The following is a 53,568-nucleotide window of genomic DNA, read 5'->3' on the forward strand; positions in this document are numbered from 1 at the left end:
TCTCGGCCGCGTCCTTCCAGGAGACGACCCGCGTGCTCACGGAGGCCGCGATGAGCGGTCGTCGTGACCCGCTGCTCGGTCTCAAGGAGAACGTCATCATCGGTAAGCTCATCCCGGCCGGTACCGGCCTGCCCCGCTACGGCAACGTCGCGGTCGAGCCGACCGAGCAGGCGAAGACGGAGCTCTACCCGAGCTTCGGCTACGACGAGATCGACTTCCCGGCGCTCGGCATGGGCTCCGGCGAGGCGATCCCGCTCGAGGACCTGGACTTCGGCGACTACCGCTGACGTCACGCTCTTCACACGGGTGCCCGCCGGCGACCCGCACCGCGAGGTGTCGGGGCGCGGGCGGGCACCCGTCCTCGTCTCCTGGGCGGGACGAGGACCTTTGACTACCCGTCAGGTGGCGGGTAGCCTGGTAAACCGTGCCCGCGCCGTCGGGCCCTCCGTGATGTTCCTCGCGGCTCGCCACCGTGTCGATGCTCAGGCTCGACGCGGCGCGGCGCCCGGGTGATCTCCGGACGGGCCGATGTGAGTGCCCGGGCATTCCGGATCCGGTCCTGGGGACGTCACGCGCCCGAAGGCCAGGTGAAGGACCATCGGGCCGGTGGTAGGTGGCTGCTGCAGCGTGTCGAGCGCTGCGGGTGCCTCGTGCGATCGGCTCCACCAGCCAGCACGACCACCACCGGGGATAGCCCCGGCACAGCTCGAGAAGACACGGAGACGTAGTGCCTACGATCCAGCAGCTCGTCCGCAAGGGGCGGACCTCGAAGGTGGGGAAGTCGAAGACCCCCGCCCTCAAGGGTTCCCCGCAGCGGCGCGGTGTGTGCACGCGCGTGTACACCACCACCCCGAAGAAGCCGAACTCCGCGCTGCGCAAGGTCGCTCGCGTGAAGCTCTCCTCCCAGGTCGAGGTCACGGCCTACATCCCCGGCGTCGGCCACAACCTCCAGGAGCACTCCATCGTGCTCGTGCGCGGCGGTCGTGTGAAGGACCTCCCGGGTGTGCGCTACAAGATCGTGCGCGGCGCGCTCGACACGCAGGGCGTGAAGAACCGCAAGCAGGCGCGCAGCCGCTACGGCGCGAAGAAGGAGAAGAGCTGATGCCTCGCAAGGGCCCGGCCCCGAAGCGGCCGCTCATCATCGACCCGGTCTACGGGTCTCCCGTCGTGACGCAGCTCATCAACAAGGTGCTCATGGACGGCAAGAAGTCGACCGCGGAGTCGATCGTCTACGGCGCCCTCGAGGGCGTCCGGTCGAAGACCGACGGTGACCCGGTCGTCGTCCTCAAGCGCGCGCTCGAGAACGTGCGTCCTGCGCTCGAGGTGCGCTCCCGCCGCGTCGGCGGCGCGACCTACCAGGTCCCCGTCGAGGTGCGCCCGGCGCGCGCCACGACCCTCGCGCTGCGCTGGCTCACGGACTACTCGCGCGCCCGCCGCGAGAAGACGATGACCGAGCGCCTCATGAACGAGATCCTCGACGCCAGCAACGGCCTCGGCGCCGCGGTCAAGCGTCGCGAGGACATGCACAAGATGGCGGAGTCCAACAAGGCCTTCGCCCACTACCGCTGGTAGTCCGCCCGGACGGCCCCGTGGACCTGTCCCCGGGGCCGTCGGCGGGTCTCCGGCCGGCGACACCGGTCGAGCAGCGCCCCCGACTCAACCCATCTAGCGAGGGAAACAGACCGTGGCACTTGACGTGCTGACCGACCTGAACAAGGTCCGCAACATCGGCATCATGGCCCACATCGATGCCGGTAAGACCACGACCACCGAGCGCATCCTGTTCTACACGGGTGTGAACTACAAGATCGGTGAGACGCACGACGGCGCGTCGACGATGGACTGGATGGAGCAGGAGCAGGAGCGCGGCATCACGATCACGTCGGCCGCGACGACCTGCTACTGGAAGAACAACCAGATCAACATCATCGACACGCCCGGCCACGTCGACTTCACGGTCGAGGTCGAGCGCTCGCTGCGCGTGCTCGACGGCGCCGTCGCGGTCTTCGACGGCAAGGAGGGCGTGGAGCCGCAGTCGGAGACGGTGTGGCGCCAGGCGGACAAGTACAACGTGCCGCGCATCTGCTTCGTCAACAAGATGGACAAGCTCGGCGCGGACTTCTACTTCACGGTCGACACGATCGTGAACCGCCTCAAGGCGAAGCCGCTCGTCATCCAGCTGCCGATCGGCTCGGAGAACGACTTCACCGGCGTCGTCGACCTGCTCGAGATGAAGGCGCTCGTCTGGCACGGCGAGACGAAGCTCGGTGAGGCGTACGACACCGAGGAGATCCCGGCCGACCTGCAGGAGCGGGCCGCGCAGTACCGCAGCGAGCTGGTCGAGGCCGTCGCCGAGGCCGACGAGGACCTGCTCGAGAAGTACCTCGGCGGTGAGGAGCTGACCGTCGCGGAGCTCAAGTCGGGCATCCGCAAGCTCGTCATCGCGGGCGAGGCGTTCCCGGTCCTGTGCGGTTCCGCGTTCAAGAACAAGGGCGTGCAGCCCATGCTCGACGCGGTCATCGACTACCTGCCGTCGCCGCTCGACGTCCCCGCGATCGAGGGCCACGACGTCAAGGACGAGGAGAAGGTCGTCGAGCGTCACCCCGACGCGACCGAGCCCTTCTCCGCGCTGGCGTTCAAGGTCGCCTCGCACCCGTTCTTCGGCAAGCTCACCTATGTCCGCGTCTACTCGGGCAAGGTCGAGCAGGGCGCCCAGGTGCTCAATTCGACGAAGGGCAAGAAGGAGCGCATCGGCAAGCTCTTCCAGATGCACTCCAACAAGGAGAACCCGGTCCCCGACGCCACCGCGGGGCACATCTACGCGTTCATCGGCCTCAAGGACGTCACGACGGGCGACACGCTCACGGACCCGGCGAACCCGGTGATCCTCGAGTCGATGACGTTCCCGGAGCCCGTCATCGACGTCGCGATCGAGCCGAAGACGAAGGCGGACCAGGAGAAGCTCTCCACGGCGATCCAGAAGCTCGCCGAGGAGGACCCGACGTTCCGCGTCAAGCTGGACGACGAGACCGGCCAGACCGTCATCGGCGGTATGGGCGAGCTGCACCTCGACATCCTCGTGGACCGCATGCGTCGCGAGTTCAAGGTCGAGGCGAACGTCGGCAAGCCGCAGGTCGCGTACCGCGAGACGATCCGTCGCAAGGCGGAGAAGATCGACTACACGCACAAGAAGCAGACCGGTGGCTCCGGGCAGTTCGCGAAGGTCCAGGTGACCTTCGAGCCGCTCGACACCAGCGAGAACGAGCTCTACGAGTTCGAGAACGCCGTCACCGGTGGTCGCATCCCGCGCGAGTACATCCCGAGCGTCGACGCCGGCATCCAGTCCGCGATGGAGCTCGGCGTGCTCGCCGGCTTCCCGCTGGTCGGGGTGAAGGCGACCCTGCTCGACGGCGCCTACCACGAGGTCGACTCGTCGGAGATGGCGTTCAAGATTGCCGGCTCGATGGTCCTCAAGGAGGGCGTCAAGCGGGCTGACCCGGTTCTGCTGGAGCCGGTGATGGCGGTCGAGGTGCGCACGCCCGAGGAGTACATGGGCGACGTCATCGGCGACATCAACTCACGTCGTGGAATGATCCAGTCCATGGAGGACGCCACGGGTGTGAAGGTCGTCCGGGCGCAAGTACCGTTGTCAGAGATGTTCGGGTACATCGGTGACCTCCGGTCCAAGACGCAGGGGCGCGCCGTGTACTCGATGCAGTTCGACAGCTACGCCGAGGTTCCTCGGAACGTTGCCGACGAGATCATCAAGAAGACCCGGGGCGAGTGAGTCCCCACAGGTCGAAGACCCGCACAACCATCAACCTGTAGGAAACCGCAACGCCCCGCGGATGTAGGATCTCTCGGTCGACATTCGCAACGTTCGGCACATCTACCCAAGTCCCAGGAGGACCCCAGTGGCTAAGGCCAAGTTCGAGCGGACCAAGCCGCACGTCAACATCGGCACCATCGGTCACGTCGACCACGGTAAGACGACGCTGACGGCGGCGATCTCGAAGACGCTCGCGGACAAGTACCCGGACCTGCCGGCGAACGTGCAGCGCAACTTCGACGAGATCGACGCGGCTCCCGAGGAGAAGCAGCGCGGTATCACGATCAACATCGCGCACATCGAGTACGAGACGCCGAAGCGTCACTACGCGCACGTCGACGCTCCTGGTCACGCCGACTACATCAAGAACATGATCACCGGTGCCGCCCAGATGGACGGCGCGATCCTCGTGGTCGCCGCGACCGACGGTCCGATGGCGCAGACGCGCGAGCACGTGCTGCTCGCCCGCCAGGTCGGCGTGCCGTACCTGCTCGTGGCGCTCAACAAGGCCGACATGGTCGACGACGAGGAGATCCTCGAGCTCGTCGAGATGGAGGTGCGCGAGCTCCTCTCCTCGCAGGAGTTCGACGGCGACAACGCGCCGGTCGTGCGCGTGTCGGGCCTCAAGGCGCTCGAGGGCGACCCCGAGTGGACCGCGAAGGTCATCGAGCTCATGGAGGCCGTGGACGAGAACGTGCCCGAGCCGCAGCGCGAGCTCGACAAGCCGTTCCTCATGCCGGTCGAGGACGTCTTCACGATCACCGGTCGTGGCACCGTCGTCACGGGCAAGGTGGAGCGTGGCACGCTCGACCTCAACTCGGACGTCGAGATCGTCGGCATCCGCGCGCCCCAGAAGACCACGGTCACGGGCATCGAGACGTTCCACAAGCAGATGGACCAGGCGCAGGCCGGTGACAACACGGGTCTGCTCCTGCGCGGCATCAAGCGCGAGGACGTCGAGCGTGGCCAGGTCGTCGTGAAGCCGGGTTCGATCACCCCGCACACGAACTTCGAGGCGCAGGTCTACATCCTGGGCAAGGACGAGGGCGGCCGTCACAACCCGTTCTACTCGAACTACCGTCCGCAGTTCTACTTCCGCACGACGGACGTCACCGGCGTCATCACGCTGCCCGAGGGCACCGAGATGGTCATGCCCGGCGACAACACCGAGATGACGGTCGAGCTCATCCAGCCGATCGCCATGGAGGAGGGCCTCGGCTTCGCCATCCGTGAGGGTGGCCGCACCGTGGGCTCGGGCCGCGTCACCAAGATCAACAAGTGATCTGACGCTGCCCCTCGGCAGCTCCTCACGAAGGCCCGGCACCGCGAGGTGCCGGGCCTTCGTGCTGCGACCGAGGCGGTCGGCACAGGCGGACGCCCGGGGCGGGGGAGGGCCGGCGAGAGCCCGACTTGGACTCCTGAGGATCCGTGTGGCAGACTGTTCAGGTTGCCTGTCACGGGCGCGCTCTTTCACGTGTCGAACAGTGTGTTGAACCGGTCCTCGCTCCGCGGGGACGGACGCCGGGGCCTCGGGCCCGGGTCTGCGGGTTGAGCTCTCTGTCGACACGGATCGAGTACCCCGCGGAACGCACGTTCCGACCAGGCTCGACAAACGTTGTGGTCATGCTGCGGCGTCGTGCGAGAGCACGGTGCGCGGTGGTCCACATATCCAACGGCCCCGCGTCTTCCGGCGTGTGCGCCCAGGTGCGACGCGAATCAGCGACACGCCCGAGCGCGGGGGCCGGACAGCTAGCGGTTCGAGAGAGAGAGTCAGACGACGCCATGGCGGGACAGAAGATCCGCATCCGGCTCAAGTCCTACGACCACGAGGTCATCGACAGCTCGGCGCGCAAGATCGTCGACACGGTGACGCGCGCTGGTGCAACGGTCGTGGGTCCGGTGCCGCTGCCGACGGAGAAGAACGTCTTCACCGTCATCCGGTCGCCTCACAAGTACAAGGACAGCCGCGAGCACTTCGAGATGCGCACGCACAAGCGGCTGATCGACATCATCGACCCCACGCCGAAGGCCGTCGACTCGCTCATGCGTCTCGACCTGCCGGCCGACGTGAACATCGAGATCAAGCTCTGAGGCTGGAGGACATCATGACTACCCCCCAGCAGAACGCCCGCCCGGTCACGGCCGTGCTCGGCACCAAGCTCGGGATGACGCAGCTCTGGGACGAGGCCGGTCGCCTCGTGCCCGTGACCGTCGTCGCGGTCGGCACCAACGTCGTCACGCAGGTCCGTACGGCTGACGCCGACGGCTACGCCGCGGTCCAGCTCGCCTACGGGCAGATCGACCCGCGCAAGGTCACCAAGCCCCTCAAGGGCCACTTCGAGAAGGCCGGCGTCACGCCGCGCCGCCACGTGGCCGAGGTCCGCACCTCCGACGCCGCCGAGTACACGCTCGGCCAGGAGATCACCGCCGAGGCCTTCGAGGCCGGCACCGTGGTCGACGTCGTGGGCACGACCAAGGGCAAGGGGACCGCCGGTGTCATGAAGCGTCACGGCTTCGCCGGCGTCGGCGCCTCGCACGGTGCCCACCGCAACCACCGCAAGCCCGGCTCGATCGGTGGGGCGTCGACCCCGTCGCGCGTCTTCAAGGGCCTGCGCATGGCCGGTCGCATGGGCAACGCCCGCCAGACCACCCAGAACCTGACCGTCCACGCGGTCGACGTCGAGAAGGGGCTGCTGCTCGTCAAGGGCGCCGTCCCCGGCCCCAAGGGCGGCGTCGTCCTCGTGCGCAGCGCCGCGAAGGGAGCGTGAACCCCATGGCTGAGCAGACCGCACTGACCGTCGACGTCCTCGACGCGAACGGCGCGAAGGCCGGCACCGCCGAGCTCCCCGCGGAGGTGTTCGACGTCGAGACGAACGTCCCGCTGATCCACCAGGTCGTCGTCGCGCAGCGCGCCGCCGCGCGCCAGGGCACGCACGACACCAAGACCCGCGGCGAGGTCCGCGGTGGTGGCAAGAAGCCGTACAAGCAGAAGGGCACCGGCCGCGCCCGTCAGGGCTCGATCCGCGCGCCCCAGTTCGCCGGCGGTGGCACCGTCCACGGCCCGACGCCGCGCTCGTACGACCAGCGGACGCCCAAGAAGATGAAGGCCGCCGCTCTGCGCGGTGCCCTGTCCGACCGCGCGCGCCACGGGCGCGTGCACGTCGTCACGGGGTTCGGCGTCGACGGCACCCCGTCGACCCGCACGGCCCTCGCGACGCTCGCCAAGCTCTCCGGGCGCAAGCACGTCCTCGTCGTCACCGAGCGCGGAGACGACCTGACGATCAAGTCGCTGCGGAACGTCGAGCAGGTGCACCTCCTGGTGGCCGACCAGCTCAACACCTACGACGTCCTCGTCTCGGACGACGTCGTCTTCACGCAGGGCGCGCTCGACGCGTTCCTGGCCGGCCCGGTCAAGGGTCGCTCCGCGAAGGCCGTCGCAACCTCCACCGAGGCGGACGAGACTGCTGCCGAGGAGGCCGCGAAGTGACCACCGTGACCAAGGACCCCCGTGACGTGATCCTCGCGCCGGTCGTCTCCGAGAAGAGCTACGGCCTGCTCGACGAGGGCAAGTACACGTTCATCGTCGACCCGCGGAGCAACAAGACCGAGATCAAGATCGCGATCGAGCAGATCTTCGACGTCAAGGTCGCCTCGGTGAACACGATCAACCGCAAGGGCAAGACGCGTCGCACGCGTTTCGGCCTGGGCAAGCGCAAGGACACCAAGCGTGCGATCGTCACCCTCCGCGAGGGCACGATCGACATCTTCGGCTGAGCCGACGAGAGCAGATTGAGGACAGATCCCCATGGGAATCCGTAAGTACAAGCCGACGACGCCCGGCCGCCGCGGCTCGAGCGTCGCCGACTTCGCCGAGATCACGCGCTCGCAGCCGGAGAAGTCTCTGGTCCGCCCGCTCTCCAAGAGCGGTGGTCGCAACAGCTCCGGCCGCATCACCACCCGGCACAAGGGCGGTGGCCACAAGCGCGCGTACCGTGTCATCGACTTCCGTCGTCACGACAAGGACGGCGTGCCCGCGAAGGTCGCTCACATCGAGTACGACCCCAACCGCACGGCGCGCATCGCGCTCCTGCACTACGCGGACGGCGAGAAGCGCTACATCCTCGCGCCGAGCCGGCTCAAGCAGGGCGACGTCGTCGAGAACGGTGCCGGGGCCGACATCAAGCCCGGCAACAACCTGCCGCTGCGCAACATCCCGACCGGTACGGTCATCCACGCCATCGAGCTCAAGCCCGGTGGCGGCGCGAAGATCGCCCGTTCGGCCGGCGCATCGGTCCAGCTCGTCGCCAAGGACGGCCCGTACGCGCAGCTGCGCATGCCCTCCGGCGAGATCCGCAACGTCGACCTGCGCTGCCGCGCGACGGTCGGCGAGGTGGGCAACGCCGAGCAGTCGAACATCAACTGGGGCAAGGCCGGCCGCATGCGCTGGAAGGGCAAGCGCCCGACCGTCCGCGGTGTGGCGATGAACCCGATCGACCACCCGCACGGTGGTGGTGAGGGCAAGACCTCTGGTGGTCGTCACCCGGTGAGCCCGTGGGGCCAGCCGGAGGGTCGCACCCGCCGCCCGAACAAGCCGAGCGACAAGCTGATCGTTCGCCGCCGCCGCACCGGCAAGAAGCGCTGATAGGAGCCTGGAGACATGCCTCGTAGCCTGAAGAAGGGCCCCTTCGTCGACGACCACCTGCAGAAGAAGGTGGACGCTCAGAACGAGAAGGGGACCAAGAACGTCATCAAGACCTGGTCCCGTCGGTCGGTCATCACGCCCGACTTCCTCGGTCACACCTTCGCCGTGCACGACGGCCGCAAGCACACCCCGGTGTTCGTCACCGAGGCGATGGTCGGCCACAAGCTCGGCGAGTTCGCTCCCACGCGGACCTTCCGCGGCCACGTGAAGGACGACAAGAAGGGCCGTCGCCGCTGACTCGTGGGCCCCGGCCCGCGAGAACAGCAGTGACGTGCTCCTGACGGTCACAAGACAAGAAGGCAGGACAGCAATGGAAGCCAAGGCGCAGGCGCGGTTCGTCCGTGTCACGCCCCAGAAGGCCCGGCGCGTCGTGGACCTCATCCGTGGCAAGCAGGCCTCCGAGGCCGTCGCGGTGCTGAAGTTCGCACCGCAGGCGGCGAGCGAGCCCGTCCGCAAGGTCGTGGAGAGCGCCATCGCCAACGCCCGGGTGAAGGCCGACCGCGCGAGCGTCGCGTTCGAGGAGCAGGAGCTCGTCGTGCGTGAGGCGTTCGTCGACGAGGGTCCGACCCTCAAGCGTTTCCGCCCGCGTGCCCAGGGCCGCGCGAACCGCATCCTCAAGCGCACGAGCCACATCACCGTGGTCCTCGCGCCGAAGACGCAGCGTGAGAACAAGGAAGGGACCCGATAGTGGGACAGAAGGTTCACCCGCACGGGTACCGCCTCGGCATCACCACCGACCACCGGTCGCGCTGGTTCGCCGACAGCACCAAGCCCGGCCAGCGGTACCGCGACTACGTCCGCGAGGACGTCCAGATCCGCAAGCTCATGAGCACCGGTCTCGAGCGCGCAGGCATCTCCAAGGTCGAGATCGAGCGCACCCGTGACCGCGTCCGCGTGGACATCCACACGGCACGTCCCGGTATCGTCATCGGCCGCCGCGGCGCCGAGGCGGACCGCATCCGCGGCGAGCTGGAGAAGCTCACCGGCAAGCAGGTGCAGCTCAACATCCTCGAGGTCAAGAACGCCGAGATCGACTCTCAGCTCGTGGCCCAGGGCATCGCCGAGCAGCTCGCGAGCCGTGTCTCGTTCCGTCGTGCCATGCGCAAGGGCATCCAGTCCGCGCAGCGTGCCGGCGCGAAGGGCATCCGCGTGCAGGTCTCCGGCCGCCTCGGTGGCGCGGAGATGAGCCGGTCGGAGTTCTACCGCGAGGGTCGTGTGCCGCTGCACACGCTCCGCGCGAACATCGACTACGGCTTCTTCGAGGCCCGCACGACCTTCGGCCGCATCGGCGTCAAGGTCTGGATCTACAAGGGCGACATGACGGAGAAGGAGTGGGCTGCGCAGCAGGCGACGGCCGCTCCTCGTCAGGGTCGCGGTGGCCCTCGCGGCGACCGTGGCGACCGCCGTGGTGGGCGTCGTCCCGAGCGTTCGGGCGAGCGGAGCGCGGCTCCCGAGGCACCGGCGGCCGAGCAGGCCCCGGCCACGGAGGGCGCTCAGCAGGCCCCTGAGACCGGAACGGAGGCCTGAGTCATGCTGATCCCGCGCAGGCTCAAGCACCGCAAGCAGCACCACCCGTCGCGCTCCGGCGCGGCGAAGGGTGGCACCCAGATCTCGTTCGGTGAGTACGGCATCCAGGCTCTCGAGCCGGCGTACGTCACGAACCGTCAGATCGAGGCTGCTCGTATCGCGATGACCCGCCACATCAAGCGTGGCGGCAAGGTCTGGATCAACATCTACCCGGACCGCCCGCTGACCAAGAAGCCCGCCGAGACCCGCATGGGCTCCGGCAAGGGCTCGCCCGAGTGGTGGGTCGCCAACGTCAAGCCCGGCCGCATCGTCTTCGAGCTGGCCGGTGTCCCGGAGCCGCTGGCTCGCGAGGCCATGCGCCGCGCGATCCACAAGCTCCCGATGAAGTGCCGTTTCGTGGTGCGCGAGGGTGGTGGCAACTGATGGCTGTCGGAACGAAGGGGCTCGCCCCCACGGACCTGGACGCCTTCGACGACGAGAAGCTCGTCGCCGAGCTGAAGAAGGCCAAGGAGGAGCTGTTCAACCTCCGCTTCCAGTCGGCCACCGGCCAGCTGGAGAGCCACGGGCGCCTCAAGGCCGTCCGTCGCGACATCGCGCGGATCTACACGATCCTGCGTGAGCGCGAGCTCGGTATCCGTACTGCGCCGAGCGCCGAGTGAGTGAGGCTGGAATGAGCGAGAACGCAACGAACGTTCCTGTGGACGAGGCCGCCGCTGCGCGTGCCAACCGCAAGACGCGCCGCGGCTACGTCGTGAGCGACAAGATGGACAAGACCGTGGTGGTCGAGGTCGAGGACCGGGTCAAGCACCCGCTCTACGGCAAGGTCATCCGGCGCACGAGCAAGGTCAAGGCGCACGACGAGCAGAACACCGCCGGCGTCGGCGACCTCGTGGTCATCATGGAGACCCGCCCGCTGTCCGCGACCAAGCGGTGGCGCCTGGTGGAGATTCTCGAGAAGGCCAAGTAAGGTCTGACGGTTCGCCGACAGGCACGGTCGTGGCGGACGGCACTGTCCGCCCGCCACGACCGTTCTCGTGCCGCACCGAGGTGCGGCAACCAGTGAGGACAGGACCGCGGGCGAACCGCCCCGCGACCTGGCCGGTTCACCCGCGAGGGACCCGGCACTGACAGCTATCCGTTCGGCAAGGCTCGCCCACCGGCGAGAACCGGCTCGACGACAGGAGTACACACATGATCCAGCAGGAGTCGCGACTTCGTGTCGCCGACAACACGGGTGCGAAGGAGATTCTCTGCATCCGTGTTCTCGGTGGCTCGGGCCGTCGCTACGCCGGAATCGGTGACGTCATCGTCGCCACCGTCAAGGACGCGATCCCGGGCGGCAACGTGAAGAAGGGCGACGTCGTCAAGGCTGTCGTCGTCCGCACCGCCAAGGAGCGCCGTCGTCCGGACGGTTCCTACATCAAGTTCGACGAGAACGCGGCCGTGATCCTCAAGAACGACGGCGAGCCGCGCGGCACGCGCATCTTCGGCCCCGTCGGCCGTGAGCTGCGCGACAAGCGGTTCATGAAGATCATCTCGCTGGCTCCGGAGGTGCTCTGACCATGGCGAAGATCAAGAAGGGCGACCTCGTGGTCGTCATCGCGGGCAAGGACAAGGGCAAGCAGGGCCGCGTCCTCGAGGTCCTCAAGGACAGCGACCGCCTGGTCGTCGAGGGCGTCCAGCGCGTCACGAAGCACACCAAGGTCGGCCAGTCGCAGCGCGGCACGCGCACCGGTGGCATCGAGACCGTCGAGGCACCGATCCACGTCAGCAACGTGATGGTCGTCGACCCGGAGACCAAGAAGGGCACCCGCGTCGGGTACCGCACCGAAGAGGTCGAGCGTGACGGCCGCCAGCGCACCGTGCGTGTGCGCGTCGCCAAGCGCTCCGGTAAGGACATCTGATGAGCACCGATATCGCAGCCCCCGAGGTCCCGCGCCTCAAGCAGCGCTACCGCGACGAGATCGTCGTCGGCCTGCGCGAGGAGTTCGGGCACGAGAACGTCAACCAGGTCGCCCGCGTCACGAAGATCGTCGTGAACATGGGCGTCGGTGACGCGGCCAAGGACTCGAAGCTCATCGAGGGCGCCATCCGCGACCTGTCCGCGATCACCGGCCAGAAGCCGCAGGTGACGAAGGCCCGCAAGTCCATCGCGCAGTTCAAGCTGCGCGAGGGCATGCCGATCGGCGCGCACGTCACGCTGCGCGGCGACCGCATGTGGGAGTTCCTCGACCGTCTCCTGTCGATCGCCCTGCCGCGCATCCGCGACTTCCGCGGCCTGTCGCCCAAGCAGTTCGACGGCCACGGCAACTACACGTTCGGCCTCACGGAGCAGTCGATGTTCCACGAGATCGACCAGGACAAGATCGACCGTGTCCGCGGCATGGACATCACGATCGTGACCACGGCGACGACCGACGACGAGGGCCGCTCCCTGCTGCGCCGTCTCGGTTTCCCCTTCAAGGAGAGCTGACATGGCGAAGAAGGCCCTGATCAACAAGGCGGCCGCCAAGCCGAAGTTCGCGGTCCGCGCCTACACCCGGTGCCAGCGGTGCGGTCGTCCGCACTCGGTGTACCGCAAGTTCGGCCTGTGCCGCATCTGCCTGCGCGAGATGGCACACCGTGGTGAGCTTCCCGGCGTCACCAAGAGCAGCTGGTAACAACTACGTCGCCGGTCCCGGCGGGGCGCGCTGCGCGCGGACCCGCCGGGATACCCCGACGAGGAAGGGCTGAAGCCCGATGACGATGACCGACCCGATCGCAGACATGCTGACGCGTCTGCGCAACGCGAACTCGGCCTACCACGATGTGGTCTCCATGCCGCACTCGAAGCTGAAGTCGCACATCGCCGAGATCCTCCAGGCCGAGGGCTACATCGCCGGCTGGAGCGTCGAGGACGCGAGGGTGGGCAAGACGCTCACCATCCAGCTCAAGTTCGGCCCGAACCGTGAGCGCAGCCTCGCCGGCGTGCGCCGCGTGTCGAAGCCCGGCCTGCGCGTCTACGCGAAGTCCACCAACCTGCCCAAGGTCCTCGGCGGCCTGGGCGTGGCGATCCTGTCCACGTCCTCCGGCCTCCTGACCGACAAGCAGGCCGCCACGAAGGGCGTGGGCGGCGAAGTCCTCGCCTACGTCTGGTAATCCGGAAAGGAGATACGCCAATGTCTCGAATCGGCAAGCTCCCCGTTCCGGTCCCGACCGGCGTGGACGTCACCATCAGCGGCGCGCTCGTGACCGTGAAGGGCCCCAAGGGCTCTCTCGAGCACGCGGTGCCCGCCCCCATCAAGGTCGCCCAGGAGGACGGCACCCTCGTGGTGACGCGCCCGGACGACGAGCGCGAGTCCCGCTCGCTGCACGGCCTCACCCGCACCCTGCTGGCGAACATCGTCCAGGGCGTGACGCAGGGCTACGAGAAGAAGCTCGAGATCGTGGGCACGGGTTACCGCGTGACCGCGAAGGGCTCGGACCTCGAGTTCGCGCTCGGGTTCAGCCACCCGGTGGTCGTCTCGCCGCCGGCGGGCATCACGTTCGCGGTCGAGAGCCCGACGAAGTTCTCCGTTTCCGGCATCGACAAGCAGCAGGTCGGCGAGGTCGCGGCGAACATCCGCAAGATCCGCAAGCCCGAGCCGTACAAGGGCAAGGGTGTGCGTTACGCCGGCGAGGTCGTCCGCCGCAAGGTCGGAAAGGCTGGTAAGTAACGATGGCTCTGAAGGTTCTCGGCAAGGGCAAGGCCGTCGCGCGTCAGCGCCGCCACCTGCGCCTTCGCAAGAAGATCAAGGGGACCGCCGCTCGTCCGCGCCTCGTGGTGACGCGCTCCACGCGCCACATCACGGCCCAGGTCGTCGACGACACGATCGGTCAGACCCTCGCGTCGGCCTCCTCTCTCGAGGCGGACCTGCGCGCGCTCGACGGCGACAAGAGCGCCAAGGCCCGTCGGGTCGGCGAGCTCGTCGCCGAGCGGGCGAAGGCCCAGGGCGTCGACTCCGTCGTGTTCGACCGCGGTGGCAACAAGTACCACGGTCGGGTCGCTGCGGTCGCCGACGGCGCCCGCGAGGGCGGTCTGGCCCTGTGACGACGTCGACCATCCGCACACGGAAGCAAAGGATTCTCTGATGGCTGCAGGGCAGCGCAGCAACACCGGCGCCCCCACGGGTGCCGCCAACGAGTCGAGCGACCAGAACTCCCGCGGGGGCCGTGACAACCGTCGCGACAACCGCCGTGACGGTCGCCGCGGCGACGCAGCCGAGAAGAACGCCTTCGTCGAGCGCGTCGTCACCATCAACCGCGTCTCCAAGGTCGTCAAGGGCGGCCGTCGCTTCAGCTTCACCGCGCTCGTCGTGGTGGGCGACGGCGACGGCACCGTCGGCGTCGGCTACGGCAAGGCGAAGGAGGTGCCCGCGGCGATCGCCAAGGGTGTCGAGGAGGCCAAGAAGAACTTCTTCAAGGTCCCGCGCATCCAGGGCACCATCCCGCACCCCATCCAGGGTGAGGCCGCCGCCGGCGTCGTCTTCCTGCGTCCGGCCTCGCCGGGTACCGGTGTGATCGCCGGTGGTCCGGTGCGCGCCGTGCTGGAGTGCGCAGGCATCCACGACGTGCTGAGCAAGTCGCTCGGCTCGTCCAACGCGATCAACATCGTGCACGCGACGGTGGCGGCGCTGCGCGGCCTGGAGCAGCCCGAGGCTGTTGCCGCGCGCCGTGGCCTGCCGCTCGAGGACGTGGCCCCGGCCGCGCTCCTGCGTGCCCGTGCTGCGGGGGTGAGCGCCTGATGGCCAGGCTCAAGGTGACCCAGAAGAAGTCCGCCATCGGCGGCAAGCAGAACCAGCGCGACACGCTGCGCACTCTGGGCCTCAAGCGGATCGGCGACACCGCCGTGAAGGAGGACCGCCCGGAGATCCGCGGCATGGTCGCGACGGTGGCGCACCTCGTCACCGTTGAGGAGGTCGAGTGACGATGGCTGAGAAGGCCACGAAGAAGACCGCCGAGGCTCCGCAGACGAAGGCGGCCGAGGGCGAGCAGGGTGCCGGCGGCACCCTCAAGGTCCACCACCTGCGTCCGGCCCCCGGCGCCAAGAAGGCCAAGACCCGCGTGGGTCGTGGTGAGGCGTCGAAGGGTAAGACGGCGGGCCGCGGTACCAAGGGTACGAAGGCTCGTTACCAGGTGCCCGAGCGCTTCGAGGGTGGGCAGATGCCTCTGCACATGCGCCTTCCGAAGCTGCGGGGCTTCAAGAACCCGTTCCGCACCGAGTACCAGGTCGTCAACCTGGACAAGCTCGCGGCGCTGTACCCCGAGGGTGGCTCCGTCACCGTCGAGGATCTCGTCGCGAAGGGCGCGGTCCGCAAGGGCCAGCCGGTGAAGGTGCTGGGCACGGGGGAGATCACCGTCAAGCTCGAGGTCGCGGTCGACGCCCTCTCGGGCTCGGCCCGCGAGAAGATCCTCGCGGCGGGCGGTTCGGTCTCGGAGGACTGACGACCACGGACAGGGCCGGTGGCGCACGTGCGCCGTCGGCCCTGTCCGCGTCCCGGGGCAGCCATGGCCCCGGGCTGCCGGACCGGTCACGGTCCTGCCCCCACGGCGGGCACGGCTAGACTGCCGCTCGGTCCGTCGGTCGGTGCGCCGACCGGTTCCCCGTCCACCGTCGGACGGACGCCCGACCGCTCGGTCGGCGGACACCGAATTGCCGTACGACGCGGCGCAACGGTTAGGGTGCCTCTTGGCGCCGGTGCCGTGCGTCACACCTCGCCGGGCCTCCCGGCGACACGACTTCCCGCCTCGGCGGGCCAGGAGGATAGGTGCTCAGCGCATTCGCCCGGGCTTTCCGGACGCCTGACCTGCGGCGCAAGCTGCTGTTCACGATCGCGATCATGGCGATCTTCCGGGTGGGCTCGTTCATCCCCACCCCGGGCGTGGACTACCCCAACGTGCAGCAGTGCATCGCCGAGTCGCAGAACAACGACCTGCTCGGCCTGGTCAACCTGTTCAGCGGCGGCGCGCTGCTCCAGCTGTCGATCTTCGCGCTCGGCATCATGCCGTACATCACGGCGAGCATCATCGTGCAGCTGCTGCGCGTGGTGATCCCTCGCTTCGAGGCCCTGCACAAGGAGGGCCAGTCGGGGCAGGCGAAGCTCACGCAGTACACGCGCTACCTGACGATCGCGCTCGCGATCCTCCAGTCGACGACCGTCATCACGACGGCTCGCAACGGCTTGCTCTTCCAGGGCTGCTCCGTCGACGTCATCCCCGACGGCAGCTTCACCACGCTGGCGCTCATGGTGATCACGATGACCGCCGGCACGGGCCTGATCATGTGGCTCGGCGAGCTCATCACCGAGCGCGGCGTCGGCAACGGCATGTCGCTGCTGATCTTCACGTCGATCGCGGCGAGCTTCCCGACGGCGCTGTGGTCGATCGCCGGCGGTGCGAACGGCGCGGTGAACTTCATCATCATGATCGCGGTCATCGTCGTCGTCGTGGGCCTCGTGGTCTTCGTCGAGCAGTCGCAGCGCCGCATCCCGGTGCAGTACGCGAAGCGCATGGTGGGCCGGCGCATGTACGGCGGCTCGAGCACCTACATCCCGATCAAGATCAACATGGCGGGCGTCATCCCGGTGATCTTCGCGGCCTCGCTGCTCGCGGTCCCGGGCCTCATCGCGCAGTTCGGCGACCAGACGGCCGGCTGGGTCGTGTGGATCAGCACGCACCTCGCCGACCCGGCGGCGCCGCTGCACCTCGCGCTCTACGTCGCGATGATCCTGTTCTTCTGCTTCTTCTACACGGCGATCACGTTCAACCCGGACGAGGTCGCGGACAACATGAAGAAGTACGGCGGCTTCATCCCCGGCATCCGCGCCGGACGGCCGACCGCCGAGTACCTCGACTACGTCATCACCCGCATCACGTCCGCGGGCTCCATCTACCTCGCGCTCGTCGCCCTCCTGCCGACGCTCGTCCTCATCGGGCTCGGCCTGAGCACGAACATCCCGTTCGGTGGCGCGTCGATCATCATCGTGGTCGGTGTCGGGCTGGAGACGGTCAAGCAGATCGACTCCCAGCTGCAGCAGCGCCACTACGAAGGGTTCCTCCGTTGAGCAGCACCACCAGCACGCCGCGCCACGCGCGGCTGGTCATCATGGGCCCGCAGGGTGCCGGCAAGGGCACCCAGGCGGCACGCCTCGCCGAGCACCTCGCCGTCCCCGCGATCTCCACCGGAGACATCTTCCGGGCCAACATCAAGGGCGGCACCGAGCTCGGCCGGCTCGCGCAGGAGTACACGGCGAAGGGCGAGCTCGTCCCGGACTCCGTCACGAACGCGATGGTGCGCGACCGCCTCGCGCAGGACGACGTCGCGAACGGCTTCATCCTCGACGGCTACCCGCGCAACGCCGCTCAGGTCACGGAGCTCGACGCGATCCTCGCCGACCTCGGGTGGTCCCTGGACGGCGTCGTGGAGCTCACCGCCGACCGCGACGAGCTGCTCGCCCGGCTCGCGCGTCGCGCCGAGATCGAGGGCCGGGAGGACGACACCGCGGAGACGATCGCGCGGCGGCTGGACATCTACGAGGAGCAGACCGCGCCGCTCACCACCGCCTACGCCGAGCGCGGCCTGCTCGTGCGCGTCGACGGGATCGGCGAGATCGAGGACGTCACGGAGCGTGTCGTCGCGGCGCTCGCGCCGGCGGTCGGCTGACACCTGCGGCGTTCGGGCGGCGTCGCGCCGCCCGCGCCCGCGGGTCGGGGAGTGGGAGCACCGTGTTCGGTCGCGAACGCATCGAGTACAAGACGCACGACCAGGTGCGCGCCATGCGGCGCGCGGGGCTCGTGGTCGCCCAGGCGCTGGAGGCCGTGCGCGGCGCCGTCCGTCCTGGCATGACGACGAGCGACCTCGACGAGCTCGCCGCCGCGGTCATCGCGGACGCGGGGGCGACGTCGTCGTTCCTCGGCTACGAGGGATACCCGGCGACGCTGTGCGTCTCCGTCAACGACGAGGTCGTGCACGGCATCCCGGGGCCGCGCGAGCTGCGCAGCGGCGACGTCGTGTCGGTCGACTGCGGCGCCGTCGTGGACGGGTGGCACGGCGACTCCGCCACGTCGTTCGTCCTCGGCCAGGCCGACCCGGCGGACGAGGCGCTCGTCGAGGCGACGCGGCGCGCGATGTGGGACGGGATCGCCGCGCTCGCCACGAGCGAACGTCTCGGTGGCGTCGGAGCCGCGATCGAGGACTCGGTGCGTGACTCGGGGACGCGCTCGGGCGTGGTCTTCGGCATCGTCGAGGAGTACGTCGGACATGGCATCGGGTCCGCGATGCACCAGCCCCCCGACGTCCCGAACCACCGCACGCGCGAGCGCGGGCCACGGCTGCGGCCGGGGATGTGCCTCGCGATCGAGCCGATGCTCACGCGCGGGGAACGGCTCACCCAGGTCTGCGAGGACGACTGGACCGTCGTGACCGACGACGGCTCTCGTTCCGCGCACTGGGAGCACAGCGTCGCGATCCTGGAGGACGGCATCTGGGTGCTCACCGCGGTGGACGGCGGGCAGGAGGAGCTCGCTGCCCGAGGCGTCGAGATCGCCCCGCTGGCCGGCTGAGCGTCGGTCCCGGACACCGCGGCAGGACCGGGCACCGATCGAGTTTCGCGAGCCTTGCCGGATGCCGTAGGATAGACCGTTGGGTGTAGTCCGTGCTGTCCGACGCGCGCTGCCGATCGACCACGTGGTCGAGGAGGCGGCGTCGGTGCGGGGCTCCACACGACGATCCACGCACACGGGCGGGTCCCGCGCGCGTGGAGACCGAGCAGTTCAGACGAGAGTTAGCGGAGGACATGGCAAAGAAGGACGGTGTCATCGAGATCGAGGGCAGCGTGGTCGAGGCCCTGCCGAACGCGATGTTCCGCGTGGAGCTGGCCAACGGCCACAAGGTTCTCGCGCACATCTCGGGCAAGATGCGCCAGCACTACATCCGGATCCTTCCCGAGGACCGGGTCGTGGTCGAGCTCAGCCCGTACGACCTGTCCCGCGGCCGCATCGTCTACCGCTACAAGTAGTCGCCACGCGTCCATCACTCGACCAGCCACCGCCGTCGGACCTCCGGGCACGCCCCGGTCGGTCGCGCACGACGTCGGGAGCACCACTGAGGGAACACTGATGAAGGTCAAGCCGAGCGTCAAGAAGATCTGCGACAAGTGCAAGGTGATCCGCCGGCACGGTCGCGTCATGGTGATCTGCGACAACCTGCGGCACAAGCAGCGCCAGGGCTGAGCCCTCGCCTGCGCCACGGGTGACGGCCCCCGGGCCGGATCACCGGGAGGCCCGCCGGTCGGCGGGCGCCCACCAGCGCACCACCACGAACCCGTTCCTGCGGCAGCCGCTCCGCGGCTCGCACCAGGCGGCGGGGGAACCCCCGGCTCGGAGGCCGGGGCCCGCGGGTCCCCGCGGGAGGGCGGCGCGACAGACCTCCGAACGAAGTACGAGGAGCCGGAAGGCACATGGCACGTCTCATCGGCGTCGACCTCCCCCGCGACAAGCGGCTCGAGGTTGCGCTCACCTACATCTACGGCGTCGGCCGTACCCGCGCGCAGCAGACGCTGTCGGCGACGGGCATCAGCCCGGACCTGCGCGTGAAGGACCTCGGCGACGCCGAGCTCGTCGCGCTCCGCGACTACCTCGAGGGCAGCTTCAAGCTCGAGGGTGACCTCCGTCGTGAGGTGGCCGCCGACATCCGCCGCAAGGTCGAGATCGGCACCTACCAGGGGCTGCGCCACCGCCGCGGCCTTCCCGTGCGCGGTCAGCGCACGAAGACCAACGCGCGTACCCGCAAGGGGCCGAAGCGCACCGTGGCCGGCAAGAAGAAGGCCCGCTAAGCAGCAGTCCGCCGTGCGGGCCCGGGCGCGCGCTCACCAGCGAGCCGCCCGCCGCCGCGGTCCGACCACCTCAGACCAGGAGAGAACCAGCACATGCCTCCCAAGACTCGCGCCGCCTCCGGCTCGCGCAAGCCGCGCCGCAAGGACAAGAAGAACGTCCCCCACGGCCAGGCGCACATCAAGAGCACCTTCAACAACACGATCGTGTCGATCACGGACCCGACGGGCGCCGTCATCTCGTGGGCCTCGGCCGGCCACGTCGGCTTCAAGGGCTCCCGCAAGTCCACGCCGTTCGCCGCTCAGCTCGCCGCGGAGTCCGCGGCGCGCCGCGCGCAGGAGCACGGCGTGAAGAAGGTCGACGTCTTCGTCAAGGGTCCCGGCTCCGGCCGCGAGACCGCGATCCGCTCCCTCCAGGCCACGGGCCTCGAGGTCGGCTCGATCCAGGACGTGACGCCGCAGGCGCACAACGGCTGCCGTCCGCCGAAGCGTCGCCGCGTCTGACGACGTCCTCGGCACGGAGCCGTCGACGGTCCCGGGGTGCCTCGCGCACGCCGGGACCGTCGACGGCGCCGGGCCGTCCGGGTGACCCGCGCCCCGACGGCCACGCCCCCTCCTTCCCGGCCGGGTGGACAGAGTCCCGCCGGGGACCGCGCGCCGCAGGCGCGCACCTCGCCCTGAACCGTGCAGCGTCATATGGCGGACGCTCACCGAAAGGAAACCACCAGTGCTGATCGCACAGCGCCCCACCTTGACCGAAGAGGTCATCGCGGAGAACCGTTCGCGCTTCTCCATCGAGCCGCTGGAGCCGGGCTTCGGCTACACGCTCGGCAACTCGCTGCGTCGCACGCTGCTGTCGTCCATCCCGGGCGCGGCGGTGACCTCCATCCGGATCGACGGTGTGCTCCACGAGTTCACCACCGTGCCGGGTGTCAAGGAGGACGTCACCGAGATCATCCTCAACATCAAGAACCTCGTCGTCTCCTCGGAGAACGACGAGCCCGTCGTGATGTACCTGCGCAAGCAGGGCGCTGGCGCGGTCACCGCTGCGGACATCGTCCCGCCGGCGGGCGTGGAGGTCCACAACCCGGACCTGCACATCGCCACCCTGAACGACAAGGGCAAGCTCGAGATCGAGCTCACCGTCGAGCGCGGCCGCGGTTACGTGTCCGCGGCGCAGAACAAGTCGTTCGACGGCGAGATCGGCCGCATCCCGGTCGACTCGATCTACTCGCCCGTCCTCAAGGTGACGTACAAGGTCGAGGCGACCCGCGTCGAGCAGCGCACGGACTTCGACAAGCTGGTCGTCGACGTCGAGACGAAGGCGGCGATCTCGCCGCGCGACGCCCTCGCGTCCGCGGGCAAGACGCTCGTCGAGCTGTTCGGGCTGGCCCGCGAGCTCAACGTCGAGGCCGAGGGCATCGAGATCGGGCCGTCGCCGACGGACGCGGCGCTCGCCGCGGACCTCGCGCTGCCGATCGAGGAGCTCAACCTCACGATCCGCTCGTACAACTGCCTCAAGCGCGAGGGCATCCACCAGGTGGGTGAGCTGGTCGCGCGCAGCGAGGCCGACCTGCTGGACATCCGCAACTTCGGTGCGAAGTCCATCAACGAGGTCAAGGAGAAGCTCTCCGAGCTGGGCCTGTCCCTCAAGGACTCGCCGCTCGACTTCGACCCGTCCGCCGCGTCGTACTACGACGGCGACGAGGACGAGCCGACGTACTCGGACACCGAGCAGCAGTACTGATCCGGCAGCGGCCGGCGACTCCACACCTTCAGCGCGTCCGGGACAGTCCTCCTGGCCGCGATCACTTCTCAAGGAGCACATCCCATGCCTACCCCCACCAAGGGCCCGCGGCTCGGCGGTGGCCCGGCTCACGAGCGTCTGATCCTCGCGAACCTGTCCACGCAGCTGTTCGAGCACGGCCGCATCACGACCACCGAGACGAAGGCGAAGCGCCTGCGCCCGCTGGCCGAGCGCCTCATCACCTTCGCCAAGCGCGGTGACCTGCACGCCCGTCGTCGCGTGCTGCGCGTCGTGCGCGACAAGTCCGTGGTGCACACGCTGTTCACCGAGATCGCCCCGCAGATGGCGGAGCGCAACGGTGGGTACACGCGCATCACCAAGGTCGGGACGCGCAAGGGCGACAACGCGCCCCTCGCGGTCATCGAGCTCGTCACCGAGCCGGTGAGCCCGAAGCAGGCCGTCGTCCGCGAGGCGGAGAAGGCAGCGGAGAGGTCGAGCAAGAAGAAGGCCGACAAGCCGGCGAAGAAGGCCGACGCCCCGGTCGAGGACGCGCCCGTCGAGGACGCGCCCGTCGCGGAGGACGCCACGGTCGAGGACGCTCCTGTCGAGGACGCGCCCGCCGCGGACGAGAAGGCCGACGAGGCCAAGGAGTCCTGAGCCTCCTGCTCCACGGACGACGGGCCCGAAACCGCACGGTTCCGGGCCCGTCGTCGTCCGCGTCGTGGCTCAGCAGGGGCGGGTCCCCGGAACCGTCCGCGCACGCCGCAGGCCGTGCGGCCGGTCCGCCCACCTCCTAGGGTCGAGGGGTGCTGCCGCCCGATCTCGCACCTCCTCCGCCCGTGCTCCTCGTGCACGGGTCGCGCACGTCGCGCACCATGTGGCGCGCTCAGGAGGAGACGCTCGCACGCGCCGGCGTGCATGCCCTCGCGGTGGACCTCCCCGGGCACGGCGACCGGCGGGGCGAGGAGTTCACGCTGGACGGAGCCGTCGACGCGGTGCTGCGTGGCGTCGACGCCCTCGGGGGCGGCGCGCTCCTCGTGGGGCTGTCGCTGGGTGGCTACGTCGCCGTCGAGGCCCGCGCGCGGCGCCCCGGTGCCATCCTGGGGCTCGTCGCGGCGGGCTGCTCGACCGTCCCGGCGACGCGGCTGCGCGCGGCGTGGCTGCTGGCCGCGCAGCGCATCGAGCGGCTGCCCGACGGCGGAGCGGCGCTGAACCAGGCGCTCGTCGACCGCACGATGTCCCGGCAGGCCGCTGTCGACCTCGGAGCCGGGGGCTTCGCGCTCGACGTCATGTCCGCGATCCTGCGCGAGGTGGGTGGCGCCGACCCGCTCGCGGCGCTGGCGGCGGCGGACAGCCCGGTGTGGCTCGTCAACGGCCGGTGGGACCACTTCCGCACCGGTGAGCGGACGTTCCTCGCGGCGGCCCGACGCGGGGGAGCGCGCGCCCGTCTCGTCGTCGTGCCGGGGTCTCGCCACCTCGTGAGCCTCGACCAGCCGGTGGCGTTCTCGCGCGTGCTGCTCGAGGCGGTCGCCGACGTCGCCGCAGGGCGGGGTGCGGTCCCTGCACCGGCCGCGACGCCGGCGGCCCGGGCAGGCGAGCCGGTGCCGTCAGGACGGCGGTAGGTCCCACGCGCGCGCGCCGCCGACGAGCGCCGCGGAGTTCGGCACGACGACGACGTCGTCGCCGAGGCGGTCGAGCACCGTGGGCGTGATCAGCCGCGAGTTGCCCCCGCCGAGGTAGAGCCGGTCCCACCAGAACACGGGACGCAGGCCCTCGACGACGGCGAGGACGCGTCGCGACCACAGCGCGTTCCCGAGGCGTCGTCGCTCGGGCTCCCCGACGTACGCGTCGTACGACGTGCCGCGGCGCACCGGGGCGCGCGACCACTCGAGGTGCGGGGCGAGCCGACCGCCGTGGAAGAGCGCCGAGCCGAGGCCGGTGCCGAGCGTGAGCACGAGCTCGAGCCCGGACGCGGCGACCACCCCGGCGCCGTGCACCTCCGCGTCGTTCAGCACCAGCGCCGGGACGCCGAGACGACGTGCGACCGCGGCCTGCACGTCGAAGCTCGACCACGCGGCCACGAGCGCGGGGTCGACGCGCGAGCGCGGACCGCTGCGCGTGACGTAGTGCGGCGTGTGCACGACGACGCCCCGCCGGATCATGCCCGGCATGCCGACGGTCACGCGGTCCGCGGCCGGCAGACGGGCGGCGACGTCGGCGACGGTCTCGACGAGCAGCTCGGGCGGCAGCGGGTAGGGGGTGGGCACGCGGAGAGGGGCCGCGTGCGCGGTCCCCGAGGAGTCGAGGACGTTCGCCTTGATCCCGCCGCCCCCGCAGTCGACGGCGAGCGTGCGCGGGTCGCTGGTCATGCGCCGCAGCCTAGGCACGACGGGCGGCGGCGCGCGCGGTCGCCGCACCGCACGCCGCCGGCGGCTACCGTGAGTGACCGTGACCGACGAGCCGTCCCCGACCGCCGCCGCCTCCCACGTCCCCGGACCGGGCCTCGTGCGCGTGCGGCTAGACCTCGCCTACCAGGGCACGGCGTTCGCGGGCTGGGCGCGGCAGCCGGGACTGCGCACGGTCCAGGGCGCGCTCGAGGACGGGCTCGCGACGCTCCTGCGCGGCGATCCCCCTCGTCCGACCGTCGCGGGCCGCACCGACGCCGGGGTGCACGCGCGCGGCCAGGTGGTCCACGTCGATCTCACCGAGGCGCAGTGGGCAGGGCTGCCCGGCCGATCCGACCGCTCACCGGGGGCCGCGCTGGTCGCCCGGCTCGCCGGGGTCCTGCCGCCGGACGTCGTCGTGCGCGACGCGCGGCCGGCACCGGCGGGGTTCGACGCGCGCTTCTCGGCGCTGCACCGCGCCTACACGTACCGCGTCGCCGACGACCCCGCCCTGCGGGACCCGCTGCGCCGGGAGTGGACCTTGTGGAACCGCCGTCCGCTCGACGTCGCGGCCATGGACGAGGCGGTCCGCCCGCTGCTCGGCGTGCGCGACTTCGCCGCGTTCTGCAAGCCGCGGCCCGGGGCGACGACGATCCGCGAGCTGCAGCACCTGTCGTGGTCCCGGCCGGCCGACGGGCCGGACGCGGGGCTGGTGGTCGCGCACGTCCGCGCCGACGCGTTCTGCCACAACATGGTCCGCGCGCTCGTCGGCGCCTCCCTGGCCGTGGGGGAGGGGCGCCGGGACGTGGCGTGGCCGGCCGCGCTCCTGGCGAGCCGGCGTCGCGACGGCGGGGCCGGCGTCGTGCCCGCGCACGGGCTGGTCCTCGAGGCGGTGACGTACCCGCCGGACGCGGAGCTCGCGGACCGCGCGGAACGCGTCCGCGCGGTCCGCAACGAGGAGGACGTGTGGGACGCCGCCGATCGGCCGTGACGGGAGTCGTGGCCCCACGGCGGCGTCCCGCAGGTCAGGGCTCCTCGACGACGTGGACCGCGGCCTCCTCGGCGCTCGCGCCCGCGCCCGCGATGCCCTCGTCGTCGGCGTACGTGTCGTTCTGCCGCCCGTCGAGGGCATCGGAGTCGGCCACGAGGCGTCCCGCCCGCGACTCGTCGGGGCGGTCCAGCGGGTCGCCGTCCCACTCCTCGGGCTCCTCCTCGGCGAGCCGCTGGTCGAGCGTCTCGCCGTGCGCCTCCTCCCACGGCGTCTCGCCGAAGTGGTTCGCGCGAGGACGCTCCGGCGGGGAGTAGCCCTCGTCGAGCACGTCGTCGACGCCGCGGTCGAGCAGCGTGTCCTCGGCCTGGAGCTGGTCGTTGTCGCCCTCGGCCCCCGTCTCCGGGTCCGGGCTGGTGCCGGTGGTGTCTTCGCTCATACGCACACCGTCGCACCTCCGCGCGGGTGTCGCAGCACGACCGGGGTGACGTGCGCAAACAGCGTGACGTCACGCGTCCCGGCCGGGGACGATGGGACCGTGGGACACCTCGAGATCAACGACGTCACCTATCACCTGCCCGACGGGCGCACGCTCCTCGACGGCGTGAGCCTGCGCGTGGCGGACGGCGCACGCGTCGCGCTGGTCGGCCCGAACGGGGTGGGCAAGTCCACCCTCCTGCGCGTCGTCACGGGCGAGGTGTCCCCGCACGGTGGGACGGTGCAGCGCAGCGGCGGGCTCGGCGTCATGCGTCAGCAGGTCGCGCGGGACGGCGACGACCGCACGGTGCGCGACCTCCTGGTCGAGCTCGCACCCGCGGCGGTGCGCGCCGCGGCGCAGGAGCTGGCGGCCGCCGAGCTGGACGTGATGACGGTCGACGACACGCCCGCGCAGATGCGGTACGCCCAGGCGCTCGCGGACTGGGCCGACGTGGGCGGGTACGACGCCGAGACGGCGTGGGACCAGGTGACCGACGAGGTGCTGTCCCTCCCGTTCGAGCGGGCGCAGTGGCGCGACCTGCGCACCCTGTCGGGCGGTGAGCAGAAACGGCTCGCGCTGACGGCGCTGCTCGGCGGGCCCGAGCAGGTCCTCCTCCTGGACGAGCCGGACAACGCCCTCGACGTCCCGACGAAGCGGTGGCTCGAGGACCGGCTCGTCGCCTCGCCGAAGTCGGTGCTCTTCGTCTCGCACGACCGCGAGCTGCTGGCCCGCACGGCGACGCAGGTGGCGACGATCGAGCCCACGCCCGGCGGGGGCACGGTGTGGGTGCACGGCGGCGGGTTCGCGACGTGGGCCCGGGCCCGCGAGGACCGGCGCGCCCGGCTCGCCGAGCTCGCGCGGCGCTGGGACGAGGAGCACAGGAAGCTCGTGGAGCTGGTGCGGACGCTCAAGACGAAGGCCGCCTTCAACGACGGTCTCGCGAGCCGTTACCAGGCGGCACGCACGCGCCTGCGCAAGTTCGAGGAGGCCGGCCCGCCCGAGGCGCTCGCTCCCGGGCAGCGCGTGCGGGTCGGGCTCACGGGCGGCCGCACCGCGAAGCGCGCCGTGACGTGCCAGGCGCTCGAGCTCACGGGGCTGGTGCGACCGTTCGACCTGGAGGTGTTCTTCGGCGAGCGCGTCGCCGTCCTGGGCTCGAACGGCTCCGGCAAGTCGCACCTCCTGCGGCTCCTCGCCGCGGGCGGCAGCGACCCGGAGCCGGGGACCGTGCCCGACGGCGCCCCGGGAGCGGTGCCCGCACCGGTCGCCCACAGCGGGCGGGCGGTCCTCGGCTCGCGGGTGCGCCCGGGCTGGTTCGCGCAGAACCACGAGCACCCCGGGCTGCGGGGCCGCACGCTGCTCGAGATCCTCCACCGCGGAGAGGGGCACCGCACCGGGCTGGGGCAGGAGCAGGCCAGCCGCGCGCTCGACCGGTACGACCTCGTCGCGCAGGCCCAGCAGCGCTTCGAGACGCTCTCGGGCGGTCAGCAGGCGCGGTTCCGGATCCTCCTGCTCGAGCTCGACGGCGCGACGCTCCTGCTCCTCGACGAGCCGACGGACAACCTCGACCTGCACTCCGCCGAGGCGCTCGAGGCGGGCCTCGCGGCGTTCGAGGGCACCGTGCTCGCCGTGACCCACGACCGCTGGTTCGCGCGCGGGTTCGACCGCTTCCTCGTGGTCGGCGCCGACGGGCGGGTCGTCGAGACGCCCGAGCCGGTGTGGGACGTCGAGCGCGTGGACCGGGTGCGCTGACGGCGTCCCTATCCTGGGCGCATGGCCGTCCACAAGATCGTGCTGTTCTACGCCTTCACGCCGCTGCCCGATCCCGACGCCGTCCGGCTCTGGCAGCACGCGCTCGCCGAGCGCTGGAACCTGCGCGGGCGCGTGATCGTCGCCGAGCACGGGATCAACGCGACGCTCGGCGGCACGGTCGAGGACCTCAAGCAGTACGTGAAGACGACGCGCGCCTACCCGGGCTTCGCGGACGTCGACGTCAAGTGGTCGGACGGAACGGGCGACGACTTCCCCCGGCTGTCCGTCAAGGTGCGACCGGAGCTGGTCGCCTTCGGACTGGCGGGGGAGCTCGAGGTGGACGAGCACGGCGTGGTCGGGGGCGGCGCGCGGCTGAGCCCGCAGGGGCTGCACGACCTCGTCGCCGAGCGTGGCGACGACGTCGTGATGTTCGACGGCCGCAACGCGTTCGAGGCGGAGATCGGGCGGTTCCGTGGCGCCGTCGTCCCGGACGTCGCGACGACGCGGGACTTCGTCGCGGAGATCGACTCGGGTCGCTACGACCACCTCAAGCAGCAGCCGGTCGTCACGTACTGCACCGGCGGCGTGCGGTGCGAGGTGCTGTCCGCGGTGCTGCGGTCGCGGGGGTTCGAGGACGTGTACCAGCTGGACGGCGGCGTCGTGCGCTACGGCGAGGAGTTCGGCGCCGACGGGCTCTGGGAGGGCTCGCTGTACGTGTTCGACCGACGCATGCAGGTCGAGCTCGGGCCCGGGGCGACCCCGCTCGGGCGCTGCACCTCGTGCGGCGCGGCGACAGGCCGGTACGACAACTGCGCGGACCCCGCGTGCCGGACGCTGCGACTGTTCTGCACGGCCTGCGCCGAGGTGGGCCGTGCGGGGCGGTGCGACGTCTGCGTGCGCGAACGTCCGGTCCCGCACGCCGAGCTGCACGGCGGAGCGCACGACGAGATCCGCGGCAGGGCGCAGGGCAGGGGGCGCACGGGGGCGACCGCTTTGACCGGGAGCCGCGCGCACGGGTAATCTGTTGAGTCGTTGTGCTCACCTCACGACACCCGTGTCGCTAGCGCGCCCACTCGCTGCCGGCCAAGGAGCGGGTGTCGAACGAGCCCGCCGCGCAACGACACTGCCCTCTCGACCGCACGCTTCAGCGGCCGAAGAAGACACTGACAGAAACGAAGGCTACGACCGTGCGTACGTACACCCCGAAGCCCGGCGACCTCCAGCGCGACTGGTACGTCATCGACGCGACCGACGTCGTCCTGGGCCGCCTGGCCAGCCACGTGGCCACGCTGCTGCGCGGCAAGCACAAGCCGACCTTCGCTCCGCACGTCGACGGCGGTGACTTCGTCATCGTCATCAACGCCGACAAGGTCGCCCTCAGCGGCAACAAGCGCGAGCAGAAGATGGCCTACAACCACTCCGGCTACCCGGGTGGTCTGCGTGCCGTCGCCTACGGCGACCTGCTCGACAAGCACCCCGAGCGCGCCGTGGAACGCGCCGTGCGCGGCATGCTCCCCAAGACGAGCCTCGGCCGCGCCCAGTTCGGCAAGCTCAAGGTGTACGCGGGCGCCGAGCACCCGCACGCCGCCCAGCAGCCGAAGCCGTTCGAGATCACCCAGGTCGCGCAGTAATCGCCCCCCGGGCGATGCCGACAGAGAGACGCGAGGACACACCCGTGGCCGAGACCACCGTCGACACCGACACGCTGGGTGACGAGACCCCCAGCAGCTACACCTCCGAGTCCGCCGCCCCCACGGGCCGCGGTCAGAGCATCACCGCCCCCGGCCAGGCCCTGGGCCGTCGCAAGGAGGCGGTCGCTCGCGTCCGCCTCGTGCCGGGCACGGGCCAGTGGAAGATCAACGGGCGCGCGCTCGAGGAGTACTTCCCGAACAAGGTGCACCAGCAGCTCGTCAACTCGCCGCTGAAGCTGGTGGACGTCGAGGGCCGCTTCGACGTCGTCGCCCGCATCTCGGGCGGCGGCACCTCCGGGCAGGCCGGCGCGCTGCGCCTCGGCATCGCGCGGGCGCTCAACGCGATCGACGCCGAGAACAACCGCCCCGCCCTGAAGAAGGCCGGCTTCCTGACCCGCGACGCTCGCGTGGTCGAGCGCAAGAAGGCCGGTCTCAAGAAGGCCCGCAAGGCTCCGCAGTACTCCAAGCGCTGACCAGCGCCGCACGATCGTCGGCCCCGGTGGACACGTCCGCCGGGGCCGACGGCCGTTGCGGGGCGGACGACGACGGGCCCCACGGACGGGGCGGGACGGGTGGTCGCGCGGACGGCGCGCGGCCCGGCGAAAGGACTTCCATGGGACGACTCTTCGGCACCGACGGCGTGCGGGGCCTGGCCAACGGCAACGTCACCGCCGAGCTGGCGCTCGACCTCGGCGTCGCGGCGGCGCGCGTGCTGGCCGCCGGGCCGGAGGGGCACCGCCCCCGCGCGGTGATCGGCCGGGACACGCGCGTCTCGGGCGAGTTCCTGGGCGCCGCCGTCGCCGCGGGCCTGGCGAGCGCCGGCGTCGACGTGCGGGACGTGGGCGTGCTGCCCACCCCGGGCGTGGCGTACCTGACGAGCACGACGGACGTCGACTTCGGCGTGGTGATCTCGGCGTCGCACAACCCGATGCAGGACAACGGCATCAAGTTCCTCGCGCGAGGCGGCGTCAAGCTCGACGACGCCGTCGAGGACGCGATCGAGGGACTGCTCGGCGGGGACTGGGAGCGGCCCACGCACGAGGGCGTCGGCCGTCTGTCGCGCGACAGGGGCCAGGCCGGGACGTCGTACGTCGAGCACCTCATGGCGAGCATCGGCGCGGACGAGGACCGCAAGCCGCTCGCCGGGCTGCGGATCGCCGTCGACTGCGCGAACGGCGCCGCGAGCGACGTCGGCCCCGAGGCGCTGCGCGCCGCGGGCGCGGACGTCGTCGTCATCAACGCGAGCCCCGACGGGCACAACATCAACGCCGCCTGCGGGTCCAACCACCCCGAGCAGCTCCAGGCCGTGGTCGTCGCCTCCGAGGCCGACTTCGGCGTCGCGTTCGACGGGGACGCCGACCGCTGCATCGCGGTCGACCACGGGGGCGCCGTGGTCGACGGCGACCAGATCATGGGGGTGCTCGCGCTCGCCCTGAAGGACGAGGGCGCGCTGCCCGACGACACGCTCGTCGTGACCGTCATGAGCAACCTGGGGCTCCTGCTGGCCATGCGGGCCGCGGGTATCCGGACCGTGCAGACCGCGGTCGGCGACCGTTACGTGCTCGAGGAGATGCGGGCGGGTGGCTACGGGCTCGGGGGCGAGCAGTCCGGCCACATCGTCATCTCGCGGCACGCGACCACGGGCGACGGCGTCCTCACGGCCCTGCAGCTCGCGGCCCGCGTCCAGTCGACGGGGCAGAAGCTCGCGGACCTCGCGCGCGTCGTGGAGCGGCTCCCGCAGACGCTCGTCAACGTGTCCGGCGTCGACAAGTCCCGGGCCGCGACCGACGCGGCGCTCCTCGACGCCGTCGCACGAGCCGAGGCGACGCTCGGGGAGACGGGCCGCGTCCTGCTGCGCCCGTCCGGGACCGAGGCGCTCGTGCGCGTGATGGTGGAGGCGGCGACGCAGCAGCAGGCCGACGCGGTCGCGGACGACCTCGCGACCGTCGTGCGCGCACGCCTCGCGCTGTGACCCGGAACCCGCGAGGAGGTCGCCGATGAGCGTGCGCCACGGGGAGGACGAGGCGCTGCGCGCCCACGTGCGCGAGCTCCTCGACACGTTCGACGGCGGCGTCCTGCCCATCGTGCAGGCCGGCCACCGCGTGCTGCGCACCCCGGCGGTCGCCTACTCCGGACAGCTCGGGGACCTGCTCGCACCCCTGCTCGCCGCCATGCGCGCGACGATGCACGCGGCGCCGGGTGTGGGTCTCGCGGCGCCGCAGGTCGGTCTGGGCCTCGCGCTCGCCGTCGTCGAGGACCCGGGGACCGGTGCGGCGGACGACGACCGCGAGCGTCCGCCCCTGCCGTTCCAGGTGCTCGTCAACCCGCGCTACGAGGCGGTGGGCGACGAGACCCGGACGTTCGCGGAGGGCTGCCTGTCGGTGCACGGCTGGCAGGCGGAGCGCACGCGGGCGCGCACGGTGCGCCTGACGGGTCAGGACGAGGCGGGGGTCGCGCTCGACAGGACGCTGACCGGCTGGCCGGCGCGCATCGTGCAGCACGAGACGGACCACCTGCGCGGGGAGCTCTACGTGGACGTCGCGGACCTGCGCACGCTCGCGTCCACGCTCGGGCAGGCGCGCCTGCCCGGCGCCGGACGCTGACGTCCCCACGAGCCCGCTCGTCCTGGCGGCGTACCCGTGCCGGCGCAGATCTCCTTCGTCGGGATGACGACGCGTCGCGGCCCGGCACGCGAGACTCGTGGTCGACCGGGTCGTCCGGGTGCCCTGGGGTGAAACCGGGGGAAACCCTGATGGACGGCGGGGTCGTGCTCCGTAGGCTTGACCAGTGGCGGGCGCTCCGACCGTCGGGCGTCCGTCCGCCGCCGCCAGCCTGGCAGTCCGTGCCAGCCGACGAACGAGGGACCCGTGACCGAGGCCGTGTCGACCTTCCTGGAGAATCTGGAGACCTGGATTCTCGCTCTCGCGGCGTCCGCGTGGATCTACCCGGCCCTGTTCGGGTTCGCGACGATCGACGGGTTCTTCCCGCCCGTCCCCAGCGAGTCGGTGATCATCACGCTCGCCGTGTCGGCGCACGCGACCGGTGAGCCCAACCTCGTCCTCGTGCTCCTCGTCGCCGCGCTCGGCGCGTGGACCGGCGACCAGATCGCGTTCTCCATCGGCCGCGCGGTCGGCACGGAGCGCGTGCGCTTCCTGCGGACCCGACGCGGCCGGAAGGCCGTGGCCTGGGCCGAGCGTGCGCTCGCGCACCGTGGCGCGTCCTTCATCCTCGCGGCGCGCTACATCCCCGTCGGCCGCGTCGCGGTGAACATGACCGCGGGCGCCGTCGGCTACCGGCGCAGTCGCTTCATGGCGTTCTCGGCGATCGCGGCCGTGACGTGGGCGCTCTACTCGGTGCTCATCGGCCTGGTGGCCGCCCAGTGGCTCGGACACGAACCGCTGCTCGCGATGGTGGTGGGCGTCGTGCTCGGCATCGGTGTTGGCCTCGTCATCGACCGCCTCCTCATGATGCGCTCGCGCCGGCACCGTCACGTCCCGGGGCCGGCGGCCGCGATGGCCGCCGCCACGGTCGACGACCTCGTCGCTCTCGGGCAGGACCCGGTCGCACCGGTGCTCACCGTCCCGGACGACGGCGCCGTCCCGGACGACGGCGTGGTCCCGGACGACGGCGTGGTGCCGGGAGCGGCGTGCGAGGAGAGGCGGCGGGCGGGCTGAGGCCCACGCCCCACGCGGCTCAGAGCTTGCGCAGCCGCACGCGCTGGACCGAGTGGTCGGACCCCTTCGTGAGCACGAGCGTCGCGCGGCCGCGCGTGGGGAGGATGTTGCGCTCCAGGTTCGGGGCGTTGATGGAGTCCCAGATCGAGCGGGCCTTCTCCACGGCCTGCTCGTCGGTGAGCTCGGCGTAGCGGCGGAAGAAGGACTCGGGGCGTGCGAACGCGGTCGCACGCAGCGCGAGGAAGCGGTCGACGTACCACTGGCGGATGTTGCGCGTGCGTGCGTCGACGTAGATCGAGAAGTCGAAGTAGTCCGAGACCGCGACCGTGGACTCGTCGTGCGCGCTCGGCCGGGCGGGCTGCAGGACGTTCAGGCCCTCGACGATCAGCACGTCGGGCTTGCGCACGACCGTCTCGGCGCCCGGGACGATGTCGTACGTGAGGTGGTCGTACACCGGCGCGCGGACCTCTTCGTGGCCGGCCTTGACGTTCGACAGGAACCGGATGAGCGCGCGCCGGTCGTAGGACTCGGGGAAGCCCTTGCGCTCCATGAGCCCGCGACGCGCGAGCTCCGCGTTGGGGTGCAGGAACCCGTCGGTCGTGACGAGCTCGACGCGCGGGGTCTCGGGCCAGCGCGCGAGCATCTCGCGCAGCACGCGCGCCGTCGTGGACTTGCCCACGGCGACGGAGCCGGCGACGCCGATGACGTACGGCGTGCGGGCCGTGTCCTCGCGCAGGAAGGTCGACGTCGCGTCGTGCAGCCCGGCCGTCGCCGTCACGTACAGGGTGAGCAGCCGGGACAGGGGTCGGTAGACGGCGTCGACCTCGGCCAGGTCGATGGGGTCGCCGAGGCCGCGCAGCCGGGCGACGTCGTCGTCGGTCAGCGGCAGCGGCGTGGACTCGGACAGTCGGCTCCAGGCGGCACGGTCGAGGTCGACGTACGGCGACGACGGCGTGGCCGAGAGACGGGCGAGGGCATCGGTCGCCTCGTGAACGGGGAAGGACACCCTCCCGATTCTGCCGGATGCCGGACGACGCCCGCGCGGGCTGTCCCGGCTCAGGCGCGTGCGCCCCGGGCCCTCGCGGCGCGGGCCCGCCGTCCGGTCGGGACGTCGACCGGGGTCCCGGGTCCCGGGAGGGCGAGGTCGCGAAGGCGGTCCATGAGCGCCCGGGCGTCGGCGGGGGCGTGCGCGTGCACGTCGTTGTCGAGGTACAGCTCGACGTCGCGGCCGTCGGCGTGCCAGCGGCGGACCCGGTCGGCCCACGCGTCGAGCACGTGGGGCCGGTAGGCGCTCGTGTACAGCTCCTCGTCACCGTGGAGGCGCACGTAGACGAGCCGGTGCGTCACGGCCTCGAGGAGGGGCCACTGCCCCGCGCCGTCGGAGATGGCGAAGGCGACGCCGTGCTCGCGCAGGAGGTCGAGGGCGTCGGCGTCGGCGAACGACGCGTGCCGCGGCTCGAGCACGTGGACGAGCGGGCGGTCCGCGTCGACGTCGGTCCACGCCGGGGCGCGGAGCCGGTCGTCGTGCTCGCGGGCGAGGCGCGCGGCGTCGGCCGTCGTGCGGGGGAGCAGCCCGAGGAACTCGCGGAGCGTCGGCGCGTCGAACGTCGTGCGTGCGGGCAGCTGCCACAGCACCGGCCCGAGCCGGTCCCCGAGCGCCAGGACGCCGCTGGCGAGGAAGTTCGCGAGGGGCGTACGCACGTCGCGCAGGCGCCGCATGTGCGTGACGAACCGCGGCCCCTTGACAGCGAACGTGAACCCCTCCGGCGTCTGCTCGCGCCAGGCGACGAACGACGACGGACGCTGGAGCGAGTAGAAGGATCCGTTGAGCTCGACCGACGGGAAGGCGGACGCGACGTGCTCGAGCTCCCGGCGCTGCGGCAGGCCGGCCGGGTAGAAGCGTCCGCGCCAGTCCGCGTACCGCCAGCCGGACAGGCCGATCCGTACGGTGGGCATGCGACCACCCTGGGGCGTAGGCCGTCCCCACGCCCGGCGGACGGTGACTAGACTCGTCGACCATGTGCGGAATCGTGGGTTACGTGGGCCCGGGAACCATGGTCGGCGAGGCGTCGGGGCGACCCCTCGACGTCGCGCTCGAGGGGCTGAGCCGGCTCGAGTACCGCGGCTACGACTCGGCGGGCGTCGCGCTCGTCGGGCCGGAGATCGACGCGGTGGCGTTCGCCAAGAAGTCCGGCAAGCTGAGCAACCTCGTCGGCGAGATCGAGCAGCACCCGCTGCCCGCGTCGACGGCGTCGATCGGGCACACGCGCTGGGCCACCCACGGCGGCCCGACGGACACGAACGCCCACCCGCACCTCGCGGACGACGACCGCCTCGCGGTGATCCACAACGGCATCGTCGAGAACTTCGCCGTGCTCAAGGCGGAGCTGCTGGCCGAGGGCGTCGTGTTCCGGTCCGAGACCGACACCGAGGTCGCGGCGCAGCTGCTGGCGCGCGCGTACCGTGAGACGAAGGACCTGACCCGTGCCATGGCGGACGTGGCACGCCGGCTCGAGGGCACGTTCACGCTGCTCGCCGTCCACGCGGACGCGCCGGACACGGTCGTCGGCGCGCGGCACGACTCGCCGCTGGTCGTCGGGCTGGGCGAGGGCGAGAACTTCCTCGGCTCCGACGTCGCGGCGTTCATCTCCCACACCAAGGAGGCGCTCGAGCTCGGGCAGGACCAGGTCGTCACCATCACGCCGACGTCCGTCGAGGTGACGGACTTCGACGGCAACCCGGCCGAGGCGAAGCGCTACACGGTCGACTGGGACGCCGCTGCCGCCGAGAAGGGCGGCTTCTCCTCGTTCATGGACAAGGAGATCCACGACCAGCCGCACGCCGTCGGGGACACGCTCCTCGGTCGCACCGACACGTCCGGCAAGCTCGTGCTCGACGACCTGCGCATCGACGAGTCCGTGCTGCGCTCCGTCGACAAGATCATCGTCGTCGCGTGCGGCACGGCCGCCTACTCCGGGCACGTCGCCAAGTACGCGATCGAGCACTGGTGCCGCATCCCCGTCGAGGTCGAGCTCGCCCACGAGTTCCGCTACCGCGACCCGATCGTCGACGAGCGCACCCTCGTCGTCGCCGTGACGCAGTCGGGCGAGACGATGGACACGCTCATGGCCGTGCGCCACGCGCGCGAGCAGGGCGCGAAGGTCATCTCGATCGTCAACACGCACGGGTCGACGATCCCGCGCGAGTCCGACGCGGTGCTGTACACGCACGCCGGGCCCGAGATCGCGGTCGCGTCCACGAAGGCGTTCCTGTCGCAGATCACGGCGGCGTACCTGCTGGGCCTCTACCTCGCGCAGCTGCGCGGCAACAAGTTCCCCGACGAGATCGCGGCGATCCTCGAGGACCTGCGGGAGATGCCCCGCAAGATCCAGACCGTCATCGAGCGCGGCGAGTACGTGCGCGCCACGGCCCGGTCGATGAAGGACGCGTCGTCCGTGCTGTTCCTGGGCCGGCACGTCGGGTTCCCGGTGGCGCTCGAGGGCGCGCTCAAGCTCAAGGAGCTCGCGTACATCCACGCCGAGGGCTTCGCGGCGGGCGAGCTGAAGCACGGCCCCATCGCGCTCATCGACGAGGGACAGCCGGTGTTCGTCATCGTGCCGTCGCCGCGCGGTCGCGAGGGTCTGCACTCGAAGGTCATCTCGAACATCCAGGAGATCCGGGCGCGCGGTGCGCGCACGCTCGTGATCGCGGAGGACGGGGACGACGCGGTGCGGCCGTTCGCCGACGAGATCTTCTGGATCCCCGAGTCGCCGACGCTGCTGTCCCCGCTGCTCGCGGTCGTGCCGCTGCAGATCTTCGCGATGGCGCTCGCGACGGCCAAGGGCCTCGACGTCGACCAGCCGCGCAACCTCGCGAAGTCGGTCACCGTCGAGTAGTCGTCGCCCGTCCCCGGACTCTGCTCACCGTAGGGTGAGCGCATGATCATCGGGGTGGGCATCGACGTGGTGGACGTCGAGCGGTTCATGGCGTCCATCGAGCGCACCCCGCGTCTCCGCGAGAAGCTCTTCACGCCGGTCGAGCGGGACCTGCCGCCGTCGTCGCTCGCCGCGCGGTTCGCCGCGAAGGAGGCGATCGCCAAGGCGCTCGGCGCGCCCGGCGGCATGCAGTGGCACGACGCGACCGTGCACCGTGTGCCGGGCGGCCCGCCGGAGGTCGAGATCACGGGCACGGTCGCGGCCCGCGCGGACGAGCTGGGGATCCGCCGGTTCCACCTGTCGATCTCGCACGACGCCGGGATCGCCTCGGCGATGGTCGTCGCGGAGAGCTGACCCTGACCGGCGAGCAGGCGATCGTGGAGCGTCCTCGCGACGGGACGAACCGTGACCGCCTGCTCGACGGGTGCGGGGCCGTCAGTCCTGGAGCGCCGGGATGACCTCGCGCTCGAAGAGCTCGATGCCGCTGCGGTCGTAGGCGGCCTCGGCGAAGTACGTGATGGCGTAGGTCATGCCGAGGTCGCGCAGCTGCGTGAGCTTCTCGACGATCTGCTCCGGCGTCCCGACGAGCGGACCCTTCCGCGCCGACTCGGCGTGCGCGGCGGCGCGCTCGGGCAGGGTGCGGGAGAAGTGCTCCTCGATCCAGGCGATGCGGTCGTCGACCTCGGCCTCGGTCGCGCCGATCACGACGTTGTAGTTCGCCGACCGCGTGATCTCCTCGAACGGGCGGCCGATCGCCTCGCAGTGTCCGCGCAGCACCTCGGACTTGTGCGCGAAGCCCTCGGGCGTCCCGTCGAAGTTGGTGTACTGCGCGTGCTCCGCGGCGGTGCGCAGCGTCTTCCTCTCGCCGCCGCCCGCGACCCACAGCGGGGGGCCGTCGACCTGCAGCGGCAGGGGTGCGAGCCGCGCGCCGTCGACCTGGTAGTGCGTGCCGTCGAACGACGCGACGCCGTTCGTCCACAGCTGCTTGAAGATCTGCACGCCCTCGTCGAGCATCGCGAGGCGCTCGCCGGCGCTGGGGAAGCCGTAGCCGTACGCGCGCCACTCGTGCTCGTACCAGCCGGCGCCGATGCCCATCTCGACGCGGCCGCCGCTCACGACGTCGACCGTCGCGGCGACCTTCGCGAGGTAGGCGGGGTTGCGGTAGGCCATGCACGTGCACATCTGGCCGAGTCGCACGCGCTCCGTCGACGCGGCGAAAGCGGCCATGAGGGTCCACGCCTCGTGCGTCGCCTCGTCGGTCGGCTCGGGCGTGGTGTGGAAGTGGTCGTAGACCCAGAGCGACTCCCACGCGTTCGCGGCGCCGGGCAGCCCTTCCCCGGCGAGCGCGGTGTCGGCGTGCCGGGCGAGCGACCGCATGGTCTCCCACTGGTCCGCGGGGTCGATGCCGACGAGGTCCAGCCGCCAGCCCTGAGGGATGAAGAGTCCGAATCGCATGGCGTCACCCTAGGCGGGCCGGGGCCCGCTCGCCCCCGGCACCGGTCCGGAGGGCGCCCGGGGGCGCGCGGGCGCCCGGGTCGGCAGGATGGGCGCATGATCGAAGCCTGGTCCGCCGCCGGCGTCCGCGCCGCCGAGAAGCCGTTGCTCGCGGCGGACGTCCCGCTCATGGAGCGTGCGTCGTTCGCGCTCGCCACGATCGTCGCGCGGGACCTCGCCACGGCGCGCTCCGTCGTCGGGCCCGACGGCGGGCGGCGCGACGGGCGCGTGACCGGGGCACGGGTGGCACTCCTCGTCGGGTCGGGCAACAACGGGGGCGACGCACTGCACGCGGGGGCCTACCTCGCACGCCGCGGCGTGCAGGTGACCGCGGTGCTCGCGGGCGACCGGCCCCACGCCGGAGGCCTGGCCGCGCTGCGGCGCGCGGGCGGTACGACGCTCTCGCTCACGGAGGACGTCGCCGCGCCGGGCCGCGGCACCGGCGACCTCGGGTCGGCGACGGACCGGGCCGTCGACGCGGTCCTGCGCGCGGACGCGGTGCTGGACGGGCTCGTCGGCATCGGCGCGGTCGGGCCGCTGCGCGGCGTCGCGCGCGACCTGGTCGAACGTCTGGCCCGGGCCCTCGGCCGTGCCGGTACGCGTCCGGTCGTCGTCGCCGTGGACACGCCCAGCGGCATCGGCGTCGACGACGGCACGGTCCCCGGGGTGGTCCTGCCCGCGGACCGCACGGTGACCTTCGGTGCCGCCAAGCCGGGACTGCTGGTCCCGCCCGCGACGCACCTCGCGGGGCGCGGGGCGGTCGTCGACCTCGGGCTCGACCTGCCCCCCGCCGGCGGGGCGTCAGGCGACGCCGCGGGCCCGGCCGTGCGCCGGCTGGAGCGGGAGGACGTCGCGGCGCTGTGGTCCGTCCCCGGACCGGCCGACCACAAGTACACGCGCGGGGTCCTCGGCGTCGTCGCCGGGACGTCGACGTACCCCGGTGCGGCCGTCCTCGTCTCGAGCGCGGCCGTGCGGACCGGTCCCGGCATGGTCCGGTACGCGGGGCCCGACGACGTCACGCGCGCGGTGCTCGCCGCGCACCCGGAGGTCGTGCCCGGGGAGGGTCGCGTCCAGGCGTGGTCGCTCGGGTCCGGCGTCCCGGCCGCGCCCGGGCCGCAGGAGGACCCGGTCGACGACGGCGGCCAGCACGACCGCGTGCGCGCGGCTCTCGCGGAGGCCACCGCGCGCGTCGGCGACGAGCGGGACGGCGACGCCGACCGTCCGTACGGGGACGTCGGCGCACGCGGTGGCCGCCCCGGGGTCGCCGCCGTCGTCGACGCGGGCGCGCTCTCGCTGCTGCCGGAGCGCTGCCCGCCGTCCGTCGTCCTCACGCCGCACGCCGGCGAGCTCGCCACGCTGCTGGGAGCGCGCGACGAGGAGGTCACGCGGGCCGACGTCGAGGCCGCGCCGTTGCGCTGGGCGCGGCGCGCGCACGAGCTGACCGGCGCGACGGTGCTGCTCAAGGGGTCGGCGACGCTCGTCGTCGGGCCCGGCGTCGTCTACGCGCAGGCGGACGCGCCGCCGTGGCTCGCGACCGCGGGCGCGGGCGACGTGCTCAGCGGCGTGCTCGGCGTCCTGCTCGCCACGCACGCCGAGCGCGTCCTCGCGGAGCCCGGGGCGGCGGCCGAGCTGGGGGCGGCCGCGGCGCTCGTGCACGGACTGGCGGCGGAGCGCGCGAACCCGGGCGGGCCCGTCGCCGCGCTCGACGTCGCCGAGCAGGTGCCGCGCGTCGTCGCGGAGCTGCTCGCGGCACGCTGAGCCTCCGACGCCGCCGAACCCCGGCTCGTGCGGCACGGCGAGCTGCCGAGCCCTGGGTCGTGCGGCAGGACCAGGCCCCGGTGACACGTAGACCGGGGTTCGACGTCGCTCTGTGCCGAACCCGGGATCGTGCGGCAGGAACCGCGCGCGGTGACGCGTATCCCGGGGTTCGGCAGCTCCGGTGCGGATCGCGACGGCGTGCCACCCGGAGCAGTGTCCCGGAGCGCCACGACCGCGCCGGTACCGTGGACGCGTGGTCCCTCTGCCCGTGCGCGACGGTCTCAACCCGACGCGCCTCGTCCTCCCGCACGACGACGCGAGCGTCGCGCGCTGGACGCGCACCCTGGACTACGTGCTGCACCGCTTCCCCGACGACGCGGCGCGGCTGCACGAGAAGGTCGCCGCGGGGGAGGTCGTCGACGGGCGCGGGCGGCCGGTCGACGCGCGCACCGCCTACGAGCCGCGCGGCTTCGTGTTCCTCTACCGCGACCCGCCGGTCGAGCCGGAGGTGCCGTTCGAGATTCGGGTGCTGCACCGCGACCGCGACCTGCTCGTCGTCGACAAGCCGCACTTCCTCGCGACGATCCCGCGCGGCGCGTACGTCGCGCGCTCGGTCCTCGTGCGGCTGCGGCGCGAGCTCGACCTGCCCCAGCTCAGCCCCGCGCACCGCCTCGACCGCGTCACGGCGGGCGTCCTGCTCCTCACCCTGCGGCGCGAGGTGCGCGGGGCCTACCAGGAGCTGTTCGCCCGGCGCGAGGTCCGCAAGACGTACGAGGCCGTCGCGCCGCTGGACCCCGCGCTCGAGCTCCCGAGGACGGTCCGCAGCCGCATCGTCAAGCGCCGCGGCGTGATGCGCGCCGAGGAGGTCGACGGCGAGCCCAACGCCGAGAGCCGCGTCGACGTGCTCGAGACGGACGCCGCACGTGGGCTGGCGCGCTACCGGCTCGAGCCGCACACGGGCAGGACGCACCAGCTCCGCCTGCACATGAGCGGTCTGGGTGTCCCGATCGTCCACGACAACTTCTACCCGGACCCGTACGACGTCGCGCACGACGACTACGCGCGTCCGCTCCAGCTCGTCTCGCGCTCGATCGACCTCACCGACCCACTCAGCGGTCGTCCGCGCCGGTTCGAGACGGACCGCGCGCTCGACGTCTGGTGAGCCGCCGCGCCCGACGGCGGGGCGCCGTGGCACGGGTGAGAGAATCGAGGACCGTGAGCACCCCCCAGAGCCCGGCCGCTCCCGCCGGCGGGCCGGACCCGCGCCGCTTCCCCGCGCGCGCCCTCGTGGACCTCGCCGCGATCCGCGACAACGTGCGCGCCCTGGCAGGGCACGCGCCGACGGCAGAGGTCATGGCGGTCGTCAAGGCGGACGCCTACGGGCACGGTCTGCTCCCGAGCGCCCTCGCGGCGCTCGCGGGCGGCGCGACCTGGCTCGGCGTCGCGCAGCCGAGCGAGGCGCTCGCGCTGCGCGCGGCCGGTGTCGGACCCGACCGCGCGCGCCTGCTGACGTGGCTCTACGCGCCAGGTGCGCCGCTGCGCGAGCTCGTCGAGGCCGACGTCGACGTGTCCGTGGCCGCGCCGTGGGCGCTCGACGAGGTTGTCGCGGGTGCCCGTGCCGCCGGCCGCACGGCGCGTGTGCACGTCAAGGTGGACACCGGTCTCGGTCGCAACGGGATCATGCCCGGCGAGCTCCCGGGCGTGCTCGACGCGGCCGCGCGCGCGGCGGCCGAGGGTCTGGTGCGCGTCGTCGGCATCTGGTCGCACCTGGCGTGCGCCGACGAGCCGGGGCACGCGAGCGTCGCGGCGCAGGCCGACGTGCTCGACGACGCCGTCCGCGCCGCCGAGGCGTCGGGTGCCGCCCTCGAGGTGCGTCACCTCGCCAACTCGGCCGCGACGCTCACGGCACCGCGCACGCACTACGACCTGGTCCGGCCGGGGCTCGCCGTCTACGGCATGTCGCCCGTGCCGCAGGTCGCGCCGCCGCAGGACTACGGCCTGCGGCCGGCCATGACGGTCGAGGCCCGCCTCGTCACGGTCAAGGGGGTCGCGGCGGGGCAGGGGGTCTCGTACGGCCACGCGTACACGACGGACCGCGAGACGACGCTCGGCGTCGTCCCCCTGGGCTACGCCGACGGCATCCCGCGGCACGCCTCGGGCGGCGTCCACGGGCCCGGCGGGCCGGTCCTCGTCGGCGGGTCCCCGGACGGGTCGTCCGGCGGCCGCGTGCTGCGCGTCGCCGGCCGGGTGTGCATGGACCAGGTGGTGCTCGACCTCGGGCCGGGTGCGCGCGAGCGCGCCGGCGACGTCGTGACGCTGTTCGGCGCGGGCGCCGGGCTCGAGCGCGGCGGCGCGCCGACGGCCGAGGACTGGGCGCAGGCGGCGGGCACGATCAGCTACGAGATCACCACGCGCCTGGGCGCGCGCGTGCCGCGCGAGCACGTCCGGTTCGACGTGCTCGACGACGACGCACGCGCCCTGGTGGAGCCGACCGGCGTCCAGCACACCACCCAGCACGAGAGGACCACGGCACCGTGAGCGACACGACCAGCAGCGCGGGCGACGACCCGACCACCGGCACGACGGGCCCGGCAGAGCTCGTCCTGCCCGACGCCGAGGCGACGCGCGCGTTCGGGCGCGCCCTCGCCGGCGTCCTGCGCGCCGGCGACCTCCTCGTGCTCACCGGCGACCTCGGGGCGGGCAAGACGACGCTCACGCAGGGCATCGGTGCCGGCCTGGGCGTGCGGGGCCAGGTCGCGTCGCCGACGTTCATCGTCGCGCGCGAGCACCCCTCTGTCGTGGGCGGTCCGGCGCTCGTGCACGTGGACGCGTACCGGCTCGGGTCGCTCGAGGAGGTCGACGCGCTCGACCTCGACTCGAGCCTCGACGAGTCCGTGACGGTCGTGGAGTGGGGCAGCGGCCTGGTGGAGTCCCTGGCCGGGGACCGCCTCGAGGTCGTCCTCGCGAGGCCGCGCGGCGACGGCGGCGACCACGACCGCGCGGCCAGCGGTGCGGACGACGGTGCGGACGACGCCCCGGAGGCCGGGGCGCGCCGCGTGACCGTGCGGGCCGTCGGCGCGCGCTGGGCGGGGCTCGACGTCGCCGCGCTCGCCCGGGACGCCGGTGTCGCCGGAGGCCCTGAGGCCGCCGGGCCGCCCGCGCCGCGGTCGTAGGCTGGGGCCGTGCCCGTTCTCGCGCTCGACACCTCCGCGTCCGTGACCGTCGCCGTCGTCGGTGACGACGGCGCCCGCCTCGCCCGCCGCGACGCCCCCGAGCGTCGCCGGCACGCCGAGGCGCTGGCGCCGCTCGTCGACGAGGCGCTCGCCGAGGCGGGCGTCGACCGCACCGAGCTCGCCGCGGTCGCCGTCGGCACCGGCCCGGCGCCGTTCACGGGGCTGCGCGTCGGCCTCGTCACCGCGCGCGCGATCGGGTTCGCCCTGGGTGTCCCGGTGCTGGGCGTCCCCAGCCTCGACGCCGTCGCCGCGCAGGCCGTGAGCGACCTCGGCCTCACGACCGACGACGAGGTGCTCGTCACGACCGACGCGCGGCGTCGCGAGGTGTACTGGGCGCGCTACCGCGTCGTCGCGCACGAGGGCCCGCACGCGGTGCCGGTCCTCGCCACGGTCGCCGGTCCGGACGTCGGGCCCGCGGCCGCCGTCGCCGAGCACGCGGCGGGAGCGGTCGTCGTCGGCGAGGGGGCCGCGCTCTACGCCGACGTGCTCGACGCCCCCGAGGACGCGCCCCTCGTGCCCGACGCGGCGGTCCTCGCACGGCTCGCCATCGCGCGGCGCGACGCGGGCGAGGAGCAGCCGACCGAGCCGCTGTACCTGCGCCGTCCCGACGTGCAGGAGGCGGCTGCGCGCAAGCGGGTGAGCGACGCGGTCGGCGGCACGCGGGCGGCACGGTGAGCGGTGCCGAGGAGGTCCGGCTGCGCCCGCTGCGGGCCGCCGACCTGGACCGCGTCGTCGCGCTCGAGCGCACCCTGTTCGGTCGCGGGGCGTGGACCTACGGGATGCTCGCGGACGAGCTCGCGGGCCAGGGCCGCTGGTACGTCGCGGCCGAGCCGGCCCGGCACCTCGCCGTCGGCCCGCCGCCGCTCGTCGGGTACGCCGGCCTGTGGTTCGACGGCGACGTCACCCAGGTCATGACCATCGGCGTCGACCCGGCGTACCAGCAGCAGCAGGTCGGCTCGACCCTGCTCGAGGCGCTCGTCGACCGGTCCCGTCGTCTGCGGGCGAGCGCCGTGCTGCTCGAGGTGCGGGTGGACAACGAGCCCGCGCTCGCGCTGTACGCGAAGTACGGCTTCGAGCAGATCGGGCTCCGGAAGCGCTACTACCAGCCGGAGGACGTCGACGCGTACACGATGCGCCTCGACCTCGCGCCGTTGCGCGACGACGACCCGGACTACGGCACCGCCTCGGACGCCGGGAGCGTCGTCGCGTGAGCGCGGCCCGGGGACGCGTCCTCGTCGGCGCGCGGGAGCTCGCGGGCCTGGTGGGGGAGAGCACCGGCGACCGCGGGAGCACGGCGCAGGGTGCGGACCGGCGTCCGCTGGTGCTCGACGTCCGCTGGGCGCTCGGCGTCACCGACGGGCGCGACCGGTACCTGGCGGGCCACGTGCCGGGCGCCGTCTACGTCGACCTCGAGTCCGAGCTCGCCGCGCCCGCGTCCCCCGCCGCGGGGCGGCACCCGCTGCCGCCGCCCGCGCACCTGCAGGCCGCCGCCCGCCGCTGGGGCGTGCGGAGCGACCGCGCGGTGGTCGTGTACGACGCGGTCGGCGGGACGTCCGCCGCTCGCGCGTGGTGGCTCCTGCGGTGGGCGGGGCACCACGACGCGCGCATCCTCGACGGCGGCCTCGGCGCGTGGGAACGAGCCGGGCTGCCCGTCGAGACGGGTGACGTGCGCGCGGAGCCGGGCGACGTCGTCGTCGCACCGGGCGCGATGCCCGTCCTGGCCGCCGACGACGCGGCCCGGGTCGCGGCGTCGGACGCGGACGTGCTCCTCGACGCGCGCGCCGCCGAGCGCTACCGCGGGGAGGTCGAGCCCGTCGACCCGCGCGCGGGGCACGTGCCCGGCGCGGTCAGCGCGCCGACGACGGACAACCTCGCCGGTGACGGCACGTTCCTCGACGAGGACGCGCTCCGGGCACGGTTCGTGGCGCTCGGCGTGACGACGGGAGCGGGAACGGGTGCGGGCGCGGCAGCGGGTTCGACGACGCCCACCGCCGCGGGGGCGACGGTGGGCGTCTACTGCGGGTCGGGCGTCACCGCCGCGCACGAGGTCGCGGCGCTCGCGACGCTCGGCGTCGAGGCTGCCCTGTACGCGGGGTCGTGGTCGCAGTGGTCGAACGACCCCGACCGGCCGGTCGCGACCGGCGCGGCGCCGCCCGGCTGAAGGCCGCGCGGCCGCCGTCGGGCCGGCGGTCAGACCGTGGTGATGGCCTGCTCAGGCGCGAGCCGCGGCGCGCGGGGGTAGGAGGTCCCCTCGCCCTCGGCGACGCCGACGTTGATGACGAGCAGCGAGCGCCAGCCGTTGTCGGCGAAGAACTCGGCGTCGATCCCGTCGCGGTCCATGCCGTTCATGGGGCCGGTGGCGAGGCCGGCGGCGCGCAGGCCCACCACGAGGTAGCCGGTCTGCAGGAGGGCGTTGGTCCGCGCCATCTCGTCCCGTACGTCGGGGGCGCCGGCGAGGTTCTCGCGCATGCCGGGCACGTGCGGGAACAGGGTGTCCATGTGCTCGTGGAACGCCGGGTCGTAGGCGACGACGAGCGACAGGGGCGCGTTCGCCACGCGCTCCTTGTTGCCGTCGGCCATGTGCGCGACGAGGCGCTCGCGGGCCTCGGGGGAGCGGACGGCGAGCACGCGCAGCGGCAGCGTGTTCATCGCGGTGGGGCCCCACCTGACGAGGTCGTAGACCGCGGCGAGCTGCTCGTCGGTCACCTCGGCGTCGGTGAAGTCGCGCGTCGTGCGCGCCTCGCGGAAGAGGAGGTCGGCCGTGGCGTCGTCGACCCGGAGGGCGGGGGCGAGGGTGTCGATGCTCATGCCGCGGGCAACAGTAGAACGTTCAACCATCTTCCCGGCAGACGGTGTGACGTCGGCGACACGGGCCGCGTGCGCGCCGCGACTAGGCTGGAGCCATGGCTTCCAGTGCGGCCGCGGGCGGCGGCGAACCGCTCGTCCTCGGCATCGAGACGTCCTGCGACGAGACCGGCGTGGCGCTCGTCCGCGGACGCGAGCTGCTCGTCGACACCGTCGCGAGCTCGATGGACGAGCACGCCCGGTACGGCGGCATCATCCCCGAGGTCGCGTCGCGCGCCCACCTCGAGGCGATGATCCCCACGCTCGAGCGCTCGCTCGCCACCGCCGACGTGGACCTGTCGGAGGTCGACGCCATCGCCGTCACCGCGGGGCCGGGGCTCGTGGGCCCCCTGACGATCGGCGCGTCCGCCGCGAAGGCCCTCGCCCTCGCGCTCGGCAAGCCGCTGTACGGCGTCAACCACGTCATCGGCCACGCCGCCGTCGACGAGCTCGTGCACGGCGCGTTCCCCGAGCGTGTGATGGCGCTCGTGGTCTCGGGCGGGCACAGCTCGCTCCTGCTCGTGGACGACGTCGCGACGTCCGTCACCGAGCTCGGCTCGACGCTCGACGACGCGGCGGGCGAGGCGTTCGACAAGGTCGGCCGCCTGCTCGGGCTGCCGTACCCCGGCGGCCCGCACATCGACCGCCTCGCGCGCGAGGGCGACCCGACGGCGATCCGCTTCCCCCGCGGCCTGACGGCCCGCAAGGACCAGGCGAAGCACGCGTACGACTTCTCCTTCTCGGGCCTCAAGACGGCGGTCGCGCGCTGGGTCGAGGCGCGGCAGGACGCCGGGGAGGAGATCCCCGTGCACGACGTCGCGGCGTCCTTCGCGGAGTCCGTCGCCGACGTGCTCACGGCCAAGACGATCGCCGCGTGCGAGCGTCACGGCGTCGGCACCCTCGTGGTCGGCGGCGGGTTCTCCGCGAACTCCCAGCTGCGCGACATGGCCGCCAAGCGCTGCGCCGAGGCCGGGATCGAGCTGCGCATCCCGCCGATCCGCTACTGCACCGACAACGGCGCGATGATCGCGGCCCTGGGCTCCGCGGTGGTGCGGACCGGCGTCGCCCCCTCGACGCTCGACATCGGCGTCGACTCCTCGATGCCCCTGACGACCGTCACGGTCTGAGCTCGCGCGGGCGCGCGCGTCCACCAGCGGCCGTCGGCCCTCCGGTCTGCTCCGGGCCGCACGACACGGCAGGCAGTGCGACGGAGCGGGCGACGCGGGGAACGGGGCGCGGGTCGTGGCGGGTCTGGCGGGAGGCCGCGAGGCACGAGCGGCCGGATGGTAGACCCGCGCCCCGTTCCCCGGGGCGTCCGCGGAGGCGACCACCCCGAACGGCCACCTCGAGCGACCACCCCGAGCGACCACCCCGAGGCCGCCCCGACGACCGAGCGTCAGAGCGGGCGGCCCGCCCGCATCTCGGCCACGAGCGACCGCACGACCGCGTCGAGCTCGCCCCCGTGGCGCCGGGCGACGGCGCGCTGCCGCTGGTACGACGCGCCGCGCCGCAGGATGGTCCGCACGCCGGCGAGCTCGTCCAGGCACCCGAGCCGGGCCGCGACCGGCTCCAGCTCGACGAGCAGGCGTCCGACCGCGTCGGTGACGAGCTCCTCGTTCCCGGCGCTGTCGACGATGACGATCGCGTCCATGCCGTAGCGCGCCGAGCGCCACTTGTTCTCCTGGGCGAACCACGGGGGGAGCGTCGGGAGCTCGCGCCCCTCGTCGAGCATCGTGGAGAAGTGCTCGACGAGGCAGTGCGTGAGCGCGGCGAGCGCGAGGAGCTCGGTGATGTTGGTGGTGCCGTCGCAGATCCGCGTCTCGAGGGTGCCGAACCGGGGCGCGGGGCGCAGGTCCCAGCGCACCTCGGTGAAGTCGTCGATGACGCCGGTGTGCACCATGTCGGCGACGTAGCCCTCGAGGTCGGTCCACCGCTCGAACTGGAACGGGAGCCCGGCGGTGGGCAGCTGCTGGAACATGAGCGCGCGGTTGGACGCGTAGCCGGTGTCCTTGCCGCCCCAGAAGGGCGAGCTCGCGGACAGCGACTGCAGGTGTGCGAAGCACGTGAGCATGGCGCGCTGGATCGGCAGCACCTTCTCGCGGTCCTCGATGCCGACGTGCACGTGCACCCCGTAGATGAGCATCTGCCGGCCCCACCACTGCGTGCGGTCGATGAGCGTGGTGTACCGCTGCTTGTCGGTCACCTTCTGCTGCGCCCAGCGTGCGAACGGGTGCGTCCCTGCGCACATGAGCTCGACGCGCAGCGGGTCGGTGACCGCGCGGATCTCCTCGATCGAGCGTTCGAGGTCGCGGCCGGCCTCGCCGACGGTGCGGCACACGCCGCTGACGACCTCGACCGTGTTGAGCAGCAGCTCCTGCTTGATGGACGGGTGCTCGCCGCCGCCGGCGGGCCGCACGGCGTCGAGCACGGTCTGCGCGACCTGTCGCAGGTCGCCGGAGTCCGCGTCGACGAGCGCCAGCTCCCACTCGAGCCCCACGCTCGAGCGTTCGGACCGCGCGAAGGGGATCGCCGCGCTGGTGCGGCTTCCCGTCCCGGTGCCCATCGGCGCGCTCACCCGCGAGGGTCCGCGCCGTCGGGGCGGGCGACGGAGGGCGCACGGTCGAGCGGCTCCACCACCAGCGCGCGCTGGCGTCCGGCGACGCGCGTGAGCACGAGGGTCGCCTCGGCGTCGCCTGCCAGCGCGAGCTGCTTGCGCAGCAGCTCGGGCGTCACGGCCGTGCCGCGCTTCTTGATCGTCACGCGCCCGACGCCGCGCTCGCGCAGGTAGGCGCGCAGGCGCTTGAGGCCGAACGGGAGGTCGTCGAGCACGCGGTAGCCGCGCGCGATCCCGGCGGCGAGGCCGTCGTCCTCCACGGCCGCGGGCGAGTCCGTGGTCACGTACGCGATCGTGCGGTCCAGCAGCCGCCCGCCCAGGGCGGCGGCCGCCGGTCCGACGAGACCGGCGCGGATGACCGCGCCGTCCGGTTCGTAGAGGTAGCGGCCGACGGCGCCAACGTCGGGGACGACGTCGTCGTCGCCCGGGCGGTGGGCGAGCCGGTGGCTCGTCGTGCGCTGCGTCCCGTCCGGGGACGTGCTCGTGGTGAGGACGAGCGCGGTGCGGCCGGGACCGGCGGGTGCGAGCGGCCCGAACCACAGGCCGGCCTCGACGACGTCGCCGTCGACGGAGACCCACTCGGTCTCCGCGTCGGCCGGGAGGCCGTCGTGCGAGATGCCGGGCCCGACCTTGATCCCCACGGCCGGCACGCGGTCGCGCAGCGCCCAGACGTCGTCGAGCGGGGGCGCGTAGGCGCGCGGGTCGAAGACGCGGGACCCGGAGCGGGTGCGGCGGGCCGGGTCGGCGTAGATCCCGTCGACGCCCTCGGCGGCGAGGTCGAGCGCGAGGCCGTCGCCGTGCCGCACCTCGGCCTCGGGGAAGTGCCGCAGGTTGACCGTCGCCACGGCGGCGGTGAGCTCGTCGACGTCGGTGGCGAGGACGCGCAGGCCGGTGCCCGCGAACGCGAGCGCGTCCGCGCCGATGCCGCACGTGAGGTCGGCCACGCGGGTGCTGCCCGCGTCGAGGTAGCGCTGCGCGTGGAGGCCGGCGACGACGAGCCGGGTGGCCTGCTCGAGCCCCGCCTGGGTGAACAGCATGCCGTCGGCGAAGTCGCCGAACTTGGCGCGGGCCGCCGCCCGCAGGCGTGACTGCGTGAGCGCCGCGGCGGCGAGGTCGGGGTCGACGCCCTTGGCCCGGAGGCCGGCCGCGAGCACGAGGGCCTGACGTTCTTCGTAGGGCGGCAGCGCACCGAGCAGGGCCCAGCCCTCGGGGCTGAGCAGCTTGGTCAGGGCCGTGGCGTCCATGCTCTCGATCCTTCCACGGGAGGTGGCGACGACGCGCGCGGCGCCAGGCACGGTGTCGTTGGCACTCGCCTTGACCGAGTGCTAACCGGGTCATAGATTGGGCAGCGGTCGTCCTGGTCCTCGGGCCGGCGACCCGTGAGCGTCCTGCCGGCCGGCACCCGCGACGACGGCCGACGGCGCTCGACCCATCCGTTGCAGTTCTCACCGCGAAAGGGGAGGTCCGACGTGTCGGTCCCCATCAAGCCGCTCGAGGACCGGATCGTCGTGAAGGCCCTCGAGGCCGAGACCACGACCGCATCCGGCCTGGTCATCCCGGACACCGCCAAGGAGAAGCCCCAGGAGGGCGAGGTCCTGGCCGTCGGTCCGGGCCGTGTCGACGACAACGGCAACCGCGTCCCGCTGGACGTGACGGTCGGCGACAAGGTCATCTACAGCAAGTACGGCGGCACCGAGGTCAAGTACGGCGGCGAGGACTACCTCGTCCTGTCCGCGCGCGACATCCTCGCCGTGGTGGTCTGAGCCACCCGCTGCACCACGAAGCCCCGTGACCCTGTGGGTCACGGGGCTTCGTCGTCTCGGGCTCGGTGCGGACGGCTCAGACGGCGCTGCGGGCGCGCTCGGCGAGGATCGCGGAGCGCTCGTCCTCGCTCAGGCCGCCCCACACGCCGTACGGCTCGCGCACGCGCAGCGAGGCCTCGCGGCACTCCATCATCACGGGGCAGCCGTGACAGATCGCCTTCGCCGCCTCGGCGCGACGTCGGCGGGTCGAGCCGCGCTCGCCCTCGGGGTGGAAGAACAACGTGTCGTCGGCGTCGCGGCACGAACCCTGGTACTGCCATTCCCAGAGTTCCATGACCGGACCGGGGAGCCTCGAGATCTCTGCCATGCCGAACAACGTACAAGCGATGCACAAGTTGTTCAAGCCCTGGTCGTCGAGACTCTCGCGATGACGGCCGGACGCGGATCGTTGCGGCCTATCGCGCCGAGCTTCGACGGATCGCGCCGGGATGCGGGCGGATCGGTCCAGGACAGGATGGTGGTCGCCACGGATCGGCGGCTGTCGCGCCCGGTGGCGCGTTTGCTCGAGATATGAACAAACCGTGCACAGCGCCTGGCGCGCTGCAGGTCACGGTCTGACGAGGCAGGTGGCGAGACCGGAGAGGGGTCGGCAGAATCGATGCATGACCTCCGTGCGGTCCGCCCCTGGTCCTGAGGGAGCCCGACCGACCATGACGTACAGCCCCGGCCTCGCCGTCGCCGTCGTCGCGCGTCGGCTCGGTGTCGCCCCCGCGACGCTGCGTACCTGGGACCGTCGTTACGGTCTCGGTCCGTCCGAGCACCGAGCGGGTTCCCACCGCCGGTACACCGAGGACGACGTCGCCCGTCTCGTCATCATGCGCCGGCTCACGCTGGACGGCGTCGCACCGTCCGACGCCGCACGGGCGGCGCTCGAGGCGGACGGCGAGGAGCTCGCCGCCCACCGCGGGACCGTGACGTTCGACATGGACGCCGACGGTCAGGAGGACGGCCCGGACGAGCTGCGGGCCGAGGACGACGCCGTCCACCCGGGCGAACAGGCCTCCGGCCGTCCGTTCCTGCGCGCCGTCCCCGGGGGCGAGCAGGGCGGTGGCCCCGCGCCGCGCGCCGTCGGGACCCGAGACCCTCGCCCGACCATCGTGTCGGACGTGGTGGACGCCGCCATCGCCTACGACCAGCGCACGTGCGACCGGCTGCTGCGCATCCCGTCGGGCGACGACCCGGCGGCGTGGTGGTCGGACCTCGTCGAGCCGGCGCTGGAACGGCTGGCGGAGCGGACCGTGCTCGCCGGCCCGGGCGAGGTGCCGGAGATCGTCCTCGCCAACGCCACGCTCGGCGCGCTGCGCGAGCACACGCAGGCGCGCGAGGAGGCGGTCGTGGCCGCCGGGGGACCTCCGCCGAACCACCCGAGCCGCATGCGGCGCATCGTCCTCGTCTTCGCGGCGCCGGACGAGCCGCTGCCGCTCGCGGCGCACGCGCTCGCGGCCTCCCTCGGGGCGCACGGCGCGATGGCCCGGATCGTCACCGGACCGGCCAACGTCCACCGCACGCTCGAGCTCGTGACGATGGTCCGCCCCGCGGCGGTCGCGATGGTGACGACGCAGGCGCGGCCCGACCTCGGCATCATCCACGCGGCGTTCGACGCCAACCCGGAGCTGCCCATGTTCGTCGGGCTGCCCAGCGACGACGTCGCCGGCGAGCTCCCGCTCGCGACGACGGTCCACCGCGTGCGCAGCTTCACCGGCCTCCTCCACGAGCTGCTCGCCGTCGTGCGCTGACCGTCCGCCCGCGGTCCCCGCCCGCGGGTCACGGCCGGCGGCCGGGGCCCGGGGAGGGCCCCGGGCGCGGCGTAGACTCGCCGTGTGACCGCCTCGCCCGTGCCCTCCGGTTCCACGCCCGCCCCGACGCCCGATCACGACCCGTTCGGCTTCGTCGGGCTGACCTACGACGACGTGCTGCTCCAGCCCGGGTACTCGGACCTGGCGCCGTCGGAGATCGACACGACGACACGCCTGACGCGGGAGATCTCCATCCGGGTGCCGCTCGTGTCCGCGGCCATGGACACGGTCACCGAGTCGCGCATGGCGATCGCGATGGCGCGCCAGGGCGGCATCGGCGTGCTGCACCGCAACCTCTCGATCGAGGACCAGGCGTACCAGGTCGACCTCGTCAAGCGCACCCAGACCGGGATCATCTCCAACCCGGTGACGATCGGCCCGGACGTGACGCTCGAGGAGCTCGACAAGAAGGCGGGGGAGTACCGCATCTCCGGCTTCCCGGTGCTCGACGCCGAGCAGCGGCTCGTCGGCATGGTGACCAACCGCGACCTGCGCTTCACGCCCGTCGCCGAGTGGGCGACGACGAAGGTCGACGAGGTCATGACGCGCCAGCCCCTCATCACCGGCGACGCCGGCATCTCGCGCGAGGAGGCGACCGCGCTCCTGCGGCGGCACAAGCTCGAGCGCCTGCCGCTCGTCGACGCCGACGGCCGCCTCGCCGGGCTCATCACCGTCAAGGACTTCGTGAAGTCCGAGCAGTTCCCGCAGGCGTCCAAGGACGGGCAGGGCCGCCTCCTCGTCGGTGCGGCGATCGGGTACTTCGGCGACGCGTGGGAGCGCGCGACGACCCTCATCGACGCCGGGGTCGACGTCCTCGTGGCCGACACGGCGCACGGCAACGTGCGCATGCTCATCGACATGGTGCGGCGCCTCAAGACCGACCCCGCCACGCGTGACGTCCAGGTCATCGGCGGCAACGTCGCGACGCGCGAGGGCGCCCAGGCGTTCGTCGACGCCGGGGCCGACGCGATCAAGGTCGGCGTCGGGCCGGGCTCGATCTGCACCACCCGCATCGTCACCGGTGTGGGCGTGCCGCAGGTGACCGCGGTCTACGAGGCCTCGCTCGCCGCGCGGCCCGCGGGCGTGCCCGTCATCGCCGACGGCGGCATGCGCCACTCCGGCGAGATCGGCAAGGCGCTCGTGGCCGGCGCGGAGTCCGTCATGCTCGGGTCGATGCTCGCGGGCACGGAGGAGTCGCCCGGCGAGACCATCCTCGTGAGCGGCAAGCAGTACAAGGCGTACCGCGGCATGGGCTCGATGGGTGCGATGTCCTCGCGCGGCAAGAAGTCGTACTCGAAGGACCGGTACTTCCAGGCCGAGGTCACGAGCGACGACATGATCGTGCCCGAGGGCGTCGAGGGCCAGGTGCCCTACAAGGGCACGCTCCAGGCCGTCGCGCACCAGCTCGTCGGCGGGCTGCACCAGACGATGTTCTACGTCGGCGCCCGGACCGT

General features: G+C 72.4%; 66 protein-coding genes (2 of these 66 running past the window's edge). 57 read left to right on the top strand and 9 right to left on the bottom strand.

Annotation, left to right across the window (positions count from 1 at the left end; all coding sequences use genetic code 11):
* From ACFTZA_RS06705 to ACFTZA_RS06880, 36 genes are all read left to right on the top strand, one after another.
* Positions 1-287 carry the end of a DNA-directed RNA polymerase subunit beta' gene (locus tag ACFTZA_RS06705; protein WP_378192101.1) on the top strand. The gene continues 3,595 nt to the left of window position 1, outside the view, so the window shows 287 of its 3,882 coding nt (coding positions 3,596-3,882); its start codon lies beyond the left edge, outside the window; its stop codon occupies positions 285-287.
* Positions 288-727: 440 nt separating this feature from the next.
* The gene (gene rpsL / locus ACFTZA_RS06710) at positions 728-1,102 is read left to right on the top strand and encodes a 30S ribosomal protein S12 (protein ID WP_021479869.1); all 375 of its coding nucleotides are present in this window, start codon (positions 728-730) and stop codon (positions 1,100-1,102) included.
* The gene (gene rpsG, locus ACFTZA_RS06715) at positions 1,102-1,572 is read left to right on the top strand and encodes a 30S ribosomal protein S7 (protein WP_378192104.1); all 471 of its coding nucleotides are present in this window, start codon (positions 1,102-1,104) and stop codon (positions 1,570-1,572) included. Before rpsL ends, rpsG begins: the two co-directional genes overlap by 1 nt.
* A gap of 112 nt (positions 1,573-1,684) precedes the next feature.
* Positions 1,685-3,787 carry an elongation factor G gene (gene fusA / locus ACFTZA_RS06720; protein ID WP_378192106.1) on the top strand — a complete coding sequence of 701 codons (2,103 nt, stop codon included), beginning with the start codon at positions 1,685-1,687 and terminating at the stop codon, positions 3,785-3,787.
* A 127-nt stretch (positions 3,788-3,914) separates the two neighbouring features.
* Positions 3,915-5,111 carry an elongation factor Tu gene (gene tuf, locus ACFTZA_RS06725; protein ID WP_378192108.1) on the top strand — a complete coding sequence of 399 codons (1,197 nt, stop codon included), beginning with the start codon at positions 3,915-3,917 and terminating at the stop codon, positions 5,109-5,111.
* 500 nt (positions 5,112-5,611) lie between these two features.
* Entirely contained in the window at positions 5,612-5,920 is a 309-nt protein-coding gene (gene rpsJ, locus ACFTZA_RS06730; protein WP_069387333.1) for a 30S ribosomal protein S10, read from the top strand.
* A 14-nt stretch (positions 5,921-5,934) separates the two neighbouring features.
* Complete coding sequence (rplC, locus tag ACFTZA_RS06735; RefSeq protein WP_378192110.1) at positions 5,935-6,597, top strand: 50S ribosomal protein L3; 663 nt, start codon at positions 5,935-5,937, stop codon at positions 6,595-6,597.
* Positions 6,598-6,602: 5 nt separating this feature from the next.
* Complete coding sequence (gene rplD / locus ACFTZA_RS06740; protein ID WP_378192112.1) at positions 6,603-7,316, top strand: 50S ribosomal protein L4; 714 nt, start codon at positions 6,603-6,605, stop codon at positions 7,314-7,316.
* Positions 7,313-7,603 (top strand): 50S ribosomal protein L23, encoded by a 291-nt coding sequence (gene rplW, locus ACFTZA_RS06745; protein WP_378192114.1) that lies wholly within the window; start codon positions 7,313-7,315, stop codon positions 7,601-7,603. Before rplD ends, rplW begins: the two co-directional genes overlap by 4 nt.
* A gap of 31 nt (positions 7,604-7,634) precedes the next feature.
* On the top strand, positions 7,635-8,471 hold the full coding sequence (rplB, locus tag ACFTZA_RS06750) for a 50S ribosomal protein L2 (RefSeq protein WP_378192116.1): 837 nt from the start codon (positions 7,635-7,637) through the stop codon (positions 8,469-8,471).
* Between the two features lie 15 nt (positions 8,472-8,486).
* Positions 8,487-8,768 (top strand): 30S ribosomal protein S19, encoded by a 282-nt coding sequence (rpsS, locus tag ACFTZA_RS06755; protein WP_075829208.1) that lies wholly within the window; start codon positions 8,487-8,489, stop codon positions 8,766-8,768.
* Positions 8,769-8,841: 73 nt separating this feature from the next.
* Complete coding sequence (gene rplV / locus ACFTZA_RS06760; RefSeq protein ID WP_378192119.1) at positions 8,842-9,219, top strand: 50S ribosomal protein L22; 378 nt, start codon at positions 8,842-8,844, stop codon at positions 9,217-9,219.
* The gene (rpsC, locus tag ACFTZA_RS06765; RefSeq protein ID WP_378192121.1) at positions 9,219-10,058 is read left to right on the top strand and encodes a 30S ribosomal protein S3; all 840 of its coding nucleotides are present in this window, start codon (positions 9,219-9,221) and stop codon (positions 10,056-10,058) included. The genes rplV and rpsC overlap by 1 nt, the downstream gene beginning before the upstream one ends.
* A gap of 3 nt (positions 10,059-10,061) precedes the next feature.
* On the top strand, positions 10,062-10,481 hold the full coding sequence (rplP, locus tag ACFTZA_RS06770) for a 50S ribosomal protein L16 (protein WP_069386374.1): 420 nt from the start codon (positions 10,062-10,064) through the stop codon (positions 10,479-10,481).
* Positions 10,481-10,717 (top strand): 50S ribosomal protein L29, encoded by a 237-nt coding sequence (gene rpmC / locus ACFTZA_RS06775; protein ID WP_069386375.1) that lies wholly within the window; start codon positions 10,481-10,483, stop codon positions 10,715-10,717. Before rplP ends, rpmC begins: the two co-directional genes overlap by 1 nt.
* Before the next feature lie 11 nt (positions 10,718-10,728).
* The gene (rpsQ, locus tag ACFTZA_RS06780; protein ID WP_378192124.1) at positions 10,729-11,025 is read left to right on the top strand and encodes a 30S ribosomal protein S17; all 297 of its coding nucleotides are present in this window, start codon (positions 10,729-10,731) and stop codon (positions 11,023-11,025) included.
* 224 nt (positions 11,026-11,249) lie between these two features.
* Positions 11,250-11,618, top strand: a complete 369-nt coding sequence (gene rplN / locus ACFTZA_RS06785; protein ID WP_021480431.1) for a 50S ribosomal protein L14 — start codon at positions 11,250-11,252, stop codon at positions 11,616-11,618.
* Between the two features lie 2 nt (positions 11,619-11,620).
* The gene (gene rplX / locus ACFTZA_RS06790; protein WP_075829214.1) at positions 11,621-11,962 is read left to right on the top strand and encodes a 50S ribosomal protein L24; all 342 of its coding nucleotides are present in this window, start codon (positions 11,621-11,623) and stop codon (positions 11,960-11,962) included.
* On the top strand, positions 11,962-12,531 hold the full coding sequence (gene rplE, locus ACFTZA_RS06795; protein ID WP_378192127.1) for a 50S ribosomal protein L5: 570 nt from the start codon (positions 11,962-11,964) through the stop codon (positions 12,529-12,531). Before rplX ends, rplE begins: the two co-directional genes overlap by 1 nt.
* A gap of 1 nt (position 12,532) precedes the next feature.
* Positions 12,533-12,718 carry a type Z 30S ribosomal protein S14 gene (locus tag ACFTZA_RS06800; RefSeq protein WP_069386379.1) on the top strand — a complete coding sequence of 62 codons (186 nt, stop codon included), beginning with the start codon at positions 12,533-12,535 and terminating at the stop codon, positions 12,716-12,718.
* A 79-nt stretch (positions 12,719-12,797) separates the two neighbouring features.
* Complete coding sequence (rpsH, locus tag ACFTZA_RS06805; protein ID WP_378192130.1) at positions 12,798-13,196, top strand: 30S ribosomal protein S8; 399 nt, start codon at positions 12,798-12,800, stop codon at positions 13,194-13,196.
* A gap of 20 nt (positions 13,197-13,216) precedes the next feature.
* Positions 13,217-13,753 (top strand): 50S ribosomal protein L6, encoded by a 537-nt coding sequence (gene rplF / locus ACFTZA_RS06810; protein ID WP_378192132.1) that lies wholly within the window; start codon positions 13,217-13,219, stop codon positions 13,751-13,753.
* 2 nt (positions 13,754-13,755) lie between these two features.
* On the top strand, positions 13,756-14,127 hold the full coding sequence (gene rplR / locus ACFTZA_RS06815) for a 50S ribosomal protein L18 (RefSeq protein ID WP_378192134.1): 372 nt from the start codon (positions 13,756-13,758) through the stop codon (positions 14,125-14,127).
* A gap of 40 nt (positions 14,128-14,167) precedes the next feature.
* On the top strand, positions 14,168-14,821 hold the full coding sequence (gene rpsE / locus ACFTZA_RS06820; RefSeq protein WP_378192136.1) for a 30S ribosomal protein S5: 654 nt from the start codon (positions 14,168-14,170) through the stop codon (positions 14,819-14,821).
* A complete protein-coding gene (rpmD, locus tag ACFTZA_RS06825; RefSeq protein ID WP_069386384.1) occupies positions 14,821-15,003 on the top strand; it encodes a 50S ribosomal protein L30 in 183 nt (60 codons plus the stop codon). The genes rpsE and rpmD overlap by 1 nt, the downstream gene beginning before the upstream one ends.
* A 2-nt stretch (positions 15,004-15,005) precedes the next feature.
* Positions 15,006-15,521, top strand: coding sequence for a 50S ribosomal protein L15 (gene rplO, locus ACFTZA_RS06830; RefSeq protein ID WP_378192139.1), 516 nt, complete (start codon positions 15,006-15,008; stop codon positions 15,519-15,521).
* Between the two features lie 323 nt (positions 15,522-15,844).
* Positions 15,845-17,140 (top strand): preprotein translocase subunit SecY, encoded by a 1,296-nt coding sequence (gene secY / locus ACFTZA_RS06835; protein WP_378192141.1) that lies wholly within the window; start codon positions 15,845-15,847, stop codon positions 17,138-17,140.
* Between the two features lie 41 nt (positions 17,141-17,181).
* Positions 17,182-17,739: an adenylate kinase gene (locus ACFTZA_RS06840; protein WP_378192359.1), complete on the top strand. Its 558-nt coding sequence runs from the start codon at positions 17,182-17,184 to the stop codon at positions 17,737-17,739.
* Positions 17,740-17,801: 62 nt separating this feature from the next.
* Positions 17,802-18,638, top strand: coding sequence for a type I methionyl aminopeptidase (gene map / locus ACFTZA_RS06845; RefSeq protein WP_378192143.1), 837 nt, complete (start codon positions 17,802-17,804; stop codon positions 18,636-18,638).
* Between the two features lie 233 nt (positions 18,639-18,871).
* The gene (infA, locus tag ACFTZA_RS06850; protein WP_012867920.1) at positions 18,872-19,093 is read left to right on the top strand and encodes a translation initiation factor IF-1; all 222 of its coding nucleotides are present in this window, start codon (positions 18,872-18,874) and stop codon (positions 19,091-19,093) included.
* A 100-nt stretch (positions 19,094-19,193) separates the two neighbouring features.
* Positions 19,194-19,307 carry a 50S ribosomal protein L36 gene (rpmJ, locus tag ACFTZA_RS06855; protein ID WP_003956441.1) on the top strand — a complete coding sequence of 38 codons (114 nt, stop codon included), beginning with the start codon at positions 19,194-19,196 and terminating at the stop codon, positions 19,305-19,307.
* A gap of 227 nt (positions 19,308-19,534) precedes the next feature.
* On the top strand, positions 19,535-19,909 hold the full coding sequence (rpsM, locus tag ACFTZA_RS06860; protein WP_378192145.1) for a 30S ribosomal protein S13: 375 nt from the start codon (positions 19,535-19,537) through the stop codon (positions 19,907-19,909).
* Positions 19,910-20,002: 93 nt separating this feature from the next.
* Entirely contained in the window at positions 20,003-20,410 is a 408-nt protein-coding gene (rpsK, locus tag ACFTZA_RS06865; RefSeq protein ID WP_378192146.1) for a 30S ribosomal protein S11, read from the top strand.
* Between the two features lie 223 nt (positions 20,411-20,633).
* Positions 20,634-21,653, top strand: coding sequence for a DNA-directed RNA polymerase subunit alpha (locus ACFTZA_RS06870; protein ID WP_378192148.1), 1,020 nt, complete (start codon positions 20,634-20,636; stop codon positions 21,651-21,653).
* Positions 21,654-21,737: 84 nt separating this feature from the next.
* Entirely contained in the window at positions 21,738-22,310 is a 573-nt protein-coding gene (gene rplQ, locus ACFTZA_RS06875; RefSeq protein WP_378192150.1) for a 50S ribosomal protein L17, read from the top strand.
* A gap of 149 nt (positions 22,311-22,459) precedes the next feature.
* Positions 22,460-23,275, top strand: coding sequence for an alpha/beta fold hydrolase (locus ACFTZA_RS06880; protein WP_378192152.1), 816 nt, complete (start codon positions 22,460-22,462; stop codon positions 23,273-23,275).
* Here the strand turns inward: ACFTZA_RS06880 and ACFTZA_RS06885 are convergent.
* Positions 23,261-24,022, bottom strand: coding sequence for an ROK family protein (locus tag ACFTZA_RS06885; RefSeq protein ID WP_378192154.1), 762 nt, complete (start codon positions 24,020-24,022; stop codon positions 23,261-23,263). The two genes, ACFTZA_RS06880 and ACFTZA_RS06885, sit on opposite strands and share 15 nt — an antisense overlap.
* Positions 24,023-24,101: 79 nt before the next feature.
* Here ACFTZA_RS06885 and truA point away from each other — a divergent pair, with 79 nt between their 5' ends.
* A complete protein-coding gene (gene truA / locus ACFTZA_RS06890) occupies positions 24,102-25,028 on the top strand; it encodes a tRNA pseudouridine(38-40) synthase TruA (protein WP_378192156.1) in 927 nt (308 codons plus the stop codon).
* A gap of 34 nt (positions 25,029-25,062) precedes the next feature.
* Here the strand turns inward: truA and ACFTZA_RS06895 are convergent, their stop codons facing one another.
* Positions 25,063-25,464, bottom strand: a complete 402-nt coding sequence (locus tag ACFTZA_RS06895; protein ID WP_378192158.1) for a DUF5709 domain-containing protein — start codon at positions 25,462-25,464, stop codon at positions 25,063-25,065.
* A gap of 99 nt (positions 25,465-25,563) precedes the next feature.
* On the opposite strand from ACFTZA_RS06895, the gene ACFTZA_RS06900 reads away from it, so the two are divergent.
* The 7 genes from ACFTZA_RS06900 (at position 25,564) to ACFTZA_RS06930 (ending at position 32,617) form a co-directional block, all read left to right on the top strand.
* Positions 25,564-27,252, top strand: a complete 1,689-nt coding sequence (locus ACFTZA_RS06900) for an ATP-binding cassette domain-containing protein (protein WP_378192160.1) — start codon at positions 25,564-25,566, stop codon at positions 27,250-27,252.
* Positions 27,253-27,273: 21 nt separating this feature from the next.
* Positions 27,274-28,272, top strand: a complete 999-nt coding sequence (locus tag ACFTZA_RS06905) for a rhodanese-related sulfurtransferase (RefSeq protein WP_378192162.1) — start codon at positions 27,274-27,276, stop codon at positions 28,270-28,272.
* Between the two features lie 167 nt (positions 28,273-28,439).
* Positions 28,440-28,883, top strand: coding sequence for a 50S ribosomal protein L13 (gene rplM, locus ACFTZA_RS06910; RefSeq protein ID WP_378192164.1), 444 nt, complete (start codon positions 28,440-28,442; stop codon positions 28,881-28,883).
* 44 nt (positions 28,884-28,927) lie between these two features.
* The gene (gene rpsI / locus ACFTZA_RS06915) at positions 28,928-29,416 is read left to right on the top strand and encodes a 30S ribosomal protein S9 (RefSeq protein WP_378192166.1); all 489 of its coding nucleotides are present in this window, start codon (positions 28,928-28,930) and stop codon (positions 29,414-29,416) included.
* A gap of 140 nt (positions 29,417-29,556) precedes the next feature.
* Positions 29,557-30,915, top strand: a complete 1,359-nt coding sequence (gene glmM / locus ACFTZA_RS06920) for a phosphoglucosamine mutase (RefSeq protein WP_378192168.1) — start codon at positions 29,557-29,559, stop codon at positions 30,913-30,915.
* 25 nt (positions 30,916-30,940) lie between these two features.
* A complete protein-coding gene (locus ACFTZA_RS06925) occupies positions 30,941-31,546 on the top strand; it encodes a peptide deformylase (RefSeq protein ID WP_378192170.1) in 606 nt (201 codons plus the stop codon).
* A gap of 264 nt (positions 31,547-31,810) precedes the next feature.
* Positions 31,811-32,617, top strand: a complete 807-nt coding sequence (locus ACFTZA_RS06930) for a DedA family protein (protein WP_378192172.1) — start codon at positions 31,811-31,813, stop codon at positions 32,615-32,617.
* Positions 32,618-32,636: 19 nt separating this feature from the next.
* Here the strand turns inward: ACFTZA_RS06930 and coaA are convergent, their stop codons facing one another.
* A complete protein-coding gene (coaA, locus tag ACFTZA_RS06935; RefSeq protein WP_378192174.1) occupies positions 32,637-33,623 on the bottom strand; it encodes a type I pantothenate kinase in 987 nt (328 codons plus the stop codon).
* A gap of 50 nt (positions 33,624-33,673) precedes the next feature.
* Positions 33,674-34,573 (bottom strand): DUF72 domain-containing protein, encoded by a 900-nt coding sequence (locus ACFTZA_RS06940; RefSeq protein ID WP_378192176.1) that lies wholly within the window; start codon positions 34,571-34,573, stop codon positions 33,674-33,676.
* Between the two features lie 62 nt (positions 34,574-34,635).
* Between ACFTZA_RS06940 and glmS the strand changes: the two genes are divergently transcribed.
* Positions 34,636-36,513, top strand: a complete 1,878-nt coding sequence (gene glmS, locus ACFTZA_RS06945; protein WP_378192178.1) for a glutamine--fructose-6-phosphate transaminase (isomerizing) — start codon at positions 34,636-34,638, stop codon at positions 36,511-36,513.
* Between the two features lie 42 nt (positions 36,514-36,555).
* Positions 36,556-36,906, top strand: coding sequence for a holo-ACP synthase (locus tag ACFTZA_RS06950; protein WP_378192180.1), 351 nt, complete (start codon positions 36,556-36,558; stop codon positions 36,904-36,906).
* Between the two features lie 81 nt (positions 36,907-36,987).
* Here ACFTZA_RS06950 and ACFTZA_RS06955 read toward each other — a convergent pair whose 3' ends face one another.
* Positions 36,988-38,007 (bottom strand): LLM class F420-dependent oxidoreductase, encoded by a 1,020-nt coding sequence (locus ACFTZA_RS06955; protein ID WP_378192182.1) that lies wholly within the window; start codon positions 38,005-38,007, stop codon positions 36,988-36,990.
* 96 nt (positions 38,008-38,103) lie between these two features.
* Here ACFTZA_RS06955 and ACFTZA_RS06960 point away from each other — a divergent pair, with 96 nt between their 5' ends.
* From ACFTZA_RS06960 to ACFTZA_RS06990, 7 genes are all read left to right on the top strand, one after another.
* Complete coding sequence (locus ACFTZA_RS06960) at positions 38,104-39,804, top strand: bifunctional ADP-dependent NAD(P)H-hydrate dehydratase/NAD(P)H-hydrate epimerase (RefSeq protein WP_378192184.1); 1,701 nt, start codon at positions 38,104-38,106, stop codon at positions 39,802-39,804.
* Positions 39,805-40,057: 253 nt separating this feature from the next.
* The gene (locus ACFTZA_RS06965) at positions 40,058-40,966 is read left to right on the top strand and encodes a pseudouridine synthase (RefSeq protein WP_378192186.1); all 909 of its coding nucleotides are present in this window, start codon (positions 40,058-40,060) and stop codon (positions 40,964-40,966) included.
* A gap of 53 nt (positions 40,967-41,019) precedes the next feature.
* On the top strand, positions 41,020-42,342 hold the full coding sequence (alr, locus tag ACFTZA_RS06970; RefSeq protein ID WP_378192188.1) for an alanine racemase: 1,323 nt from the start codon (positions 41,020-41,022) through the stop codon (positions 42,340-42,342).
* Positions 42,339-42,977 (top strand): tRNA (adenosine(37)-N6)-threonylcarbamoyltransferase complex ATPase subunit type 1 TsaE, encoded by a 639-nt coding sequence (gene tsaE, locus ACFTZA_RS06975; RefSeq protein WP_378192189.1) that lies wholly within the window; start codon positions 42,339-42,341, stop codon positions 42,975-42,977. Before alr ends, tsaE begins: the two co-directional genes overlap by 4 nt.
* Positions 42,978-42,986: 9 nt before the next feature.
* Positions 42,987-43,712 carry a tRNA (adenosine(37)-N6)-threonylcarbamoyltransferase complex dimerization subunit type 1 TsaB gene (gene tsaB, locus ACFTZA_RS06980; protein ID WP_378192190.1) on the top strand — a complete coding sequence of 242 codons (726 nt, stop codon included), beginning with the start codon at positions 42,987-42,989 and terminating at the stop codon, positions 43,710-43,712.
* On the top strand, positions 43,709-44,248 hold the full coding sequence (rimI, locus tag ACFTZA_RS06985) for a ribosomal protein S18-alanine N-acetyltransferase (RefSeq protein WP_378192192.1): 540 nt from the start codon (positions 43,709-43,711) through the stop codon (positions 44,246-44,248). Before tsaB ends, rimI begins: the two co-directional genes overlap by 4 nt.
* A complete protein-coding gene (locus ACFTZA_RS06990) occupies positions 44,245-45,198 on the top strand; it encodes a sulfurtransferase (protein ID WP_378192194.1) in 954 nt (317 codons plus the stop codon). Before rimI ends, ACFTZA_RS06990 begins: the two co-directional genes overlap by 4 nt.
* 29 nt (positions 45,199-45,227) lie before the next feature.
* Here the strand turns inward: ACFTZA_RS06990 and ACFTZA_RS06995 are convergent, their stop codons facing one another.
* Positions 45,228-45,845 (bottom strand): malonic semialdehyde reductase, encoded by a 618-nt coding sequence (locus ACFTZA_RS06995; RefSeq protein WP_378192196.1) that lies wholly within the window; start codon positions 45,843-45,845, stop codon positions 45,228-45,230.
* Positions 45,846-45,940: 95 nt separating this feature from the next.
* On the opposite strand from ACFTZA_RS06995, the gene tsaD reads away from it, so the two are divergent.
* On the top strand, positions 45,941-47,008 hold the full coding sequence (gene tsaD / locus ACFTZA_RS07000; RefSeq protein WP_378192198.1) for a tRNA (adenosine(37)-N6)-threonylcarbamoyltransferase complex transferase subunit TsaD: 1,068 nt from the start codon (positions 45,941-45,943) through the stop codon (positions 47,006-47,008).
* Between the two features lie 269 nt (positions 47,009-47,277).
* Here the strand turns inward: tsaD and ACFTZA_RS07005 are convergent, their stop codons facing one another.
* Both ACFTZA_RS07005 and ACFTZA_RS07010 read right to left on the bottom strand, forming a co-directional pair.
* A complete protein-coding gene (locus ACFTZA_RS07005; protein ID WP_378192361.1) occupies positions 47,278-48,444 on the bottom strand; it encodes a glutamate--cysteine ligase in 1,167 nt (388 codons plus the stop codon).
* 8 nt (positions 48,445-48,452) lie between these two features.
* Complete coding sequence (locus tag ACFTZA_RS07010) at positions 48,453-49,739, bottom strand: SAM-dependent methyltransferase (protein WP_378192200.1); 1,287 nt, start codon at positions 49,737-49,739, stop codon at positions 48,453-48,455.
* Positions 49,740-49,964: 225 nt separating this feature from the next.
* On the opposite strand from ACFTZA_RS07010, the gene groES reads away from it, so the two are divergent.
* A complete protein-coding gene (groES, locus tag ACFTZA_RS07015) occupies positions 49,965-50,258 on the top strand; it encodes a co-chaperone GroES (RefSeq protein WP_069386913.1) in 294 nt (97 codons plus the stop codon).
* A gap of 76 nt (positions 50,259-50,334) precedes the next feature.
* Here groES and ACFTZA_RS07020 read toward each other — a convergent pair whose 3' ends face one another.
* On the bottom strand, positions 50,335-50,625 hold the full coding sequence (locus tag ACFTZA_RS07020) for a WhiB family transcriptional regulator (protein ID WP_378192202.1): 291 nt from the start codon (positions 50,623-50,625) through the stop codon (positions 50,335-50,337).
* Between the two features lie 343 nt (positions 50,626-50,968).
* Here ACFTZA_RS07020 and ACFTZA_RS07025 point away from each other — a divergent pair, with 343 nt between their 5' ends.
* On the top strand, positions 50,969-52,054 hold the full coding sequence (locus ACFTZA_RS07025; RefSeq protein WP_378192205.1) for a MerR family transcriptional regulator: 1,086 nt from the start codon (positions 50,969-50,971) through the stop codon (positions 52,052-52,054).
* A 99-nt stretch (positions 52,055-52,153) separates the two neighbouring features.
* A protein-coding gene (guaB, locus tag ACFTZA_RS07030) for an IMP dehydrogenase (RefSeq protein ID WP_378192363.1) crosses the window boundary here: on the top strand, positions 52,154-53,568 show its 5' portion. Its footprint extends 115 nt past the window's final position; 1,415 of the gene's 1,530 nt are visible here — the first part of the coding sequence; it begins with the start codon at positions 52,154-52,156; the stop codon falls past the right edge of the window.

The sequence above is a fragment of the Cellulosimicrobium sp. NPDC057127 genome, from assembly GCF_042670945.1.
GTDB lineage: Bacteria > Actinomycetota > Actinomycetes > Actinomycetales > Cellulomonadaceae > Cellulosimicrobium.

What these genes read in the sequence shown, in the direction of transcription:
- rplN (WP_021480431.1), top strand. Translation starts at nt 11,250, where the DNA reads ATGATCCAGCAGGAGTCGCGACTTCGTGTCGCCGACAACACGGGTGCG.
- ACFTZA_RS06995 (WP_378192196.1), bottom strand. Translation starts at nt 45,845, where the DNA reads ATGAGCATCGACACCCTCGCCCCCGCCCTCCGGGTCGACGACGCCACG.
- rpsM (WP_378192145.1), top strand. Translation starts at nt 19,535, where the DNA reads ATGGCACGTCTCATCGGCGTCGACCTCCCCCGCGACAAGCGGCTCGAG.
- rplD (WP_378192112.1), top strand. Translation starts at nt 6,603, where the DNA reads ATGGCTGAGCAGACCGCACTGACCGTCGACGTCCTCGACGCGAACGGC.
- rplE (WP_378192127.1), top strand. Translation starts at nt 11,962, where the DNA reads ATGAGCACCGATATCGCAGCCCCCGAGGTCCCGCGCCTCAAGCAGCGC.
- rpmJ (WP_003956441.1), top strand. Translation starts at nt 19,194, where the DNA reads ATGAAGGTCAAGCCGAGCGTCAAGAAGATCTGCGACAAGTGCAAGGTG.
- rplX (WP_075829214.1), top strand. Translation starts at nt 11,621, where the DNA reads ATGGCGAAGATCAAGAAGGGCGACCTCGTGGTCGTCATCGCGGGCAAG.
- ACFTZA_RS06840 (WP_378192359.1), top strand. Translation starts at nt 17,182, where the DNA reads ATGGGCCCGCAGGGTGCCGGCAAGGGCACCCAGGCGGCACGCCTCGCC.
- glmS (WP_378192178.1), top strand. Translation starts at nt 34,636, where the DNA reads ATGTGCGGAATCGTGGGTTACGTGGGCCCGGGAACCATGGTCGGCGAG.
- ACFTZA_RS06960 (WP_378192184.1), top strand. Translation starts at nt 38,104, where the DNA reads ATGATCGAAGCCTGGTCCGCCGCCGGCGTCCGCGCCGCCGAGAAGCCG.
- ACFTZA_RS06955 (WP_378192182.1), bottom strand. Translation starts at nt 38,007, where the DNA reads ATGCGATTCGGACTCTTCATCCCTCAGGGCTGGCGGCTGGACCTCGTC.
- rpmC (WP_069386375.1), top strand. Translation starts at nt 10,481, where the DNA reads ATGGCTGTCGGAACGAAGGGGCTCGCCCCCACGGACCTGGACGCCTTC.
- rplR (WP_378192134.1), top strand. Translation starts at nt 13,756, where the DNA reads ATGGCTCTGAAGGTTCTCGGCAAGGGCAAGGCCGTCGCGCGTCAGCGC.
- rplP (WP_069386374.1), top strand. Translation starts at nt 10,062, where the DNA reads ATGCTGATCCCGCGCAGGCTCAAGCACCGCAAGCAGCACCACCCGTCG.
- ACFTZA_RS06800 (WP_069386379.1), top strand. Translation starts at nt 12,533, where the DNA reads ATGGCGAAGAAGGCCCTGATCAACAAGGCGGCCGCCAAGCCGAAGTTC.
- rplB (WP_378192116.1), top strand. Translation starts at nt 7,635, where the DNA reads ATGGGAATCCGTAAGTACAAGCCGACGACGCCCGGCCGCCGCGGCTCG.
- ACFTZA_RS07005 (WP_378192361.1), bottom strand. Translation starts at nt 48,444, where the DNA reads ATGGGCACCGGGACGGGAAGCCGCACCAGCGCGGCGATCCCCTTCGCG.
- glmM (WP_378192168.1), top strand. Translation starts at nt 29,557, where the DNA reads ATGGGACGACTCTTCGGCACCGACGGCGTGCGGGGCCTGGCCAACGGC.
- rpsK (WP_378192146.1), top strand. Translation starts at nt 20,003, where the DNA reads ATGCCTCCCAAGACTCGCGCCGCCTCCGGCTCGCGCAAGCCGCGCCGC.
- rpsG (WP_378192104.1), top strand. Translation starts at nt 1,102, where the DNA reads ATGCCTCGCAAGGGCCCGGCCCCGAAGCGGCCGCTCATCATCGACCCG.
- ACFTZA_RS06950 (WP_378192180.1), top strand. Translation starts at nt 36,556, where the DNA reads ATGATCATCGGGGTGGGCATCGACGTGGTGGACGTCGAGCGGTTCATG.
- ACFTZA_RS07010 (WP_378192200.1), bottom strand. Translation starts at nt 49,739, where the DNA reads ATGGACGCCACGGCCCTGACCAAGCTGCTCAGCCCCGAGGGCTGGGCC.
- rplQ (WP_378192150.1), top strand. Translation starts at nt 21,738, where the DNA reads ATGCCTACCCCCACCAAGGGCCCGCGGCTCGGCGGTGGCCCGGCTCAC.
- rpsQ (WP_378192124.1), top strand. Translation starts at nt 10,729, where the DNA reads ATGAGCGAGAACGCAACGAACGTTCCTGTGGACGAGGCCGCCGCTGCG.
- ACFTZA_RS06925 (WP_378192170.1), top strand. Translation starts at nt 30,941, where the DNA reads ATGAGCGTGCGCCACGGGGAGGACGAGGCGCTGCGCGCCCACGTGCGC.
- rpmD (WP_069386384.1), top strand. Translation starts at nt 14,821, where the DNA reads ATGGCCAGGCTCAAGGTGACCCAGAAGAAGTCCGCCATCGGCGGCAAG.
- ACFTZA_RS07025 (WP_378192205.1), top strand. Translation starts at nt 50,969, where the DNA reads ATGACGTACAGCCCCGGCCTCGCCGTCGCCGTCGTCGCGCGTCGGCTC.
- rpsJ (WP_069387333.1), top strand. Translation starts at nt 5,612, where the DNA reads ATGGCGGGACAGAAGATCCGCATCCGGCTCAAGTCCTACGACCACGAG.
- infA (WP_012867920.1), top strand. Translation starts at nt 18,872, where the DNA reads ATGGCAAAGAAGGACGGTGTCATCGAGATCGAGGGCAGCGTGGTCGAG.
- ACFTZA_RS06905 (WP_378192162.1), top strand. Translation starts at nt 27,274, where the DNA reads ATGGCCGTCCACAAGATCGTGCTGTTCTACGCCTTCACGCCGCTGCCC.
- ACFTZA_RS06895 (WP_378192158.1), bottom strand. Translation starts at nt 25,464, where the DNA reads ATGAGCGAAGACACCACCGGCACCAGCCCGGACCCGGAGACGGGGGCC.
- rplO (WP_378192139.1), top strand. Translation starts at nt 15,006, where the DNA reads ATGGCTGAGAAGGCCACGAAGAAGACCGCCGAGGCTCCGCAGACGAAG.
- ACFTZA_RS06885 (WP_378192154.1), bottom strand. Translation starts at nt 24,022, where the DNA reads ATGACCAGCGACCCGCGCACGCTCGCCGTCGACTGCGGGGGCGGCGGG.
- ACFTZA_RS06940 (WP_378192176.1), bottom strand. Translation starts at nt 34,573, where the DNA reads ATGCCCACCGTACGGATCGGCCTGTCCGGCTGGCGGTACGCGGACTGG.
- tsaD (WP_378192198.1), top strand. Translation starts at nt 45,941, where the DNA reads ATGGCTTCCAGTGCGGCCGCGGGCGGCGGCGAACCGCTCGTCCTCGGC.
- rpsH (WP_378192130.1), top strand. Translation starts at nt 12,798, where the DNA reads ATGACGATGACCGACCCGATCGCAGACATGCTGACGCGTCTGCGCAAC.
- rpsE (WP_378192136.1), top strand. Translation starts at nt 14,168, where the DNA reads ATGGCTGCAGGGCAGCGCAGCAACACCGGCGCCCCCACGGGTGCCGCC.
- rplF (WP_378192132.1), top strand. Translation starts at nt 13,217, where the DNA reads ATGTCTCGAATCGGCAAGCTCCCCGTTCCGGTCCCGACCGGCGTGGAC.
- ACFTZA_RS07020 (WP_378192202.1), bottom strand. Translation starts at nt 50,625, where the DNA reads ATGGCAGAGATCTCGAGGCTCCCCGGTCCGGTCATGGAACTCTGGGAA.
- rplC (WP_378192110.1), top strand. Translation starts at nt 5,935, where the DNA reads ATGACTACCCCCCAGCAGAACGCCCGCCCGGTCACGGCCGTGCTCGGC.
- rpsS (WP_075829208.1), top strand. Translation starts at nt 8,487, where the DNA reads ATGCCTCGTAGCCTGAAGAAGGGCCCCTTCGTCGACGACCACCTGCAG.
- rplV (WP_378192119.1), top strand. Translation starts at nt 8,842, where the DNA reads ATGGAAGCCAAGGCGCAGGCGCGGTTCGTCCGTGTCACGCCCCAGAAG.